Source organism: Anaerostipes butyraticus (assembly GCF_016586355.1).
GTDB lineage: Bacteria > Bacillota > Clostridia > Lachnospirales > Lachnospiraceae > Anaerostipes > Anaerostipes butyraticus.
Genome location: NZ_BLYI01000046.1, coordinates 1 through 54,231 on the forward strand (window position 1 = coordinate 1; position 54,231 = coordinate 54,231).

General features: G+C 41.6%; 73 protein-coding genes and 2 pseudogenes (1 of these 75 only partly in view). 69 read left to right on the top strand and 6 right to left on the bottom strand.

Annotated elements, in window-relative coordinates; translation table 11 throughout:
- Nucleotides 1-146 precede the first annotated feature (146 nt).
- Entirely contained in the window at nt 147-575 is a 429-nt protein-coding gene (gene mscL / locus JMF81_RS10565) for a large conductance mechanosensitive channel protein MscL (RefSeq protein WP_201311423.1), read from the bottom strand.
- Nucleotides 576-995: 420 nt separating this feature from the next.
- Here mscL and acpP point away from each other — a divergent pair, with 420 nt between their 5' ends.
- The 8 genes and pseudogenes from acpP (at nt 996) to JMF81_RS16800 (ending at nt 8,191) form a co-directional block, all read left to right on the top strand.
- Nucleotides 996-1,229, top strand: a complete 234-nt coding sequence (gene acpP, locus JMF81_RS10570; RefSeq protein WP_201311424.1) for an acyl carrier protein — start codon at nt 996-998, stop codon at nt 1,227-1,229.
- A 98-nt stretch (nt 1,230-1,327) separates the two neighbouring features.
- A complete protein-coding gene (gene fabD / locus JMF81_RS10575; RefSeq protein WP_201311425.1) occupies nt 1,328-2,254 on the top strand; it encodes an ACP S-malonyltransferase in 927 nt (308 codons plus the stop codon).
- Nucleotides 2,248-2,988, top strand: a complete 741-nt coding sequence (fabG, locus tag JMF81_RS10580) for a 3-oxoacyl-[acyl-carrier-protein] reductase (protein WP_201311426.1) — start codon at nt 2,248-2,250, stop codon at nt 2,986-2,988. The genes fabD and fabG overlap by 7 nt, the downstream gene beginning before the upstream one ends.
- A gap of 11 nt (nt 2,989-2,999) precedes the next feature.
- Nucleotides 3,000-4,244 (top strand): beta-ketoacyl-ACP synthase II, encoded by a 1,245-nt coding sequence (fabF, locus tag JMF81_RS10585; RefSeq protein ID WP_330597402.1) that lies wholly within the window; start codon nt 3,000-3,002, stop codon nt 4,242-4,244.
- A gap of 14 nt (nt 4,245-4,258) precedes the next feature.
- Complete coding sequence (gene accB / locus JMF81_RS10590; protein ID WP_201311427.1) at nt 4,259-4,699, top strand: acetyl-CoA carboxylase biotin carboxyl carrier protein; 441 nt, start codon at nt 4,259-4,261, stop codon at nt 4,697-4,699.
- A gap of 14 nt (nt 4,700-4,713) precedes the next feature.
- The gene (fabZ, locus tag JMF81_RS10595; RefSeq protein ID WP_201311428.1) at nt 4,714-5,139 is read left to right on the top strand and encodes a 3-hydroxyacyl-ACP dehydratase FabZ; all 426 of its coding nucleotides are present in this window, start codon (nt 4,714-4,716) and stop codon (nt 5,137-5,139) included.
- A 16-nt stretch (nt 5,140-5,155) separates the two neighbouring features.
- Nucleotides 5,156-6,523 (top strand): acetyl-CoA carboxylase biotin carboxylase subunit, encoded by a 1,368-nt coding sequence (locus tag JMF81_RS10600; RefSeq protein ID WP_201311429.1) that lies wholly within the window; start codon nt 5,156-5,158, stop codon nt 6,521-6,523.
- Nucleotides 6,524-6,525: 2 nt separating this feature from the next.
- Nucleotides 6,526-8,191, top strand: a pseudogene (locus tag JMF81_RS16800) (acetyl-CoA carboxylase carboxyltransferase subunit alpha).
- An 82-nt stretch (nt 8,192-8,273) separates the two neighbouring features.
- On the opposite strand, the gene JMF81_RS10615 reads toward JMF81_RS16800, so the two are convergent.
- On the bottom strand, nt 8,274-9,041 hold the full coding sequence (locus tag JMF81_RS10615) for a DeoR/GlpR family DNA-binding transcription regulator (protein WP_201311432.1): 768 nt from the start codon (nt 9,039-9,041) through the stop codon (nt 8,274-8,276).
- A 204-nt stretch (nt 9,042-9,245) separates the two neighbouring features.
- Between JMF81_RS10615 and hxlB (JMF81_RS10620) the strand changes: the two genes are divergently transcribed.
- The 45 genes from hxlB (JMF81_RS10620) to rpsI all read left to right on the top strand — a co-directional run bounded on the left by hxlB (JMF81_RS10620) (nt 9,246) and on the right by rpsI (nt 36,854).
- Entirely contained in the window at nt 9,246-9,809 is a 564-nt protein-coding gene (hxlB, locus tag JMF81_RS10620; protein WP_201311433.1) for a 6-phospho-3-hexuloisomerase, read from the top strand.
- A gap of 12 nt (nt 9,810-9,821) precedes the next feature.
- On the top strand, nt 9,822-10,829 hold the full coding sequence (locus JMF81_RS10625) for a dihydroxyacetone kinase subunit DhaK (protein ID WP_201311434.1): 1,008 nt from the start codon (nt 9,822-9,824) through the stop codon (nt 10,827-10,829).
- A gap of 17 nt (nt 10,830-10,846) precedes the next feature.
- On the top strand, nt 10,847-12,004 hold the full coding sequence (locus tag JMF81_RS10630) for a mannitol-1-phosphate 5-dehydrogenase (protein ID WP_201311435.1): 1,158 nt from the start codon (nt 10,847-10,849) through the stop codon (nt 12,002-12,004).
- A 35-nt stretch (nt 12,005-12,039) separates the two neighbouring features.
- Nucleotides 12,040-12,666 (top strand): 3-hexulose-6-phosphate synthase, encoded by a 627-nt coding sequence (gene hxlA / locus JMF81_RS10635; RefSeq protein WP_201311436.1) that lies wholly within the window; start codon nt 12,040-12,042, stop codon nt 12,664-12,666.
- A gap of 11 nt (nt 12,667-12,677) precedes the next feature.
- The gene (gene hxlB, locus JMF81_RS10640) at nt 12,678-13,235 is read left to right on the top strand and encodes a 6-phospho-3-hexuloisomerase (RefSeq protein ID WP_201311437.1); all 558 of its coding nucleotides are present in this window, start codon (nt 12,678-12,680) and stop codon (nt 13,233-13,235) included.
- Between the two features lie 92 nt (nt 13,236-13,327).
- The gene (locus JMF81_RS10645) at nt 13,328-14,269 is read left to right on the top strand and encodes an aldo/keto reductase (protein WP_201311438.1); all 942 of its coding nucleotides are present in this window, start codon (nt 13,328-13,330) and stop codon (nt 14,267-14,269) included.
- 793 nt (nt 14,270-15,062) lie between these two features.
- Nucleotides 15,063-15,383, top strand: a complete 321-nt coding sequence (gene rpsJ / locus JMF81_RS10650) for a 30S ribosomal protein S10 (RefSeq protein WP_201311439.1) — start codon at nt 15,063-15,065, stop codon at nt 15,381-15,383.
- A gap of 88 nt (nt 15,384-15,471) precedes the next feature.
- The gene (gene rplC / locus JMF81_RS10655) at nt 15,472-16,101 is read left to right on the top strand and encodes a 50S ribosomal protein L3 (RefSeq protein ID WP_201311440.1); all 630 of its coding nucleotides are present in this window, start codon (nt 15,472-15,474) and stop codon (nt 16,099-16,101) included.
- A gap of 29 nt (nt 16,102-16,130) precedes the next feature.
- The gene (gene rplD, locus JMF81_RS10660; RefSeq protein ID WP_201311441.1) at nt 16,131-16,751 is read left to right on the top strand and encodes a 50S ribosomal protein L4; all 621 of its coding nucleotides are present in this window, start codon (nt 16,131-16,133) and stop codon (nt 16,749-16,751) included.
- A complete protein-coding gene (rplW, locus tag JMF81_RS10665) occupies nt 16,751-17,050 on the top strand; it encodes a 50S ribosomal protein L23 (protein WP_201311442.1) in 300 nt (99 codons plus the stop codon). Before rplD ends, rplW begins: the two co-directional genes overlap by 1 nt.
- An 82-nt stretch (nt 17,051-17,132) precedes the next feature.
- The gene (gene rplB, locus JMF81_RS10670) at nt 17,133-17,975 is read left to right on the top strand and encodes a 50S ribosomal protein L2 (protein ID WP_201311443.1); all 843 of its coding nucleotides are present in this window, start codon (nt 17,133-17,135) and stop codon (nt 17,973-17,975) included.
- Between the two features lie 16 nt (nt 17,976-17,991).
- A complete protein-coding gene (rpsS, locus tag JMF81_RS10675; RefSeq protein ID WP_201311444.1) occupies nt 17,992-18,273 on the top strand; it encodes a 30S ribosomal protein S19 in 282 nt (93 codons plus the stop codon).
- A gap of 30 nt (nt 18,274-18,303) precedes the next feature.
- Nucleotides 18,304-18,693, top strand: a complete 390-nt coding sequence (rplV, locus tag JMF81_RS10680; protein ID WP_201311445.1) for a 50S ribosomal protein L22 — start codon at nt 18,304-18,306, stop codon at nt 18,691-18,693.
- A gap of 12 nt (nt 18,694-18,705) precedes the next feature.
- On the top strand, nt 18,706-19,359 hold the full coding sequence (rpsC, locus tag JMF81_RS10685; RefSeq protein WP_201311446.1) for a 30S ribosomal protein S3: 654 nt from the start codon (nt 18,706-18,708) through the stop codon (nt 19,357-19,359).
- A complete protein-coding gene (gene rplP / locus JMF81_RS10690; RefSeq protein ID WP_201311447.1) occupies nt 19,359-19,796 on the top strand; it encodes a 50S ribosomal protein L16 in 438 nt (145 codons plus the stop codon). The genes rpsC and rplP overlap by 1 nt, the downstream gene beginning before the upstream one ends.
- Nucleotides 19,786-19,989 (top strand): 50S ribosomal protein L29, encoded by a 204-nt coding sequence (rpmC, locus tag JMF81_RS10695; protein WP_075760120.1) that lies wholly within the window; start codon nt 19,786-19,788, stop codon nt 19,987-19,989. The genes rplP and rpmC overlap by 11 nt, the downstream gene beginning before the upstream one ends.
- Before the next feature lie 24 nt (nt 19,990-20,013).
- Nucleotides 20,014-20,268 carry a 30S ribosomal protein S17 gene (rpsQ, locus tag JMF81_RS10700; RefSeq protein WP_201311448.1) on the top strand — a complete coding sequence of 85 codons (255 nt, stop codon included), beginning with the start codon at nt 20,014-20,016 and terminating at the stop codon, nt 20,266-20,268.
- A gap of 30 nt (nt 20,269-20,298) precedes the next feature.
- The gene (rplN, locus tag JMF81_RS10705) at nt 20,299-20,667 is read left to right on the top strand and encodes a 50S ribosomal protein L14 (RefSeq protein WP_009264114.1); all 369 of its coding nucleotides are present in this window, start codon (nt 20,299-20,301) and stop codon (nt 20,665-20,667) included.
- Nucleotides 20,668-20,679: 12 nt separating this feature from the next.
- Nucleotides 20,680-20,991 (top strand): 50S ribosomal protein L24, encoded by a 312-nt coding sequence (gene rplX / locus JMF81_RS10710; protein WP_243282609.1) that lies wholly within the window; start codon nt 20,680-20,682, stop codon nt 20,989-20,991.
- 22 nt (nt 20,992-21,013) lie between these two features.
- Nucleotides 21,014-21,553, top strand: coding sequence for a 50S ribosomal protein L5 (rplE, locus tag JMF81_RS10715; RefSeq protein ID WP_201311449.1), 540 nt, complete (start codon nt 21,014-21,016; stop codon nt 21,551-21,553).
- Nucleotides 21,554-21,567: 14 nt separating this feature from the next.
- Complete coding sequence (locus JMF81_RS10720; RefSeq protein ID WP_201311450.1) at nt 21,568-21,753, top strand: type Z 30S ribosomal protein S14; 186 nt, start codon at nt 21,568-21,570, stop codon at nt 21,751-21,753.
- Nucleotides 21,754-21,777: 24 nt separating this feature from the next.
- A complete protein-coding gene (rpsH, locus tag JMF81_RS10725; protein WP_201311451.1) occupies nt 21,778-22,179 on the top strand; it encodes a 30S ribosomal protein S8 in 402 nt (133 codons plus the stop codon).
- A gap of 212 nt (nt 22,180-22,391) precedes the next feature.
- On the top strand, nt 22,392-22,934 hold the full coding sequence (rplF, locus tag JMF81_RS10730; protein WP_201311452.1) for a 50S ribosomal protein L6: 543 nt from the start codon (nt 22,392-22,394) through the stop codon (nt 22,932-22,934).
- A 14-nt stretch (nt 22,935-22,948) separates the two neighbouring features.
- Complete coding sequence (rplR, locus tag JMF81_RS10735; RefSeq protein ID WP_201311453.1) at nt 22,949-23,317, top strand: 50S ribosomal protein L18; 369 nt, start codon at nt 22,949-22,951, stop codon at nt 23,315-23,317.
- A gap of 14 nt (nt 23,318-23,331) precedes the next feature.
- Complete coding sequence (gene rpsE / locus JMF81_RS10740; RefSeq protein WP_201311454.1) at nt 23,332-23,841, top strand: 30S ribosomal protein S5; 510 nt, start codon at nt 23,332-23,334, stop codon at nt 23,839-23,841.
- 13 nt (nt 23,842-23,854) lie between these two features.
- Nucleotides 23,855-24,037, top strand: coding sequence for a 50S ribosomal protein L30 (gene rpmD, locus JMF81_RS10745; protein WP_201311455.1), 183 nt, complete (start codon nt 23,855-23,857; stop codon nt 24,035-24,037).
- A 28-nt stretch (nt 24,038-24,065) separates the two neighbouring features.
- Entirely contained in the window at nt 24,066-24,509 is a 444-nt protein-coding gene (gene rplO, locus JMF81_RS10750; protein ID WP_201311456.1) for a 50S ribosomal protein L15, read from the top strand.
- A 1-nt stretch (nt 24,510) separates the two neighbouring features.
- The gene (secY, locus tag JMF81_RS10755) at nt 24,511-25,827 is read left to right on the top strand and encodes a preprotein translocase subunit SecY (protein ID WP_201311457.1); all 1,317 of its coding nucleotides are present in this window, start codon (nt 24,511-24,513) and stop codon (nt 25,825-25,827) included.
- Nucleotides 25,828-25,888: 61 nt separating this feature from the next.
- Nucleotides 25,889-26,533: an adenylate kinase gene (locus tag JMF81_RS10760; RefSeq protein ID WP_201311458.1), complete on the top strand. Its 645-nt coding sequence runs from the start codon at nt 25,889-25,891 to the stop codon at nt 26,531-26,533.
- Nucleotides 26,534-26,536: 3 nt separating this feature from the next.
- A complete protein-coding gene (gene map / locus JMF81_RS10765) occupies nt 26,537-27,301 on the top strand; it encodes a type I methionyl aminopeptidase (protein WP_201311459.1) in 765 nt (254 codons plus the stop codon).
- Nucleotides 27,302-27,304: 3 nt separating this feature from the next.
- Entirely contained in the window at nt 27,305-27,523 is a 219-nt protein-coding gene (gene infA / locus JMF81_RS10770; RefSeq protein WP_201311460.1) for a translation initiation factor IF-1, read from the top strand.
- Between the two features lie 82 nt (nt 27,524-27,605).
- A complete protein-coding gene (rpmJ, locus tag JMF81_RS10775) occupies nt 27,606-27,719 on the top strand; it encodes a 50S ribosomal protein L36 (protein WP_009203726.1) in 114 nt (37 codons plus the stop codon).
- A 263-nt stretch (nt 27,720-27,982) separates the two neighbouring features.
- Nucleotides 27,983-28,351, top strand: coding sequence for a 30S ribosomal protein S13 (gene rpsM, locus JMF81_RS10780; RefSeq protein ID WP_201311461.1), 369 nt, complete (start codon nt 27,983-27,985; stop codon nt 28,349-28,351).
- A gap of 112 nt (nt 28,352-28,463) precedes the next feature.
- Nucleotides 28,464-28,856 (top strand): 30S ribosomal protein S11, encoded by a 393-nt coding sequence (gene rpsK, locus JMF81_RS10785; protein ID WP_075760136.1) that lies wholly within the window; start codon nt 28,464-28,466, stop codon nt 28,854-28,856.
- A gap of 19 nt (nt 28,857-28,875) precedes the next feature.
- Nucleotides 28,876-29,469: a 30S ribosomal protein S4 gene (gene rpsD, locus JMF81_RS10790; protein WP_201311462.1), complete on the top strand. Its 594-nt coding sequence runs from the start codon at nt 28,876-28,878 to the stop codon at nt 29,467-29,469.
- Nucleotides 29,470-29,508: 39 nt separating this feature from the next.
- Nucleotides 29,509-30,465 carry a DNA-directed RNA polymerase subunit alpha gene (locus JMF81_RS10795; RefSeq protein ID WP_201311463.1) on the top strand — a complete coding sequence of 319 codons (957 nt, stop codon included), beginning with the start codon at nt 29,509-29,511 and terminating at the stop codon, nt 30,463-30,465.
- An 82-nt stretch (nt 30,466-30,547) separates the two neighbouring features.
- The gene (locus JMF81_RS10800; RefSeq protein WP_201311464.1) at nt 30,548-31,084 is read left to right on the top strand and encodes a bL17 family ribosomal protein; all 537 of its coding nucleotides are present in this window, start codon (nt 30,548-30,550) and stop codon (nt 31,082-31,084) included.
- Nucleotides 31,085-31,273: 189 nt separating this feature from the next.
- Nucleotides 31,274-31,672 carry a pyridoxamine 5'-phosphate oxidase family protein gene (locus tag JMF81_RS10805; protein WP_201311465.1) on the top strand — a complete coding sequence of 133 codons (399 nt, stop codon included), beginning with the start codon at nt 31,274-31,276 and terminating at the stop codon, nt 31,670-31,672.
- Nucleotides 31,660-32,508: an energy-coupling factor transporter ATPase gene (locus JMF81_RS10810; protein ID WP_201311466.1), complete on the top strand. Its 849-nt coding sequence runs from the start codon at nt 31,660-31,662 to the stop codon at nt 32,506-32,508. The genes JMF81_RS10805 and JMF81_RS10810 overlap by 13 nt, the downstream gene beginning before the upstream one ends.
- On the top strand, nt 32,493-33,356 hold the full coding sequence (locus JMF81_RS10815; RefSeq protein WP_201311467.1) for an energy-coupling factor transporter ATPase: 864 nt from the start codon (nt 32,493-32,495) through the stop codon (nt 33,354-33,356). The genes JMF81_RS10810 and JMF81_RS10815 overlap by 16 nt, the downstream gene beginning before the upstream one ends.
- A complete protein-coding gene (locus JMF81_RS10820) occupies nt 33,349-34,161 on the top strand; it encodes an energy-coupling factor transporter transmembrane component T family protein (RefSeq protein ID WP_201311468.1) in 813 nt (270 codons plus the stop codon). The genes JMF81_RS10815 and JMF81_RS10820 overlap by 8 nt, the downstream gene beginning before the upstream one ends.
- Nucleotides 34,162-34,164: 3 nt before the next feature.
- The gene (gene truA, locus JMF81_RS10825; RefSeq protein ID WP_201311469.1) at nt 34,165-34,914 is read left to right on the top strand and encodes a tRNA pseudouridine(38-40) synthase TruA; all 750 of its coding nucleotides are present in this window, start codon (nt 34,165-34,167) and stop codon (nt 34,912-34,914) included.
- 11 nt (nt 34,915-34,925) lie between these two features.
- The gene (locus JMF81_RS10830; RefSeq protein ID WP_201311470.1) at nt 34,926-35,852 is read left to right on the top strand and encodes an AEC family transporter; all 927 of its coding nucleotides are present in this window, start codon (nt 34,926-34,928) and stop codon (nt 35,850-35,852) included.
- A gap of 155 nt (nt 35,853-36,007) precedes the next feature.
- The gene (gene rplM, locus JMF81_RS10835; RefSeq protein WP_201311471.1) at nt 36,008-36,442 is read left to right on the top strand and encodes a 50S ribosomal protein L13; all 435 of its coding nucleotides are present in this window, start codon (nt 36,008-36,010) and stop codon (nt 36,440-36,442) included.
- Nucleotides 36,443-36,461: 19 nt separating this feature from the next.
- A complete protein-coding gene (rpsI, locus tag JMF81_RS10840; RefSeq protein ID WP_201311472.1) occupies nt 36,462-36,854 on the top strand; it encodes a 30S ribosomal protein S9 in 393 nt (130 codons plus the stop codon).
- Nucleotides 36,855-37,039: 185 nt separating this feature from the next.
- Here rpsI and JMF81_RS10845 read toward each other — a convergent pair whose 3' ends face one another.
- Both JMF81_RS10845 and JMF81_RS10850 read right to left on the bottom strand, forming a co-directional pair.
- Entirely contained in the window at nt 37,040-38,101 is a 1,062-nt protein-coding gene (locus JMF81_RS10845) for a tyrosine-type recombinase/integrase (protein ID WP_201311473.1), read from the bottom strand.
- 29 nt (nt 38,102-38,130) lie between these two features.
- Nucleotides 38,131-38,721, bottom strand: a complete 591-nt coding sequence (locus tag JMF81_RS10850; RefSeq protein WP_070087365.1) for a helix-turn-helix domain-containing protein — start codon at nt 38,719-38,721, stop codon at nt 38,131-38,133.
- A gap of 208 nt (nt 38,722-38,929) precedes the next feature.
- Here JMF81_RS10850 and JMF81_RS10855 point away from each other — a divergent pair, with 208 nt between their 5' ends.
- The 4 genes from JMF81_RS10855 (at nt 38,930) to JMF81_RS10870 (ending at nt 43,085) form a co-directional block, all read left to right on the top strand.
- Nucleotides 38,930-39,178 carry a hypothetical protein gene (locus tag JMF81_RS10855; RefSeq protein ID WP_070087366.1) on the top strand — a complete coding sequence of 83 codons (249 nt, stop codon included), beginning with the start codon at nt 38,930-38,932 and terminating at the stop codon, nt 39,176-39,178.
- A 109-nt stretch (nt 39,179-39,287) separates the two neighbouring features.
- Nucleotides 39,288-39,911: a CHC2 zinc finger domain-containing protein gene (locus JMF81_RS10860; protein ID WP_201311474.1), complete on the top strand. Its 624-nt coding sequence runs from the start codon at nt 39,288-39,290 to the stop codon at nt 39,909-39,911.
- Nucleotides 39,880-41,208, top strand: coding sequence for a VapE domain-containing protein (locus tag JMF81_RS10865; RefSeq protein ID WP_446681712.1), 1,329 nt, complete (start codon nt 39,880-39,882; stop codon nt 41,206-41,208). The genes JMF81_RS10860 and JMF81_RS10865 overlap by 32 nt, the downstream gene beginning before the upstream one ends.
- A 335-nt stretch (nt 41,209-41,543) precedes the next feature.
- Nucleotides 41,544-43,085 carry a MobA/MobL family protein gene (locus JMF81_RS10870; protein ID WP_201311475.1) on the top strand — a complete coding sequence of 514 codons (1,542 nt, stop codon included), beginning with the start codon at nt 41,544-41,546 and terminating at the stop codon, nt 43,083-43,085.
- 146 nt (nt 43,086-43,231) lie between these two features.
- Here JMF81_RS10870 and JMF81_RS10875 read toward each other — a convergent pair whose 3' ends face one another.
- On the bottom strand, nt 43,232-43,468 hold the full coding sequence (locus JMF81_RS10875) for a helix-turn-helix domain-containing protein (RefSeq protein WP_150311413.1): 237 nt from the start codon (nt 43,466-43,468) through the stop codon (nt 43,232-43,234).
- Between the two features lie 117 nt (nt 43,469-43,585).
- Here JMF81_RS10875 and JMF81_RS10880 point away from each other — a divergent pair, with 117 nt between their 5' ends.
- Nucleotides 43,586-43,888 (top strand): hypothetical protein, encoded by a 303-nt coding sequence (locus JMF81_RS10880; protein ID WP_201311476.1) that lies wholly within the window; start codon nt 43,586-43,588, stop codon nt 43,886-43,888.
- Nucleotides 43,889-43,949: 61 nt separating this feature from the next.
- Here JMF81_RS10880 and JMF81_RS10885 read toward each other — a convergent pair whose 3' ends face one another.
- Nucleotides 43,950-44,402 carry a very short patch repair endonuclease gene (locus JMF81_RS10885; protein WP_201311477.1) on the bottom strand — a complete coding sequence of 151 codons (453 nt, stop codon included), beginning with the start codon at nt 44,400-44,402 and terminating at the stop codon, nt 43,950-43,952.
- A 207-nt stretch (nt 44,403-44,609) separates the two neighbouring features.
- Here JMF81_RS10885 and dcm point away from each other — a divergent pair, with 207 nt between their 5' ends.
- The 11 genes and pseudogenes from dcm to JMF81_RS10935 form a co-directional block, all read left to right on the top strand.
- Nucleotides 44,610-45,842 carry a DNA (cytosine-5-)-methyltransferase gene (dcm, locus tag JMF81_RS10890; protein WP_201311478.1) on the top strand — a complete coding sequence of 411 codons (1,233 nt, stop codon included), beginning with the start codon at nt 44,610-44,612 and terminating at the stop codon, nt 45,840-45,842.
- On the top strand, nt 45,839-46,720 hold the full coding sequence (locus JMF81_RS10895; protein ID WP_330597401.1) for an Eco47II family restriction endonuclease: 882 nt from the start codon (nt 45,839-45,841) through the stop codon (nt 46,718-46,720). The genes dcm and JMF81_RS10895 overlap by 4 nt, the downstream gene beginning before the upstream one ends.
- A 21-nt stretch (nt 46,721-46,741) precedes the next feature.
- Complete coding sequence (locus tag JMF81_RS10900) at nt 46,742-48,955, top strand: ATP-binding protein (protein WP_201311479.1); 2,214 nt, start codon at nt 46,742-46,744, stop codon at nt 48,953-48,955.
- 704 nt (nt 48,956-49,659) lie between these two features.
- Nucleotides 49,660-50,454: a hypothetical protein gene (locus tag JMF81_RS10905; protein WP_201311480.1), complete on the top strand. Its 795-nt coding sequence runs from the start codon at nt 49,660-49,662 to the stop codon at nt 50,452-50,454.
- Nucleotides 50,455-50,545: 91 nt separating this feature from the next.
- Nucleotides 50,546-50,785 (top strand): hypothetical protein, encoded by a 240-nt coding sequence (locus JMF81_RS10910; protein WP_201311481.1) that lies wholly within the window; start codon nt 50,546-50,548, stop codon nt 50,783-50,785.
- Nucleotides 50,786-50,917: 132 nt separating this feature from the next.
- A complete protein-coding gene (locus tag JMF81_RS10915) occupies nt 50,918-51,424 on the top strand; it encodes a hypothetical protein (protein ID WP_201311482.1) in 507 nt (168 codons plus the stop codon).
- Between the two features lie 104 nt (nt 51,425-51,528).
- Nucleotides 51,529-52,086: a hypothetical protein gene (locus JMF81_RS10920; protein WP_201311483.1), complete on the top strand. Its 558-nt coding sequence runs from the start codon at nt 51,529-51,531 to the stop codon at nt 52,084-52,086.
- Between the two features lie 278 nt (nt 52,087-52,364).
- A complete protein-coding gene (locus JMF81_RS10925; RefSeq protein WP_201311484.1) occupies nt 52,365-52,640 on the top strand; it encodes a DUF6429 family protein in 276 nt (91 codons plus the stop codon).
- Between the two features lie 115 nt (nt 52,641-52,755).
- Nucleotides 52,756-53,141, top strand: a pseudogene (locus JMF81_RS16985) (DUF7309 domain-containing protein); the annotation flags it as partial.
- Nucleotides 53,142-53,366: 225 nt separating this feature from the next.
- Nucleotides 53,367-53,681 carry a DUF6930 domain-containing protein gene (locus tag JMF81_RS16990; RefSeq protein ID WP_456298322.1) on the top strand — a complete coding sequence of 105 codons (315 nt, stop codon included), beginning with the start codon at nt 53,367-53,369 and terminating at the stop codon, nt 53,679-53,681.
- A 24-nt stretch (nt 53,682-53,705) separates the two neighbouring features.
- Nucleotides 53,706-54,231: the 5' portion of a DUF362 domain-containing protein gene (locus tag JMF81_RS10935; protein WP_201311485.1), read on the top strand. It continues 572 nt past the right edge of the window; the window shows 526 of its 1,098 coding nt (coding positions 1-526); its start codon is at nt 53,706-53,708; its stop codon lies beyond the right edge, outside the window.

Consider the following 54,231-nt stretch of genomic DNA (forward strand, 5'->3'; position numbering starts at 1 on the left):
TGGACACAGCAAAAACTAGTTTTGGATGCTTTTTGAAAGCCTGTCCCATACTGTGGACACAATAAAAGCTGATCCAGGAGGAGGAAATCCCAGGAGAAGAGTGTGAAGGACTTCAGGAGATCAGTACAGGCTGCAGGTCTTAAAACTCAGGAAGTGGTTTTAACTGAAACCTCAGTAGTTTCTGCAACCAGCATGGAAGTGCAGTGAGGACAGCGTGTGGCATCGGCTGCAATTTTGCTTTTGCAGAAAGGACAGGTTTTTGTTTCAGGAGCGGCAGGCGCTGCCTTGTGTCCGAGGGATGTCAGCTTGTTGATTACTTTCAGAAGACAAAATAATACGAAAGCCATAATCAGGAAATTGACCAGAGAAGAAATAAAAGAAGAAAAGAATCCGGCGATATCCTTCAGGGTGTAAATTTCTCCTCCTGTGAAAAAATTCAAAATAGGATAAATAAAATTATTTGTAAGAGATGTAACAAGATTTGAAAAAGCGCCGCCAATGATAACGCCGACAGCCATATCCATCATGTTTCCGCGCAGGGCAAAAGTTTTAAATTCTTCTATAAATTTTTTCATAACAAAAATCCTTTCTTTTGTTTCTCAGATGCATATAAATGAACGAAATTATTATAGAGCGGGAAAGGATAACTTTTCAATAAATATCAGGAAAAATATTCTGGATTCTCTGGAAGGAACCGGAGGATCAATGAAGGATGCAGACAGAAAAAGAGACATGAAAAAACGGCCATTCAGCCAGAGTAAAAATCCATGACAGAATCGAAAGATGCAGGGACAGAAAAAAGAGAGAGAAAACCTTAAGAATACAGCACACAATTAAGATAAATAATATAGTACAGAATGTCCAGATAGGCTTGCATAATTTCCCATTGCTTAGTATAATATAGGAGTAATTTTACTGGTAAACTTGACAATCGGTGCCAGAAGAAGTTATACTTTGATAATCAAACTAAATTGAATGTATGAAGGAGAAAGATTATGTTAGAAAAGATGAAAGAAATCATTGCAGAGCAGTTAGGTGTAAGTGAAGATGAAGTTACATTAGAGGCTTCCTTCAAAGACGATCTGGACGCAGATTCTTTAGACTTATTCGAATTAGTTATGGCATTAGAAGAAGAATATGATGTTGAGATTCCATCTGATGATCTTACAGAACTGAATACTGTTGGAGATGTCATCAATTACTTAAAAGACAAGGGCGTAGAAGACTAAGAAATTTGTAAGATTGACTTATAACATATGTTATAAGTCAATTTTTTGAAGCATATATTTTGAGATTCAAAATAAATGAAATTGGCGAGGTGAGGATTATGGGTAAAACCGTATTTATGTTTCCTGGACAGGGAGCGCAGTATGTAGGTATGGGAAAAGATTTCTATGATGCTTTTGACTGCAGCAAAGAAATCTTTGACAAGGCGAATGAGGTTCTGGATATTGATGTAAAGAAGCTTTGTTTTGAAGAAAATGAAGATATCAATATCACTGAATTTACACAGGCGGCGATGGTCACAGCCAGCGTAGCAATTCTTAAGAAGCTGGAAGAGATGGGATTAAAAGCGGATATGGCAGCCGGACTGAGCCTTGGAGAATACTGTGCGCTGGTAGCAGGAAATGTTATGAGTTTCGAGGACGCTGTAAAAGTGGTAAGACAGAGAGGAATTCTGATGCAGGATACAGTTCCTGCGGGAGAAGGAGCTATGTCTGCGGTTCTTGGAATGAAAAAAGAAGAAATCGAAGCGGTTTTAGAAGGTGCAGAAGGAATCGTCACCATCGCGAATTATAACTGCCCTGGACAGATTGTGATTTCCGGAGAGACACAGGCAGTGGCAAAGGCAGGAGAGGCTCTGAAAGAGGCAGGAGCAAGAAGAGTGCTTCCGCTGAAAGTAAGCGGACCATTTCATTCTCCGATGTTGAAACCAGCTGGAGAGAAACTGCTTGATGTACTTTCTGATGTAGAGGTAAAAGATCCGGAGATTCCATATGTTTCTAATACAACGGCAGAATTTGTCACATCAAAAGATGATGTAAAGGAATTGCTTGGAAGACAGGTTTATTCTTCTGTCCGCTGGGAACAATCTATAGAGAAAATGATTGCGGACGGAGCAGATACATTCATTGAAATCGGACCTGGAAAGACTTTATGCGGATTTATGCGTAAGATCGATCGAAGTGTAAAAGCAATTAATGTTGCGACAGTAGAAGATTTGGAAAAAGTAAAGGAGATCTTGGGATGTTAGAAGGTAAAGTTGCAGTAGTCACCGGAGCAAGCCGTGGAATCGGAAGAGAGGTAGCTCTCACGCTTGCAGGATACGGAGCAACCGTCATTGTCAATTACTGTGGATCCAAAGATAAGGCAGAAGCAGTTGTGGAAGAGATCACAGCAGCCGGAGGAAATGCCAAGGCATACCAGGGAGATGTGTCTGATTTCAATGTGGCAAAAGAGATGATGACTTCTGTAAAGAAAGAATTTGGATCAATCGATATTCTTGTGAACAATGCGGGAATCACAAAAGATAACCTCATTATGAAAATGAGCGAAGAAGAATTTGATAAAGTCATTGAGGTTAATTTAAAGGGAGCCTTTAACTGCATGAAACATGTTTCAAGAATTATGCTGAAACAAAGATATGGTCATATTATCAATATGTCATCTGTTTCAGGCGTTATGGGAAATGCAGGACAGGTAAATTATTGTGCTTCAAAAGCTGGAATCATCGGTATGACGAAATCCCTGGCAAGGGAGCTGGGATCCAGAGGAATCACAGTGAACGCCATAGCTCCTGGATATATTCAGACGGAGATGACAGAGGTACTTCCGGATGATGTAAAAGAAAGCATTTTAGCAACGATTCCATTGAAACGCATGGGACAGACGAAAGATATAGCAGAGACGGTTGCGTTCTTAGCTTCTGATAAAGCTGCGTATATTACAGGACAGACCATCGGTGTCGATGGCGGAATGGGAATGTAAAGGAGAAGAACATGAGAGATTTGAAAAGGGTTGTCGTTACCGGTATGGGTGCTATTACTCCGATTGGAAACAGTGTAGAAGAGTTCTGGAGCAGTGTGAAGGAACAGAAGATCGGATTTGCTCCGATCACACATTTTGACGCATCAGAGTACAGGGCACATCTGGCAGCGGAAGTAAAAGATTTTGATCCGAAAAAATATATGGACAGAAAATCTATCCGGAGAATGGAATTGTTCTCTCAGTATGCGGTAGCTGCCGCAAAAGAGGCAATTGAGGATTCCGGACTGGATTTGGAAAAAGAAGATCTGGCAAGGATTGGTGTTTCTGTTGGTTCCGGAATCGGAAGTCTTCAGATCATTGAAAGCACGACCAGACTGATTGATGAAAAAGGACCGAGGAGAATCAAGCCGATGGCTGTGCCGATGATGATTTCCAACATGGCGGCGGGCAATGTTTCCATTGCATTTGGCCTGAGAGGAAAGAGCATCAATGTGGTGACTGCATGCGCCACAGGAACACAGTCCATAGGAGAAGCCTATCGTTCTATACAGATTGGAGAAGCGGATGTTATGGTGGCAGGAGGAACAGAAGCGGCTATCACTCCGGTAGCGGTTGGAGGTTTCGCTGCGCTGACAGCGTTAAGCTCTTCCGATGATCCTGAGAGAGCATCCATACCATTTGACAAAGAAAGAGACGGATTTGTCATTGGTGAAGGTGCGGGAGTCGTAGTACTTGAGACTCTGGAACATGCTCAGGCGAGAGGAGCAAAGATCCTGGCAGAGCTTGTAGGTTATGGCGCAACCAGTGATGCTTTCCATATTACTTCACCGGCTGAAGACGGCGAAGGGGCTGCAAGAGCCATGGAATTTGCTATGGAAGAAGCCGGTGTAAAACCGGAACAGATTGATTATATCAATGCCCATGGAACGAGCACACATGCGAATGACCTTTTTGAGACAATGGCGATCAAAAAAGCGCTTGGAGACAGCGCTTACAAAGTAAAGATCAGTTCCACAAAATCTATGATCGGACATGGACTGGGAGCTGCAGGAGCCATTGAATTTATTACCTGCGTAAAATCAATCGAAGACAATTACATCCATCCGACGGTTGGATTAAAGGTTCCGGATGAAGAGTGTGATCTTGATTATACACTGGAGCCGGTAACAGATCGCGAAGTAAATTATGTTATGAGTAATTCCCTTGGATTTGGAGGACATAACGCGACGCTTCTTGTGAAGAAATTCGAAGGATAGGAGGATCCGTAAATATGAAAATCGAAGAAATGAAGGAATTGATACAGGCGGTATCAGATTCAGAAGTAGATGAGTTTAAATACAGTGATGAAAAATGCTCTGTCCGCATCATGAAAAATAAGACACAGGTTGTTGCAGCGGAAGCTGTTCCGGCGGCAGCGGCAGCACCTGCTCCGGCAGCTGCGCCTGCGGCACCGGAAGAAAAAGAACCTGAAGTTGAAGGAAATCAGGTAAAAGCACCGCTTGTTGGTACATTCTACGCGGCTCCGTCTGAAGGAGCAGATCCGTTTGTATCTGTCGGAGACACTGTAAAGAAAGGACAGGTCATCGGAATCGTAGAGGCAATGAAACTTATGAATGAAGTAGAAAGCGATTATGACGGAACAGTAGCTGAAATCCTTGTAGAAAACGGTGAGATGGTAGAATACGGACAGCCATTGATCGTGGTCAAATAAAAAGGGGGCATATCATGTTAATGGACATTAAAGATATTATGAACACGATTCCCCACAGAAGTCCTTTTCTGCTGGTTGACCGTGTAGAAGAAATGGAAACCGGAAAACGTATTTTGGCAAAGAAATGTGTTACATATAACGAGCCTTTTTTTGCAGGACATTTTCCTCAGGAACCGGTTATGCCGGGTGTCCTGATCATTGAGGCACTGGCTCAGGCCGGCGCGATCTGTGTACTTTCTGATGAAGCAAACAAAGGGAAGATCGCATTTCTCGGTGGTGTAAACAAAGCAAAATTCCGCGGCAAAGTTGTTCCGGGAGATGTGCTGTCTCTGGAAGTTGAGATCATTAAGGTCAAAGGACCGGTTGGTGTCGGAAAAGGAACGGCCAAAGTAGACGGAAAAGTTGTTGCATCTGGGGAAATCACATTTATGATTGGATAAGAGAGGGTGTCGATATATGTTTAAAAAGATACTAATCGCAAACAGAGGTGAGATTGCAGTACGAATCATCCGTGCCTGTCGTGAGATGGATATCATGTCTGTAGCCATCTGCTCGGAAGCAGATAAAGACGCTCTGCATGCTCAGCTGGCAGATGAGACTGTCTGTATCGGGCCGGCTCCGGCTAAAGACAGTTATCTGGATATGGAGCGTGTCGTAGGAGCAGCAATGGCAGTTGGCGCTGATGCGATTCATCCGGGATTTGGTTTCCTGTCAGAAAACAGTAAATTCGTACGGATGTGTGAAAAATGCAATATCACATTCATCGGACCTTCTGCTGAGATCATCGATAAGATGGGAAATAAATCTGAGGCAAGGAAGACGATGATGGAAGCAGGCGTTCCTGTTGTTCCGGGAACGAAAGATGCCGTTTATGAAGCAGAAGAAGGCAAAAAAATCGCGGATGAGATGGGATATCCGGTTATGATCAAGGCTTCTGCCGGAGGCGGAGGAAAGGGTATGCGTGTATGCTACTCCTCTGATGAATTCGTGCATACATTTGAAACAGCAAAACTGGAGGCAGAGAACGCTTTTGGAGACGGAACCATGTATATTGAAAAATATATTGAGGATCCAAGGCATATTGAGTTCCAGATTCTTGCGGACAAATATGGAAATGCCATTCATCTGGGAGAACGTGACTGCTCCATTCAGAGAAGACATCAGAAACTTATTGAAGAATCTCCTTCACCGGCAATCGATGAAGAGACAAGAGAAAGAATGGGAAAAATTGCCGTCAAGGCAGCGAAGGCAGCTGGATATTACAGTGCCGGAACCATTGAGTTTCTGAGAGACAAGCATGGAGAATTCTATTTTATTGAGATGAATACAAGAATTCAGGTAGAGCATCCGGTAACAGAGTGGGTTACAGGAATCGATCTGATTCGTGAGCAGATCCGCATCGCAGCCGGGCAGCCGCTGACTTACAGCCAGGATGATATCCAGGTACGCGGCCATGCGATTGAGGTACGTATCAATGCCGAAGATACAGAACATGATTTCCGCCCGAGCCCTGGAACTGTAACAAATGTACATTTTCCGGGAGGCAAGGGAGTCAGAATTGATTCAGCTCTGTTTGCAGGCTATGAGATTCCGCCATACTATGATTCCATGGTGGCGAAACTGATCGTATACGATAAGAACCGGCAGCTTGCTTTAAGAAAGCTCAGAAACGCTTTAGGAGAAGTTGTACTGGAAGGAATTAAGACGAACATCGATTATCAGTATGAGATCATCAACGATCCGGATTTTATCGCGGGAAATGTGGATACCGGATTTATTGAGAGATTTCAGAAGGCAAGGGAAGAGAAGTCGGAGGATGAATAACAATGCCATTAAAAGAAATGTTTAAGAAGCGGACTTTAACGCCGCAGGAGAAAAAACAGGCAGAACGAATCCGTAAAGCGAAAGACACTCTGTTAGAATATCAGGTGCCGGAAGGGCTGTTCCAGAAATGCAGCAGCTGCGGAAAGCCTGTGTATAACGAAGATATCATTGAAAATTATTACATTTGTCCTTACTGTGGAAGTTATTTCAGAGTACGTCCGAGAAACCGAATTGCTATGGTGCTGGACAAAGGAACTTTCCAGGAATGGGATGAAAGAATGGAAACTTCAGATCCATTGAACTTTCCGGGTTACAAGAAGAAACTGGAACGTCAGAAATCTGTAACGAATATGGATGAGGCCGTTATCACTGGAAAAGGTGAAATCGGAGGCAAAGAAGTTGTGATCGCCGTTATGGGAGCTGATTTCATGATGGGAAGCATGGGAGAAGTAGTAGGAGAAAAGATCACCCGTGCAGTTGAGAGAGCAACAGAGATGAGGCTTCCGGTCATTATTTTCACATGTTCCGGAGGAGCCAGAATGCAGGAAGGAATCATTTCTCTGATGCAGATGGCAAAGACTTCAGCAGCTCTTCGAAAACATGATGAGGCCGGTCTCCTTTATATTACGGTTCTTACAGATCCGACTACAGGCGGTGTCACTGCAAGTTTTGCCATGCTTGGTGATGTCATCCTGGCTGAGCCGGGAGCGCTGGTTGGATTCGCAGGACCTAGGGTTATCGAGCAGACCATCGGACAGAAGCTGCCGGAAGGATTCCAGAGATCAGAATTTCTGCTGGAGCATGGATTTGTTGATAAAATCGTGGAACGTAAAAATCTTCGCAAAGTATTGAATACGATTATAAGGAGTTGTGAATATGAGCAGTAATTTTACACCTTGGGAGAGGGTGGAAATATCCCGATCACCGGAACGCCCAACCAGCCTTGATTACATTTCTACGATTTTTGACCGTTATATGTCTCTTCATGGAGACCGTCTCTATGGGGATGACAAAGCTGTCGTAGGAGGACTGGCTTCCATCGGTGGAAGAGCAGTTACAGTCATTGGACAGCAGAAAGGACGTTCCACAAAAGAAAATATTATGAGGAATTTCGGAATGCCTCTGCCGGAAGGATATCGAAAATCTCTGCGTCTGATGCGCCAGGCAGAAAAATTCCACAGACCGATCATTCTGTTTGTGGATACTCCGGGTGCTTTCTGCGGAATCGAAGCAGAAGAGCGGGAAGTAGGAGAAGCAATCGCAAGAAATCTGTTTGAAATGTCAAATATGAAAGTGCCGATTCTTTCTATTATGATCGGAGAAGGCGGAAGCGGAGGAGCCATTGCCATGGCAGTGGGAAATGAAGTGTGGAGCATGGAAAATGCGACATATTCTGTTTTGTCTCCGGAAGGTTTTGCTGCAATTCTCTGGAAAGATGGAAACCGTGCTTCAGAAGCGGCAAAAGTAATGAAGATTACGGCCCAGGATCTGAAAGAACTTGGTGTTGTGGAAGAAGTAATTGAAGAACAGGAACCGGCGTGCATTGATAATATTCTGGAAATTTCTGAAAAAATGAAAGGCATGATCTGTGATTTCCTGGAGAGATACGATAAAATGACTCCGGAGCAGATTGTTAATCAGAGATATGAAAGATTCCGTAAATTCTGATTAAAAGGAATAAGGATCATTTAATACAGTTTGATAAAAGACAAAAAAAGTTCAGACATGATGTCTGAACTTTTTTTGTCTTTTACACATCTACCAGAATAACGTTTGTCATTTCACTGATGGAATCATAGATTGGTTTTGGAAGATCGCTGTCGGTGATGAAATAATCGATATCTCTCCAGCTCGCGTACTGGATCAAAGCGGAAGTTGACGCTTTGGAACTGTCAGAGATAACAACATTTAATTTGGAGTTAGGGATAATAGCCTGTTTTGTCTGAGCATCTGCAAAAGCAGAAACCGCCGGACCTTTATGCTGTTCAAATCCGTTAGTTCCAAGGAAAGAAACAGCGACTTTCAGATTGTTGATAAAGTTAGTTGCCTGGAATCCTTCTGCGGACATATTGCCGGAGTTCAGCTGCCCTCCGGTTATGATCGTTGTGTTGTCACTGTTGATCAGAACATTGGCAGCGCTTAAAGAACAAGTGACGATCGTACATCCGGAACGCTGACTCAACAATTTTGCCATATGAACGATCGTACTCCCGGCGTCCAGGTAAATAACTCCTGTCGGCGGGATAAAATCCAGGGCTTTTTCACAAAGCTTGATTTTAATATCTGCATCTTTATTAATTCTTGTTTCTATCGGAACAGTTCCAAATTCATACATGGAAGTTGCACCGCCGTGACTTCTCTGTGCAGCGCCGATTTCGTTCAGATAAGACAAATCGCGGCGGATCGTCTCGCGGGAAACCTGAAATTGTTCAGCCAGCTGTCCGATTTTCACACTGCCGTTGTCATGCAGCAGTTTTAGTATCTCTTTTTGCCGCTCAGCGGCGATCAATTTGCCCATATAGTATCTCCTTCCTGATATTATAAGTTTATTTTACAGCATGTGAATGCACAGGTCAACGTGTACAATTCCCGATTACCCTCAAAAAGTCACAAAATGCAACATTAATATTGACAAATGTGGCAAAATGAATTATTATAACATCATAAAACAACAAAATAACACATAAAATCACACGAAAATGCATTTAAGGAGGAATAAAGGATGGAGGCCCAGAAATTAAAGATCATTACAAATGAACTGTCAAAATATGCAGACAGGGTAAAAGAGGAAGAGATACAGGCTGCAGCGGATCTTATGATATCGGCAGATAAGATTTTTCTGGCGGGAGCAGGACGTTCAGGACTGGCTGCCAGAGCGTTTGCAAACCGGCTGCTTCATATGGGGTTTGATGTGCACTTTGTGGGGGAGATTTCCTGCCCGCGAATCAGAGAGAATGATGTAATCGTATTAGGATCCGGTTCCGGAACGACAAAAAGTCTGATTGTCATGGGAGAGAAAGCGAAAGATGTGGGAGCGAAAATCATGACGGTTACAATGTTTCCGGATCATACGATTGGTGAAATGGCAGATGTCATTGTGAAAGTTCCGGGATCTACTCCAAAGAAAGCGGCAGGTGAAGAAAACCCGGCACAATCTGTACAGCCGATGGGAAATCTTTTTGAACAGCTGAGCTGGCTGACTTATGACAGTATTATTATGGTTTTAATGGATAAGCTTGGACAGACAAGCGAAGAGATGATGGAACGTCATACAAATTTGGAATAAAGGAGTTTCAAAATGCAGAGATTTGTAAATGATCCGGATTATATTGTGGACGATATGGTGAAAGGCTTTGTGAAGGCTCATGAAGATCTGATCGTAAAATCTGAGAAAAATGACAGAGTGGTGAAATATAAGAATGCGCCGGTAGAAGGCAAGGTCGGGCTGGTAACCGGAGGGGGAAGCGGACATGAGCCGGCGTTTCTTGGATATGTAGGAGAAAATATGATGGATGCGGCTGCGGTCGGTGAGATTTTTTCCTCTCCATCTGCTCAGACATTTTATGATGCTTTCCTGGAAGCTGACGCCGGAAAAGGAGTTGCCTGTCTTTTTGGAAATTATGCCGGTGACAATATGAATGTTAAAATGGCAATTCGAAAAGCAGGAAAAAAGGGTGTGGAAGTAAAAATGGTTGCTGCCACAGACGATATTTCTTCTTCTCCAAAGGAAACAAAGGAGAAACGTCATGGCATCGCCGGCGGTGTGTTTATGTGGAAAATCGGAGGAGCGAGAGCGGCTCTCGGCGGCAGTCTGGATGAGGTGATTCAATCTGCGCAGAAAGCGGTGGACGCCACAAGAAGTATCTGCGTGGGACTGGAACCATGTACGATTCCAGCGGTAGGACATCCTAATTTCAATATAGAAAATGGAAAAATGGAATTTGGGATTGGACATCATGGGGAGCCGGGGATGAATGTTCAGGAACTGAAGTCTGCAGACGAAATCGCAGATCAGATGACGGAAGCGGTCTGTGAAGACCTGGAACTGGCCAGAGGAGATGAAACAGCGGTCATCTTATCGGGACTGGGAGCGACGCCGGTGATGGAACAGTATGTATTATATGGCAGGGCAGAAAAGTATCTGGAGCGGAAAGGCATCCATGTTTATAGAGCGTTTGTAGGAAATTATGTTACATCGCTGGATATGAATGGTGCGGCTCTGACGATTATGCGCCTGGATGATGAATTGAAAGAACTATTGGATTATGAGGCTGGATGTCCTGGCCTGACAGTAAAAGCAAAATAAAATCAGGAGGAAGAAACATGAAGGCGGTACATTTTGGAGCAGGAAAGATTGGACGAGGTTTTATTGCGGAATTGCTGCATGACACCGGGTACGAAATAGTATTTGTAGATGTGAATGAAGCAGTGAATCAGGAATTAAATCAGTACCATAACTACTATCTGTATGTGATTGAAGAAGATTATAAGAGAAAGGAGATAGATAAAGTTTCCGCCCTCTCCCCGGCTGCGCAGCCGGAAGAAGTGACAACAGCCATTGTGGAGGCGGATCTGGTGACAACAGCAGTGCTGGCAGATAATTTTCCTAAGATTGCCGGAAATCTTGCAAAGGGTCTCAAGGCAAGACTGGATGCAGGAAAAGAGAAGATCAATGTAATTCCATGTGAAAATGCAATTTTATGCGGAGATATGCTGAAGAAAGAAATTCTTGCCACAGGTATTCTGACAGAGGGGGAGCTGGATCAGATTGCATCAGTGCCGAATACGGCAGTGGATCGAATGGTATTTGGAATAGACCGTGACGGAAGAGATGGAATCGAAATTGGAAAAGATCATGAGCTGGTAATTGAAAAAGAGAAACTTACGGATCCGGAAAAGGAACCAATCAAAGGAGCTGAGTATACAGACAATCTTCAAAAATTTCTGGAAAGGAAATTATATGTGATCAACTGCGGTCATGCATGGTCTGGATATATGGCGCATTTAATGGGATATAAGATCATTCAGGATTATTTTGCGAAAGAAGAAAATGTAGAGATGACAAGAGCCGTGATGAGAGAAGTGGCTGCTCTTGTGGAAAAGAAACATGGGTTTACTCATCAGGAAATGGAAGATTATGTGAATTTTGCACTGAACCGTTTCCTGACACCGGGAATTACAGATACGGTGGAGCGAATTTCCAGAGCGCCGATTCGGAAACTGGGGGCAGATGACCGTCTGGTGGGACCGGCTTCTCAGTGTGAAGAACTGGGACTTCCAAATGAATTGCTGTTAAAAGGAATTGCGGCAGCATTTCTATTTGATGTAAAAACAGATGAACAGTCTGTGGAACTGCTTTCCTATGTGAGGGAACATGGAATTGAAAAAGCAATCCCTCATTTTACCGGAATTCAGGAAGGAAGCAGGATGTTTGCGGAGATTGTAAAAAATTATGACGAATTAAAGAAACAGTATAAATAACATAATGATATTTAAAAGATCAGGAGGAGAGAATCATGAAATTACAGTTGGCTTTGGATGAAATGAAAATGGATGCAGCGCTGGAAATGATGGAGAAGGTAAAAGATTACGTAGACATTATTGAAATCGGAACACCTTTTTGTCTTGATGCAGGCAACAATGCGGTAGAGACTTTTAAAAAGGCTTATCCTGACAAGGAAATACTGGCAGACTGCAAGATTATGGATGGCGGATATCTGGAAGCGGAAAATGCGATCAAAGCAGGGGCAGACTATGTAACTGTGTGCGCTGCTGCGGATGTTCTGACAGTAAAAGGGGCCTTTCGGGCAACACAGGATTACGGAAAGAAACTGGTCGTTGATATGATCACGATCGAGGATATTCCTGGGAAAGTGGCGGAATTGGAAGAGATCGGAGTTGACGTACTGGCAGTGCATACCGGAGCGGATGCTCAGGCGGTTGGAAGAGAGCCAATCCAGGATCTTAAAGTCATGACCGGCAGCGCAAAGAAAGCTAAAATCGCAGTTGCCGGAGGAATCAGCAGCAAGACGATTGACAAATATGCCGCTTTAAAACCGGAAATCATTATTGTAGGAAGTGCCATAGGAAATGCCGAAGATCCGGCGGCAGAAGCAAAAGCAATCAAAGAGGCAATGATGTAGGAGGATACGGGATGACAGAGTGTAAAAATATTTTTGAGATTTTAGAGGAACTAAAGGAAAATGCGGAACAGATAGATGATGACAAGTTAAAAGAAGTAGAGAAACTGATCACGGAAGCAAATCGTATCTTTATCAGCGGAGCCGGGCGCTCCGGGTTTGCGGCCAGAGGATTTTCCAATCGTCTGATGCATCTTGGATATACGGTATATTTTGTGGGAGAGCCTACCACGCCGTCCATTCAGGAAGGCGATCTTCTGATCGTCGGTTCCGGTTCCGGTAATACAGCAAGTCTTGTATCTAATACAAAAAAAGCCAAAGAACAGGGGGCAAAGGTGGCGACTCTTACCATGTTCCTGGAGAATACGATTGGCTCTATGGCGGATGCGGCAATCCGGATTCCAGGAGTGACGGAAAAAGTCGAAGGGAAAGGCCAGGACAGCGTCCAGGCGGCAGGATCTTCTTTCGAGGAATTATGCTGGATTACATATGACGCCATGGTTATGGATCTTATGAAGCTTACAAATCAGACAGATAAGGATTTATTTAAACGCCATGCCAATATGGAATAGGAGACATCTGCAATAGAACAACAGAAATGAAAATGGGGAGTGCTGCATTGCTGACAGTGCTCCCTTTATAAGTATGAAAGCAGGAGGGTGGAATGGAATACAAAAGGAAATTAAGGAATGGAGTTGAGATGCCGTATCTTGGATTTGGAACGTGGAAGTTAAAAGACGATCAATGTGCGGATATGGTACAGTACGCCCTGGAAAACGGATATGATGCTATAGATACCGCGCAGGTATATTTAAATGAAGAAGCAGTTGGCGAGGGAATCCGGCGTTCCGGAAAGAAAAGAGAAGAAATCTTTGTCACGACAAAAGTCAGGAACCGTTTTCAGGGATATGATTCTACGCTATATGCGGTGGAAGCTTCTCTGAAACGATTGGGTATGGAGTATTTAGATCTGTACCTGATCCACTGGCCGGGAGAAAAGATGTATATTCCCACATGGAAGGCACTGGTGCGGCTGTATGAAGAAGGGGTATTGCGGGCGGTTGGAGTGAGTAATTTTTATCCGGAACATATGGAAGCATGCGCCCAGGAAACAGGAGTAATGCCGATGGTGGATCAGATCGAGATGCATCCGTATTTGGTCCAGTATGAAATCATAGATTACTGCCGGGAGCACAATGTATTTCCGGTGGCATGGAGTCCGCTTGCGGCAGCAGGAGAAAGCAGGAAAGACAGCAAAACAGAAAAAGGAGAGGAGAGAATGAAGGTGGAAAGTCCCATGAAAGATCCGGTGATCATTAAAATCGCAGAGAATCATCAGAAAACTCCTGGTCAGATTATTCTCCGCTGGCATATCCAGAATGGGTTCGGTGCTGTACCGAAGTCTTCGAATCCAGGAAGAATTAAAGAAAATAAGGGAATTTTTGATTTCAGTCTGGAAGAAAATGAGATGAACCAGATCTGGAATATGACCAAAAAACAGATTCGAATCGGGGATGACGGAAAAACTTATCGCTTTCTGCTGCTGGAAGAATTAATCCGGGAAGGAAAAGAACCGAAGAAAGACCGGTTTGGAAATTATTTATAAAATATAAGTTCTTTCACTTGTGGGACAAACAGGTGAAAGAGCTTATATTTTTTGCGCAATGTGCGTGAGGTACCACGATAATCAAATAGAGGGGCAGGGAACCTCCGCCTGCCGGAATCGGTGTGTCTGTGTTAAAATCGTTTGAAATGGGAACAAGAATAAGTAAAATAAGCATGAAGATGAAATTTTTTCGAAAACTTTTTAACTGGAACAGTTCCTTCATAAAAATTCCTTCTTATTGAATCAGCTGTAAGACAACAGACTGATATGTGATAGAAATGATACGAATTGATTTATCTGTATTGCATCATACAATATATTATCCGACAATTATACGGTATAGATGATATATGGAAGAAGTGCTGCGCGATGGTGTCAAATGCCCGGTTGGCAGAAAGAGGAAAAATGAGTTTCTTCTATTATATATAGGATGCACATGACAGGAAAAAACTCCTGCATTGTACTTTCTTCCATACATACAAAAAAAGTGAAAAAAGTCCTTGCATTTCCCTGTTTTTTCATATATAATCAAATCGTTGTGACCTTGATAGCGTTGAAGCGTGAGGTTGCTGTATCGGTAAAAGCCGGTACAGGTTTTCCGTGGAGCGAATGTCAAGTTGTTAAAACTGGCGACAAGTCACTGTACGAATTACAATCTATTTATTGTCGAAAGATCGAGAGCGTATGAATAGAGACGCAGTGTGTAGATTTCACGATACACACGGAGGAGTGTACAGTCACCACTTGTCGTGCTACAAGCAAATTATAGTACGAAAAGGAGGCGGCTTTTTTTATGGCAGCAAGTCAGGTAATGAGAATTACATTAAAAGCATATGATCATCAGTTAATTGATGCATCTGCAAAGAGTATTATCGAAACAGTAAAGAAAACAGGATCTAAGGTTAGCGGACCGGTACCTATGCCGACAAAGAAGGAAATCATCACAATCCTTCGTGCGACACATAAGTACAAAGATTCCAGAGAGCAGTTCGAGCAGAGAACTCACAAAAGACTGATCGATATCATTACACCGACACAGAAAACAGTTGATGCTTTATCCAAACTGGAAGTACCAGCTGGTGTGTACATCGACATCAAGATGAAAACAAAATAGTAATCCCCTTGAGCTTTTTGGGCGTCTAGGATGATTACAACGTCACACGTTATAATCCGCTGTAGATTAAATAGGAGGAATATCTAAAATGAAAAAAGCGATTTTAACAACAAAGATCGGTATGACACAGATCTTTAACGAAGATGGAGTATTAACTCCAGTCACTGTACTGCAGGCAGGACCATGTGTTGTAACACAGGTTAAAACAGTAGAAAATGACGGATACAGTGCAGTTCAGGTAGGTTTCGTTGACAAGAAAGAAAAAGGAATCAACAAACCTCAGAAAGGACACTTTGATAAAGCAGAAGTATCTCCAAAGAGATATGTAAGAGAATTCAGATTTGAAAATGCTGAAGAATATACAGTTGGACAGGAAATCAAAGCTGACATTTTTGCAGCTGGAGACAAGATTGACGCAACTGCAACATCTAAAGGTAAAGGATACGCTGGTGGTATCAAACGTCACGGTTTGAAATCAGGTCCATCCAGCCATGGTTCTAAATATCATCGTCACGCTGGTTCCAATGGTATGGCTTCTGATCCTAGCAAAGTATTCAAAGGAAAGAAGATGCCAGGACAGATGGGTGCAGAAAGAGTTACAATCCAGAACCTGGAAGTAGTAAGAGTTGACGCTGATGAAAACATTATTTTAGTAAAAGGTTCCGTACCAGGACCAAAGAAATCTTTAGTAATGTTAAAAGAATCAGTAAAGGCGTAGGTCTTTAGAAGAAAGGAGGACTATATAAGATGGCAACAGTATCTGTGTTGAATATGGAAGGCAAAGAAGTTGATAAATTAGATCTTAATGACAGCATCTTTGGCGTAGAAATAAATGAACATTTAGTACATCTGGCAGTTGTAAGCCAGCTGGCAAACAATCGTCAGGGAACTCAGAAAGCTAAAACACGTTCTGAAGTTCGCGGCGGTGGAAGAAAACCTTGGAGACAGAAAGGAACAGGTCATGCAAGACAGGGATCTATCCGTGCTCCACAGTGGACAGGCGGAGGAGTTGTATTTGCTCCAACACCAAGAAGCTATACAAAGAAATTAAACAAGAAAGAAAGACGTCTGGCTCTGAAGTCTGCACTGACATCCAGAGTACAGGAAAACAAATTCATTGTTGTTGACGAATTCAAATTTGATGAAATCAAAACAAAGAATGTAAAGAACATGCTGGACAGCTTCAATGTAAAGAAAGCTCTGGTTGTTATGAATGGAAAGAACGACAACCTGATTTTATCTGCCAGAAACATCCCTGGTGTTAAAACAGCATTAACAAGCACGATCAATGTGTATGATATTTTGAAATATGACACTGTAGTTGTTTCTAAGGAAGCAGTTGCAAATATCGAGGAGGTATATGCATAATGGCAGATATTAAATATTATGACGTTATCTTAAAGCCGGTTATCACAGAAAAAAGCATGAATGCTATGGCTGAGAAGAAATATACTTTTTTAGTTCATCCATCTGCAACGAAATCCCAGATTAAAGAAGCAGTGGAAAAAATGTTCGAAGGAACAAAAGTAGAAAAAGTCAACACAATGAACAGCGCAGGAAAGACAAAGAGACGTGGAATGACTTTTGGAAAAACTGCTAAGACAAAGAAAGCAATCGTTCAGCTGACAGAAGAAAGCGCTGATATCGAAATCTTCGAAGGATTATAAAATCCGGCGGAAACGAAAGACAAGGCAGTAAACTATACGCAACACAAGCGTGATAATAAATTAGATTTGAAAGGAGATCGACATGGGAATCAAGACATATAACCCATATACACCTTCTAGAAGACATATGACAGGATTAGATTTTGATGTGATCACAAAATCTACACCAGAAAAATCTCTGGTAAAATCCTTAAAGAAGAATGCAGGCCGCAACAACCAGGGTAAAATCACAGTAAGACATCGCGGCGGCGGATCTAGAAGAAAATACAGAATCATTGACTTTAAGAGAACAAAAGACGGTGTTCCTGCAAAGGTAACAGCGATCGAATATGATCCAAACAGAACAGCAAACATCGCATTATTAACATATGCAGATGGTGAAAAAAGATATATCATCGCTCCGAACAAATTAGCAGTTGGAACAACTGTTATGAACGGTCCGGAAGCGGAAATTAAAATTGGAAACTGCCTTCCACTGGCAAACATTCCGGTTGGTACTGAAATTCACAACATTGAAATGCATCCTGGAAAAGGCGGACAGTTAGTTCGTTCTGCAGGAAACTCAGCACAGCTGATGGCAAAAGAAGGAAAATATGCAACCCTTCGTCTTCCATCTGGTGAAATGAGAATGGTACCTGTTGTATGCCGTGCAACCATCGGACAGGTTGGAAACATCGAGCATGACCTTGTAAATATTGGTAAAGCGGGACGTAAACGTCACATGGGATTCCGCCCGACAGTCCGCGGTTCTGTTATGAACCCGAATGACCATCCACATGGTGGTGGAGAAGGTAAGACTGGTATTGGTAGACCGGGACCATGCACACCTTGGGGAAAACCTGCATTAGGACTCAAGACCCGCAAAAAAAACAAGCAGTCTAACAAGATGATCGTAAGAAGAAGAGATGGTAAAAACGTTAAATAGTACAAGGAGGTAACTTATGGCTCGTTCACTTAAAAAAGGACCATTTGCAGATAAGAGCTTACTTAAAAAAGTAGATGCTATGAACGAATCAGGAGACAAGAGTGTAATCAAAACATGGTCTCGTCGTTCCACAATCTTCCCATCATTCGTAGGACACACAATCGCTGTTCATGATGGAAGAAAACATGTGCCGGTATATATCACAGAAGATATGGTAGGACACAAACTTGGAGAGTTCGTTGCAACAAGAACTTTCCGCGGACATACAAAAGCTGAGAAAAAATCCGGAATGAGATAGAAATAATATTTGGAAGGAGGTTTCATTTCAATGGCAAAGAAATACAGCAGATCTCAGTATAAAAAAGAGAGAAATGCAAAGAAAGATACAAGACCGAAAGCTACATTAAGAAATGCTAGAGTGTCTACAACAAAAGCAGCCTTCGTGCTGGATGCAATCAGAGGAAAAGATGTAGAGACAGCGCTTGGAATTTTACTTTACAACCCAAGATATGCTTCAACATTAATTGAAAAGTTATTAAAATCTGCAATCGCTAACGCAGAAAACAATAACGGAATGGACCCAGAAAATCTTTATATTGCAGAGTGCTATGCAAATAAAGGACCTACAATGAAGAGAGTAAAACCTAGAGCGCAGGGAAGAGCTTATAGAATCGAACACAGAATGAGCCACATTACACTGGTGCTGGATGAAAGATAGAAGGAGGCAAACATGGGACAGAAAGTAAATCCTCATGGTCTGAGAGTCGGAATTATTAAAGATTGGGATTCTAGATGGTACGCAGAAGATGATTTTGCAGACAATCTTGTAGAAGACGACAAAATCAGAAAATATGTAAAGAAAAGATTATACAATGCCGGAATTTCAAAAATTGAAATTGAAAGAGCATCTGACAGAGTTAAATTAATCGTATATACAGCAAAACCGGGAGTTGTTATCGGTAAAGGCGGATCTTCTATTGAAGAATTGAAGAGACAGCTTCAGAAGATGACAGACAAGAAGCTTCTGATCGATGTAAAAGAAGTAAAGAGACCGGACAAAGACGCTCAGCTGGTTGCTGAGAACATTGCACAGCAGCTGGAAAATCGTATTTCTTTCCGTCGTGCAATGAAATCCTGCATGCAGCGCACAATGAGAGCTGGTGCATTAGGAATCAAGACAGCTGTATCCGGACGTTTAGGCGGAGCAGATATGGCTCGTACAGAATTTTACAGTGAAGGAACCATTCCTCTTCAGACACTCCGTGCAGATATCGATTACGGATTTGCTGAAGCAGACACAACCTATGGAAAAATCGGTGTTAAAACATGGATCTACCATGGTGAAGTACTTCCTACAAAAAATGCGGAAGGGGGAAATAAATAATGTTAATGCCAAAGAGAGTAAAACGTCGTAAACAGTTCCGCGGAAGCATGCGCGGAAAAGCGATGCGCGGTAATAAAATCACTTACGGTGAGTTCGGTATCGTGGCAACAGAGCCGGCATGGATCACAGCAAACCAGATCGAGGCAGCCCGTGTTGCTATGACTCGTTACATCAAACGTGGTGGTAAAGTTTGGATTAAGATTTTCCCAGATAAGCCGGTGACAGCACAGCCTGCTGAAACTCGAATGGGTAAAGGTAAAGGTAACTTGGAGTATTGGGTAGCAGTTGTAAAACCAGGAAGAGTTATGTTTGAGATTGCTGGCGTAAGCGAAGAAGTTGCAAGAGAAGCGCTGCGTCTTGCTGTTCACAAACTACCTGTAAAGTGTAAAATTGTTTCTCGTGAAGCTTTAGAAGGCGGTGACAACAGTGAAAACTAAGGATTTTGTAAAAGAGTTAAATAATAAGTCATTGGACGAATTAAATAATGAGCTAGTAGCTGCGAAAAAGGAATTATTCAATCTGAGATTCCAGAATGCAACAAATCAGCTTGAGAATACAAGCAGAATCAAAGAAGTAAGAAGAAATATCGCACGTATTCAGGGTGCGATTACAGCGAAAGCAAATGCTTAGTAAATTCGAAAGGAGGAGTTTGTTGTGGAAAGAAATTTAAGAAAAACCCGTGTAGGGAGAGTTATTAGTGATAAAATGGATAAGACAATCGTAGTCGCAATCGAAGACAACGTGAAGCATCCTTTATATAAGAAGATCGTTAAGAGAACTTATAAATTAAAAGCTCATGATGAGAATAACGAATGTAACATCGGAGATAGAGTAAAGGTTATGGAAACAAGACCTCTGTCCAAAGACAAGAGATGGAGACTTGTAGAAATTATCGAGAAAGCAAAATAATTTTGCTTGGTTGGAAAGGAGAAGAAAGGCATGATTCAGCAGGAGTCAAGACTTAGAGTAGCCGACAACACAGGAGCAAAAGAAATCCTTTGCATCCGTGTGTTAGGAGGATCTACCAGAAGATATGCTAACATTGGTGATGTGATTGTCGCTACGGTTAAAGATGCAACACCAGGCGGCGTTGTAAAAAAAGGTGACGTAGTCAGAGCAGTTGTCGTTCGTACAAAGAAAGGCGCTCGTCGTAAAGACGGTTCTTATATCAAATTTGACGAGAATGCTGCTGTAATTATTAAAGATGATATGAATCCAAGAGGAACTCGTATCTTTGGACCAGTGGCAAGAGAGCTTAGAGACAAGAAATTCATGAAGATTGTTTCATTAGCACCAGAAGTATTATAAGGAGGAAACACTGTGTCAGCAATTAAAATTAAAAAAGGCGATTTAGTAAAGATCATCGCTGGTAAAGATAAAGACAAAGAAGGCAAAGTAATTGCTGTTGATCAGAAGAATGGTAAGGTTACCGTAGAGGGAGCCAACATGATCACAAAGCATACTAAACCTAGCGCTGCAAACCAGCAGGGCGGAATCGTAAGCCAGGAAGGACCAATGGATGTTTCCAATGTAATGTATGTGCATAATGGAAAAACAACCAAGATTGGCTACAAAGTAGTTGATGGCAAAAAAGTTCGTGTTGCACGTGCAACAGGCGAAGTGATTGACTAATTAAGAGAGGAGGTTTACGCAGGTGAGTAGATTACATGAACAGTATAGCAACGAAATCGTAGATGCTATGACAAAAAAATTCGGATATAAAAATATTATGCAGGTACCAAAGCTTGAGAAAATCGTAATCAACATGGGCGTTGGTGAAGCAAAAGAAAATAAAAAAGCACTGGATACAGCGATCACTGATCTTGAGATCATCTCTGGACAGAAAGCTGTCGTAACAAGAGCGAAGAAATCTGTTGCGAACTTCAAACTGAGAGAAGGTATGCCAATCGGATGCAAGGTTACATTACGCGGTGAGAGAATGTATGAATTTGCAGATCGTCTGATCAATCTTGCACTGCCTCGTGTACGTGACTTCAGAGGAGTCAGCCAGAATTCTTTTGATGGACGAGGAAACTATGCATTAGGTATCAAAGAGCAGTTAATCTTCCCTGAAATCGAATATGATAAGGTAGATAAAGTAAGAGGTATGGACATTATCTTCGTTACAACTGCCAATACTGATGAAGAAGCTCGTGAATTATTAACCTTATTTGGTATGCCGTTTAAGAAATAGTTAGGAGGGTTCCCATGGCTAGAAAGTCAATGGTTGCAAAACAAAAAAGAAAAGCAAAATTCTCTACAAGAGAATATAGCCGTTGTAGAATCTGTGGACGTCCACATGCTTATTTAAGAAAATACGGAATTTGCAGGGTTTGCTTCCGTGAATTAGCATATAAAGGACAAATTCCAGGTGTCAAGAAGGCAAGCTGGTAAGAAGAAGGAAGGAGGAACACAAAAATGACAATGAGCGATCCAATTGCAGATATGCTTACAAGAATCCGTAACGCAAATACTGCGAAACATGATACAGTAGAAATTCCTGCTTCTAAGATGAAGACAGCGATTGCAGAAATCTTATTAAAAGAAGGTTTCATTAAAGCTTATGACATCAAGGAAGAAGGTTCATTCAGCACAATCGTAATCACATTAAAATATGGTGCTGATAAAAATGAAAAAATCATCACAGGACTTAAGAGAATCTCTAAACCAGGTCTTCGTGTATACGCAGGAGCAGAAGAGCTTCCTAGAGTATTAGGCGGACTTGGAATCGCGATCATCTCAACAAACAAAGGACTGTTAACAGACAAAGAAGCAAGAAAAGAAAACGTGGGTGGAGAAGTATTAGCATTTGTATGGTAGGCATTGAGCACTTGGCGGGAACGAGTGGAAACGAAGTTCGAGGTTAGTGTGAAAGCCCATCCCGAACCTTAACGAATCCAAGCCGAAGGCGCAGGATGAGTTTAGTTGAGGGATGATACCGCCGCTTAGTGAAAGCATGTAAAATGCAGTACTCAGACCATTCTGAAAACAGAAAGGGAGCGTCCCTTTCCGACAATTTAAGGAGGTAACCTATGTCTCGTATAGGTAGATTGCCAATCGATATCCCTGCAGGAGTAGAGGTAAAGATTGAAGAAGGAAATAAAGTGACTGTCAAAGGTCCGAAGGGAACATTAGAGAAATGTTTACCAGTTGAAATGACAATCAAAGTAGAAGATAATCAGGTTGTCGTAACAAGACCAAATGATTTAAAGAAAATGAAATCTTTACATGGTCTTACAAGATCATTAATTGCCAACATGATTACAGGTGTATCTGAAGGATACGAAAAGAAACTGGAAATTAACGGTGTTGGTTACAGAGCGCAGAAAAAAGGAAAAGAAATCACTTTCAACCTTGGTTTCTCTCATCCGGTTGTTATGACTGATCCGGAAGGCATCGAGACTGTTATGGAAGGTCAGAATGTCATTATCGTAAAAGGTATCGACAAAGAAAAAGTTGGACAGTATGCAGCTGAAATCAGAGAACTTAGAAAACCTGAACCTTACAAAGGAAAAGGTATTAAGTATGCTGATGAAGTGATCAGACGTAAAGTAGGAAAAACCGGGGCTAAATAAAGGAGTGATATAGGATGATTAGAAAAGAATCAAGAAGCAAGATTCGTGCGAAAAAGCATTATAAGCTTCGCAACAGAATCAATGGAACAAGCGAAAGACCTCGCTTAAGTGTATTTAGAAGTAATGATCATATGTACGCTCAGATTATTGACGACACTGTTGGAAATACATTAGTATCTGCTTCAACTACTCAGAAAGATGTAAAGGCAGAACTCAGCAAAACAAACGATGTTGCTGCTGCAAGCTATGTAGGTAAAGTAATTGCTGAAAGAGCTCTTGCAAAAGGCATTACAGAAGTTGTCTTTGATAGAGGCGGATTCATTTATCATGGTAAAATTGAAGCATTAGCAGATGCAGCTCGTGAAGCTGGTCTGAAATTCTAATAGGAGGAAGTCAAATGAAGCATACACTTATTGATCCTAGCCAGTTTGAGCTGGAAGATGCAGTCGTAGCCATCAAACGAGTTACAAAAGTCGTAAAAGGTGGCCGCAACATGAGATTCGCAGCACTGGTTGTTGTAGGAGATAAAAACGGTCATGTTGGTGCGGGATTAGGTAAAGCAGCTGAAATTCCGGAAGCAATCCGCAAAGGAAAAGAAGCAGCTATGAAGAGCCTGGTAGAAGTACCAATTGACGAAAAAGGAAGTATACCACACGACTTTACAGGTCGTTTCGGCGGAGCATCCGTATTATTAAAGACATCTCCAGAAGGTACTGGAATCATCGCCGGAGGTCCTTCTCGTCTTGTACTGGAGCTTGCAGGATATACAAATATCCGTTCAAAATCTTTAGGTTCCAACAACAAACAGAACGTTGTTCTGGCAACCATCGAAGGATTAAAGAACTTAAAAACTCCGGAAGAAGTAGCAAAACTGCGTGGTAAGTCAGTAGAAGAGCTCTTAGGATAGGAGGAAATCGAAAATGGCAGATAAATTAAAAATTACATTAGTGAAATCAACGATTGGTGCGATTCCGAAGCACAGAAAAACAGTAGAAGCTTTAGGACTGAAAAAGCTGAACAAGACTGTTGAACTTCCGGATAACGCAGCAACACGCGGAATGATTCACCAGGTAAAACATTTAGTTAAAGTAGAAGAAATCTAGTATATCCGGCAAGGAGGTGTATTTAGGAATGGAATTATCAAACTTACGCCCTGCAGAAGGATCTAAACACAGCGATGCGTTCAGAAGAGGACGTGGACATGGTTCAGGAAATGGAAAAACTGCAGGTAAAGGACATAAAGGACAGAAAGCTCGTTCAGGCGGTGGAGTAAGACCAGGATTCGAAGGTGGACAGATGCCGCTTTACAGACGTATTCCAAAGAGAGGTTTCAAATGCAGAAACTCTAAAGAAATCGTTGGAATCAACCTGTCTGCATTAGAAAGATTCGAAGATGGAGCTGACGTAACAGTTGCATCCCTGATCGAAGCAGGAATCGTTAAGAATCCAAGAGATGGTGTAAAAATCTTAGGAAATGGAGAGTTAACCAAAAAGCTGAATGTACAGGCAAACGCGTTCAGCGCAAGTGCAAAAGAAAAAATCGAAGCACTGGGCGGAAAAGCAGAGGTGATCTAATATGGCAAACGCTGTAGTCAGCGCTTTCAAAAACAAGCAATTAAGAAATAAACTGATATTTACGATACTGATATTAATTGTTGTGCGCTTTGGATCACAGCTGCCGATACCTGAGATTGACAGCGCGCAGATTAGTCTTTATCTGCAGATGGTACTGGGAGATTCTATCAGTCTTCTGAACTCCTTTACCGGCGGATCTTTTACACAAATGTCTATTTTTGCGTTAAGTGTAACGCCTTATATCACAGCATCCATCATCATGCAGCTGATGACCATTGTAATTCCTGCTCTGGAGGAAATGCAGAAGGACGGCGAAGATGGAAGAAAAAGGATGGCAAAGATTACAAGATATGTGACTCTCGTCCTTGCAGTGATCGAAGGCGGCGGCCTGTCAATCGGGCTGGCGAACAGAGGAGCCTTAGGCTTAGATTATACGAATTTCACCCTCGTCATCATGACAGTTGCTCTGACGGCAGGAGCCGTGCTTGTCATGTGGCTGGGTGAAAGGATTACAGAAAGCGGAATTGGAAATGGTATTTCCATTATCCTGCTTGTCAATATTGTTTCCGGAATGCCAAGTGATTTTTATTCCCTGTATACGCAGTTTATTTCAGGGAAAAAGATCGGGCCTGCAGTACTCGCGGGGGTCGTGATCGTAGCAGTCGTCCTGGCAATGGTTATCTTCGTAGTCATCTTGTCTGACGGAGAGAGACATATTCCGGTTCAGTATTCGAAAAAGATACAGGGAAGAAGGCTGGTGGGAGGACAGTCCAGCTACATTCCTCTGAAAGTTAATACCGCAGGAGTCATGCCGATCATTTTTGCCTCCTCCATTATGCAGTTTCCGATTATGCTGCAGAATCTGTTCAGTTATGAGAATAACGGATTCTTTGGAAAGGTATTAACAAGTTTAAATTCATCTACCTGGTTTGATGCCTCTCATCCAAAAAGGACGCTGGGTCTTTTGATCTATATTGTTCTGGTAGTGATGTTTGCATATTTCTATACGTCGATTACTTTTAATCCTCTGGAAATATCCAATAATATGAAAAAACAAGGAGGCTTTATTCCAGGAATCCGACCAGGAAAACCTACCGTTGATTACTTGAATAAGATATTAAAATATATTATTTTTATTGGGGCTGCAGGACTGACAATTGTTGCAGTGGTGCCATTCTTCTTTAATGGTGTGTTTGGTGCCAGCGTTTCGTTTGGAGGAACATCCATCATCATCGTTGTAGGAGTTATTCTAGAAACCATCAAACAAATAAAATCACAATTGTTGGTACAGAATTATTCTGGTTTTTTAAGCGAGTAAGTGTTAAGATAAGCTGTAGTTTCACTACAGCTTATTTGTGATTGAAAGGAGGATTTGTCACATGAAAATTATTATGTTGGGAGCACCGGGAGCCGGAAAAGGAACACAGGCAAAACAGATCGCAGAGGAATATGGGATCCCTCATATTTCTACCGGAGATATTTTCCGTGCCAACATCAAAGAAGGGACAGAGTTAGGAAAGAAAGCACAGGAATATATGGATCAGGGGCTGCTGGTTCCGGATGAACTGGTATGTGATCTGGTAGTTGACCGAATTCACAAAGATGACTGCGAAAAGGGATTCATTTTAGATGGATTCCCAAGGACGATTCCTCAGGCAGATGCCCTTGATCAGGCACTTGCAAAAGATGGAGAAGCAATTGAATACGCAATTGATGTGGAAGTTCCGGATGAGAATATCATCAGGCGAATGGCAGGACGCCGTTCCTGCAAAGAATGCGGTGCGATTTTCCATGTCGAATACAATCCTCCGAAAAAAGAAGGCTGCTGTGATGTATGCGGCGGAGAATTAGTCCTTCGTGATGACGATAAAGAAGAGACTGTAAAAAAACGTCTGGAAGTTTATCATGATCAGACAGCTCCGTTGATCGATCACTACAAGAAAGCAGGCTCTTTATATGAGGTGGACGGAACACAGGACATTGATGTAGTATTTAAGGAAATTAAATCCATTTTGGGAGCATAAGATATGGCGGTAACTATTAAATCAAAGCACGAAATCCAGTTGATGCGCGAAGCGGGCAAGAGACTGGAAGATGTTCATAATCAGCTGGCCGAGATCATTCGGCCAGGGATTTCCACTTTGGAAATCGATCAGTTTGGGGAAAAGGCGATCCGTGCTTACGGATGCATCCCGAATTTTTTAAACTATAACGGATATCCGGCATCCATTTGTGTATCTGTAAACGATGAGGTTGTTCACGGCATACCGAAAAAGAACCGCATTCTGCAGGAAGGCGACATCGTAAGTCTGGACGCGGGCTTGATTTATGAAGGATATCATTCCGATGCGGCAAGAACCTATGGAGTTGGAAAGATATCTGACGAGGCAGCCAGGCTGATCCGGGTTACAAGGGAAAGTTTTTTTGAAGGCATCAAGCTGGCACAGCCTGGGAATCATCTTTTTGATATCTCAGAAGCGATACAGAATCATGTGGAGAGCAATGGCTTTTCTATTGTAAGAGATCTGGTCGGTCATGGAATCGGAACACATCTTCATGAAGATCCGCAGATTCCTAATTTTAAGGAAAAACGGAAAGGAATGAAGCTGCGTCCGGGAATGACGCTTGCCATTGAGCCGATGGTAAATGAAGGCACCTTTGAGGTTGAATGGCTGGACGATGACTGGACGGTGGTAACAGCAGACGGAAGTCTGGCTGCTCACTATGAGAATACAATTGCGATCACAGAAGATGGATATGAAATATTAACATTATCTGATAAGGAGGATTAGGAAATGTCAAAATCAGAAGCAATTGAAGTAGAAGGAGTTGTATTGGAAAAACTTCCGAATGCAATGTTTAAAGTTGAGATTGAAGGCGGACATGTCATTCTTGCCCACATCAGCGGAAAACTTCGTATGAATTATATCAAGATCCTTCCGGGAGATAAGGTAACACTGGCATTATCTCCGTATGATTTATCCAAGGGAAGAATTATCTGGAGAGACAAATAAAAAAACTCTTGAAAAATAGAAAACATGATGATATAATTGTATCCGAACGTTTTTTGAAAGGTTTTTTGAAAGGAGAATTCAAGTGAAGGTTAGAGCATCAGTAAAACCAATTTGCGAAAAATGCAAGGTTATTAAAAGAAAAGGTTCTGTCAGAGTAATCTGTGAGAATCCAAAGCACAAACAGAGACAGGGATAATTTGCGGTTTTTGAAAAAAGCAAAGGGTCCTTGCCTTTGTGCGTCTATATATTGAATACAATATATAGATTTTTGTGGAACAGGGGAACTGTCCACAATACTATTTTAGCGGCTGCAGTATGAGGTGGGTACTGCTCATACTGATTATTTATAGATAGAAATAGGATTAAGGGAGAGACATATATGTCATTTCACCGTACGCGGATATATGGATCGAACTTAATAAAACAACTTAAAGAATTATTTTTGGAGGAAAAGAAAACATGGCTCGTATTTCAGGTGTTGATTTACCAAGAGAGAAGCGTGTAGAGATTGGTCTTACTTACATTTATGGAATTGGTCTGTCCAGCTCTAAACGTATTTTGGCAGAGGCAAATGTAGATCCTGATACTCGTGTTCGTGATCTGACTGACGACGAAGTAAAAAGACTGAGCGCAGTAATCAACGAAACACAGGTTGTAGAAGGTGATTTAAGAAGAGAAATCGCTCTTAACATTAAGAGATTAAAAGAAATTGGATGCTATAGAGGAAAACGTCACAGACAGGGACTTCCTTGCCGCGGACAGAAGACTAAGACTAACGCAAGAACACGTAAAGGTCCGAAGAAGACAGTAGCAAACAAGAAGAAATAGCAGGCGGCTGCAGCATGATACGCCCGGATGCATGGGCATTGCAGCATAAGATATTTCTTATTGCCTGAAACTTTGTGGAAATTGAAATGAAGAAAGAAAGGTATATGTAATTATGGCTAAAGTTACAAAGAAAAGTGCAAAAAAACGTGTGAAAAAGAATGTACAGCACGGACAGGCACATATTCAGTCATCTTTTAATAATACAATCGTTACATTAACAGATGCACAGGGAAATGCTCTTTCTTGGGCAAGCGCCGGTGGATTAGGATTCAGAGGATCCAAAAAATCTACACCATATGCAGCTCAGATGGCAGCTGAGACAGCTACAAAAGCAGCATTAGTGCATGGTCTGAAAACAGTAGACGTTATGGTGAAAGGTCCTGGATCAGGAAGAGAAGCAGCAATTCGTGCATTATCAGCAGCTGGACTTGAAGTTACAAGCATCCGCGACGTAACTCCTGTTCCACATAACGGATGTCGCCCACCAAAACGCAGAAGAGTTTAATTTAGGAGGATATGAAAAGATGGCAATTGATAGAACTCCAGTCTTAAAGAGATGCAGATCCTTAGGTTTAGATCCAGTCTTTTTAGGAATTGATAAAAAATCAAATAGATCATTAACAAGATCAAACAGAAAGAAGAGCGGATATGCCCTTCAGCTGACAGAAAAACAGAAAGCTAAGTTTATCTACGGCGTACTGGAAAAACCTTTCAGAAACTACTATACAAAAGCTGAAAGAATGAAAGGTCAGGCTGGTGCGAACCTGATGATGCTTCTGGAACTTCGTCTGGATAATGTACTGTTCCGCCTTGGATATGGAAGAACAAGAAAAGAGTGCAGACAGATCGTTGGACATAAGCATGTATTAGTAAACGGAAAACAGGTAAATATCCCGTCTTATCAGGTTAAAGTCGGAGATGTGATCGAAATCAAAGAAAAACATAGAAACTCTCCAAGATATAAAGAAATCTTAGAAATCACAGATGGAAGAATGGTTCCGGCTTGGTTAGAGGCTGATCATGAGAACTTTACAGGAACTGTAAAAGAACTTCCGACAAGAGATGAAATTGACGTACCAGTTAATGAAACATTGATCGTCGAGTTATATTCTAAATAATAACCCTCAATTAGATCCTAAGCCAGAAGGAGGGCCAATATGTTTGAATTTGAAAAACCAAATATTGAGATTAGTGAGATTTCAGAAGATAATCGTTTTGGACGTTTTGTTGTGGAACCGCTGGAGAGAGGATACGGTACAACTCTGGGCAATTCCCTGAGACGTATTATGCTGTCTTCCCTTCCGGGCGCAGCAGTAAGTTCCGTAAAGATCAAAGGTGTTCTTCATGAATTCAGCTCAATTCCGGGAGTAAAGGAAGATGTGCCTGAGATCATCATGAACATCAAATCACTGGCAATCAAAAACAACAGTTCATCCAATGAAGCAAAACAGGCTTACATTGAATTTACTGGAAGAGGTGTTGTGACTGCGGGAGATATCAAGGCAGACAGTGACATCGAGATTCTGAATCCAGATCAGGTCATTGCGACATTGAGCGATGAGAGCAGCAAACTGGATATGGAAATGACGATCACAAAAGGCCGTGGATATGTAGGCGCAGACAAAGCGGATAAAGAAGGCAAAGCTATCGATGAGATTGCGGTAGACGCCATCTATACACCGGTAGAGCGTGTGAATCTGAAGGTAGAGAACACCCGTGTCGGACAGATCACAGATTATGACAAACTGACACTGGATGTCTTTACAAATGGAACACTGACACCAGATGAATCTGTTAGTTTAGCAGCAAAAGTATTATGCGAACATTTGAACTTATTCGTAGATCTTTCTGAGAATGCCAAGACAGCAGAAGTCATGGTAGAAAAAGAAGACGATGAAAAAGAAAAAGTTCTTGAGATGAGCATTGACGAGCTGGAATTATCTGTTCGTTCTTACAACTGCCTGAAGAGAGCAGGAATCAATACAGTAGAAGAACTGACAAATAAGACTTCTGAAGATATGATGAAAGTCCGCAACCTTGGACGTAAATCTTTAGAAGAAGTTCTGGCAAAACTGAATGAACTGGGATTATCCTTAAGTTCAGGAGACGAATAATAACAAGATAACAGGAAGGAGACCCGCCTAGGCTGAAGGAAGAAGTAGGCAAGGCGAAAAATCACAGGAGGTCAAATTTAAAATGGCAAAATATAGAAAATTGGGAAGAACTTCTTCTCAGAGAAAAGCATTAATCCGTGCAGAAGTTACAAACCTGCTTCATCATGGAAAGATCATTACAACAGAAGCAAAAGCAAAAGAGATCCGCAAGGTTGCTGAAAAGCTGATCGCTCTGGCTGTAAGAGAAAAAGACAACTTTGAGACTGTAACAGTTGACGCAAAAGTTGCAAAGAAAGATGAAAACGGAAAACGTGTAAAAGAAGTTGTAGACGGAAAGAAAGTTACAGTATACGAGACAGTTCAGAAGGAAATCAAAAAAGATATGCCTTCTCGTCTCCATGCAAGAAGACAGATGCTGAAGGTATTATATCCTGTAACGGAAGTTCCTGCAGATGCAGCTGGTAAGAAAGCAAACACAAAGAAAGTAGACTTAACACAGAAATTATTTGATGAGTACGCACCAAAATATGCTGAACGCAACGGTGGATACACAAGAATCGTTAAAATCGCTCAGCGTAAAGGTGACGGAGCTTTAGAAGTATTACTTGAGTTAGTATAGGCATTGAACACTTGGCAGGTACAAGTCGCAGAGACAGTGCAAAAGCCGGTGTGAAAGTAAATTGAAAATTCCAAATCGACAACACATGAGAGTATTCCAGAATCTGGGATACTCTTTTTGTATTGACGTTTTTTCCCGAATATGCTACAAAATAGTTGTAACTATTAATATTACAACAAGGGAGGAAGTATGACAGCAGAAAAATGTCTGGAAATGTTAAGGGAAATTAAGGATGCAGCCTTTGCAACAGTAGATCAAAACGGAAGACCCCAGGTAAGAATCATTGATGTAATGCTGGCAGAGGATAGAGCGTTATATTTTTGTACTTCCCGGGGAAAAGATTTTTATCATCAGCTGATAGATAAGAAAGAAGCTGCCATTGTCGGAATGAATGAGAAATATCAGACTGTGCGCCTGAATGGTAAAATAGAAAAGCTGAAAGATCAGAAATACTGGATTGACAGGATTTTTGAAGAAAAAATTCACAAAAAGACGGTGCAGCTTCTGCAGATCGTTGACTTGCTTCAAAAACTTCTTCTTGCTATAATAGAACCCAATGAGTTAAGGAGAATTTTATGCCGATTTTAAATATAAAAAATTTGATTCATAAATATATGACCTATGATGATTCAGAAAAAAACCAGGAAATCCGGGCCATTGATGATGTGAGTTTTTCAGTGGAAAAAGGAGAGTTTATCGCAATTCTTGGAAGAAACGGTTCTGGCAAATCATCTCTTGCGAAGCATATCAACGGACTGCTCCTGCCGACGGAAGGAGCTGTCTATGTGAAAGGGATGGATACGAGGAATCAGGAAGAAATCCTGCAGATCCGCCAGAGCGCCGGCATCGTATTTCAGAATCCTGACAATCAGATTGTGGGGGCAGTTGTAGATGAGGATGTGGCATTTGGACCGGAAAATATGGGGCGGCCGACAGAAGATATCTGGAGGAGAGTGACCAAAGCTCTGGAAGATGTAGGAATGACTGCCTATAAGGAAGCAAGTCCCAACCGCCTGTCCGGGGGCCAGAAACAGCGGATCGCGATTGCAGGGATTATGGCAATGGAACCGGAATGTATCATTCTGGATGAGCCAACGGCGATGCTTGATCCTCAGGGACGGCAGCATGTTTTGTCACTGGTAAAAGAGCTGAATCAGGAAAAGAATATTACGATTCTTATGGTCACTCACCATATGGAAGAAGTTCTTCTGGCAGACAGAGTGATCGTAATGCAGGAAGGGAAAATAGCAGCGGATGGAACCCCAAAGGAAATCTTTTCACAGGTGGAAAAGCTCAAAAAGATCGGGCTGGAAGTTCCGCCTGCGGCAGAGCTGGCCTATGAATTACGAAAAGAAGGGATTCCATTGAAAGATCAGATCATAACAAAGGAAGAGCTGGTGGAAGAATTATGTCGATTCGTTTAGAAAATGTCAGTTATAAATATGATGAAAATACAAAAGAAAAAAGTTATGCCTTGAAAAATATCAAGCTGGAAATAAAGAAAGGCGAATTTGTTGGAATTGTCGGGCATACAGGATCTGGAAAATCAACATTGATTCAGCATCTGAACGGTCTGCTGAAACCATCTGGTGGGAAAGTATTCTATAATGAACGGGATATTTTTGAAACCGGATTTCCGCTTCGGGAGCTGCGGGGAAAAGTCGGAGTCTGCTTTCAGTATCCGGAATATCAGCTGTTCGAAGTGACAGTTCTGGATGACGTATGCTTCGGACCAATGAATTTTGGAAAAACGAGACAGGAGGCTGAAGAGATATCCCGAAGAGCACTTCTGGATGTAGGAATTGAAGAGAGCATTTTTCATAAATCTCCGTTTGAATTATCAGGAGGGCAAAGAAGAAGAGCTGCCATTGCAGGAATTCTGGCAATGGAGCCGGAATATTTTGTGCTGGATGAGCCGACGGCAGGGCTGGATCCGGCCGGAAGAGATCAGATACTGAATCTTTTAAAAGAGCTTCATGAGAAGAAAGGAATTGCGATCATCCTTGTGTCTCACAGCATGGAGGATGTGGCAGCCTGCGCAGACCGGGTGGTTGTTATGAGTCATGGAAAGATTTTATATGACGGCGATAAAAGGGAAGTATTTTCTCATGAAAAAGAACTCAAAGAAGTTGGTTTATCTGTTCCGTTTTACCGGTCTCTGGCAGGAGATCTGAGAGAACGGGGCTTTATGATACGGGAAGATGTACTGACTCTGGAAGAAACCAAAGACGCAATTATGGATATTTTAAGAAAGAAGCGAAACAATGCTTAGAGATATTACAATAGGACAATACTACAGGGCAGATTCACTGCTTCACCGGCTGGATCCGAGAGTGAAATTATTTGGGACACTTGTGTATGTAATTACTTTATTTCTGCATAAATCACCCGTGAATTATGTGATGTCCCTTATTTTTCTGATCACTGTCATTGCGATTTCAAAAGTACCGGTTTCCTACATTATAAAAGGGCTCCGTGCAATCGCGGTGATCTTGATCTTTTCAGTACTGATCAACATGCTGTTTATTGAAGAGGGAAAAGTGGTCATTGATATCGGATGGATCCAGATTACGGATGAAGGACTTGAGACTGCCTTTTATCTGGGAACCAGGCTGATCATGCTGGTGCTGGGAACATCTCTGTTAACATTTACCACCACGCCAAATCAGCTGACGGACGGTCTTGAAAAATCCCTGGGATTTTTAAACAAAATAAAAGTACCCGTTCATGTTATGGCAATGATCATGTCCATTGCCCTTCGGTTTATTCCTGTTCTGACAGAAGAACTGGATAAGATCATGAAAGCTCAGACGGCAAGAGGAATTGATTTTGAATCCGGAGGACTTTTAAAGAGGGTCAGGAGCATGGTGCCAATCGTTGTGCCGTTGTTTATTGCGGCCGTACGCAGAGCCAATGATCTTGCCATGGCAATGGAGTCAAGGTGTTACCATGGCGGTGAGGGAAGAACCAAATTAAGGCCTCTGGTTTATGGAAAAAGAGATCTGGCTGCTTATGCTGTGCTGATCATATTTACGATCTGGATGATTTATTTGAGTTTTTACAGTCCATGGAGATAGAAAATGAAACGAATTAAGTTGGAAGTAGCATATGACGGAACAAATTACTGCGGCTGGCAGATTCAGCCCAAAGATATTACGATTGAAAAGGTATTAAATGATAATCTGACCCAGCTTCTGGGAGAGGAAATTAAGGTAATCGGAGCCAGCAGAACAGATTCCGGTGTGCATGCGCTTGGAAATGTTGCAGTTTTTGACACAGAAAGCAGGATACCAGGGGAGAGAATGGCTCAGGCTCTGAATGCCAGACTTCCGGAAGATATTATCATTCAGTCTTCCAGAGAAGTGCCGCCGGATTTTCACCCAAGATTTCAGGATACGAGGAAAACATATGAATACAAATTTTATAATGCGCCGTATGATAATCCCATTACCCGCAGATACCATCATTTTGTATACGTTCCGCTGGATGTGGAAAAGATGAAAGAAGCAGCCCGCTATTTTCTCGGAGAACATTGTTTTATCAGCATGTGCAGCAGCCGTGCCCAGGTGACTTCTTATGTCCGAGAAATTTACTCCTGTGACATTATACAGCAGGGAAGATACATTACGATGCGGGTAACCGGAAGCGGTTTCCTCTATAATATGGTACGGCTGATGGCGGGAACTTTGCTGGAAGTCGGAAGAGGGAAAAAGGAACCGGAATGGGTAAAAGAAATTCTGGAATCAGAAGAAAGAGTTGCCGTGGGACCGAAGCTTCCGGCCAAAGGACTTACTTTGATCGGGATACAGTATGAAAATTTTGAGGAATAAAGAAAACAGAGATGGGAAATAGTTGGATTATTTTTCAGAAATTATTGGTATTATTTGGATTTATGCTTCTGGGAACCCTGGGGTATAAACGACGGTGGATCAGTGACGAGGGAGCTTCTCAGATTTCAAGACTGATTGTCAATATCTTTAATCCTGCGCTGATCGTTACCGGAATTACTTCATCGGAGGGGGCGTATTCGTGGACTTCTGTTTTAATGAATATACTGCTGGCGGTTATTTTGTTTGCTTCACTGATTGTAATCAGTCCGCTGTTTGTCAGAATTTTAAGAGTTAAAAAGAATGTAAGGAATATGTACAGTGTTATGCTGATTTTCTCTAATCTTGGATTTATGGGAATTCCTTTGATTGAAGCTCTCTATGGCAGGACGGCTGTATTTTATGTGGGAATGTACACGCTGGTATTTAACATATTGTTTTATACTTATGGATTTTATCTTTTTGAAAAGGAAAAAACATCAGGAAAAGTCCGTTTTCAATGGAAAAAACTGATCAATCCAGGGGTTTTTGCATGCCTGGTTTCACTGATGATTTTTTCGCTGCAGCTGGAAGTGCCGAAAACGGCAGCTGATTTTCTGGATTATCTTGGAGGGGCAGCAGTGCCTCTGTCCATGATGATGACAGGAGTTTCACTGGCGAAGATGTCTCTGAAGGATGTGTTTTCAGAATGGAAAATGTATCCATTTACTTTTCTTAAAATGCTGGTGATCCCGGCAGCTGCGGCACTGATTATTCATAAGTTTCAGGTAGATCCTGTTTTGGCAGGTATTATGATTCTGATGTATGGAATGCCAAACGGAAGTATGCCGGTTATGCTGGCTGTGGATTATGGAATGGACAGTTCCCTGTGCAGCAGAGGTATCGTGCTCACTACGCTGCTGTCACTGATTACGCTGCCGGCGGTGACCTGTCTGATCTAAATTTAAGACGCTGGATTCTGGAAAAAATCTATTGACACACCCGACTCTGTGTTATATAATATAAAACTGTGACATGAGGGAAAATACTACCCCAAAGCCCCGGTGGGAGTATTTGAATATAGACACAAGGATTGATAATATTAAGGAGGAACACCATGAAAAGTTTTATGGCCAGCCCATCAACAATTAAAAGAGAATGGTATGTAGTTGATGCTACAGGACATACATTAGGACGTTTGACATCAGAGATTGCTAAAATTTTAAGAGGAAAAAACAAACCAACATACACACCTCATATTGATACAGGTGATCATGTGATCGTTGTCAATGCTGACAAGATCAAAGTAACTGGTAAAAAATTAGACCAGAAGATTTACTATCGTCATTCTGACTATGTCGGTGGAATGAAAGAGCAGACATTAAGAGAAAAATTAGCAAAAAAACCTGAAGACGTAATTTATCTTGCAGTAAAGGGTATGCTTCCAAAAGGTCCTTTAGGAAGAAAGATGATTAAGAAGCTTCACGTATATGCAGGCCCAGAGCACAACAATCAGGCTCAGCAGCCAAAAGCATTAGAGATCAAGTATTAATTAGAAGGAGGACGAAGAAGTGGCTACAGCAAAATATTATGGAACCGGTAGAAGAAAAAGCAGTGTTGCCAGAGTATATTTAGTACCTGGAACTGGTAAGATCACAATCAATAAAAGAGACATTGATGAATATTTAGGATTAGAGACATTAAAAGTAGTTGTACGTCAGCCATTGGTTGCTACAGATACTCTTGATAAATATGATGTATTAGTAAACGTTCACGGTGGTGGATTTACAGGACAGGCTGGAGCAATCCGTCATGGTATTTCCAGAGCTTTATTACAGGTAGACGGAGATTTCCGTCCAGTACTGAAGAAAGCTGGATTCTTAACAAGAGACCCAAGAATGAAAGAAAGAAAGAAACCAGGTCTCAGAAAAGCACGTCGTGCACCACAGTTCTCAAAACGTTAAGCAAGCGTTAATCGGGATTACCCAAGAGATAACCGAACAGTTATTGAAATTGCAGGCAAACCCTGGAAACATCACGTTTCCGGGGTTTTTCTTTTCGCCCTGGAAACGCGGTGGAATGGGGGAAAACCGGGTGAAAATCACCGGATTAGCAGCGCGTTTGTAACACGTTTGCAACAAAAATATCTTTACTCAAGAGTCCTGTTTATGGCGTCAATCAGGATCCGTACATCCAGATGGGTGTAGACCTTTTCAGTCAGTGTCATGGCTCCGGAATGCCCCACAATTTTCTTGATGACCGTTTCCTGCACACCGGCTTCGGACAACATGGAGATACAGGTGTGGCGGGTGCAGTGCGGTGTCCGCTGGATACCGATCTGCTCCATCAGGGGTGTCCAGTAACTGTCAAAGTAGTTGCGGTACTTGAACGGTTTTCCGTCTTCTGTATGGAGAAGATATTCACATTCCGGGCAGGAGTTGTACCAGTTCCGGTAGAACGGGAGCAGCTTGTCGGCAATGGGCACTTTCCGGATACCGTTTTCTGTTTTGCTGTCGATCACATCAAAATACTGCTCATCCAGGTGTACATTTACTTTTTTCAGGGACAGGAATTCGGAAATCCGGGTGCCGTTATAGAGCAGCATGAGGACAATCTGGTAATACTTATCATCCTGCATGGTCCAGATCCTGTCGATCTCTTCCCTGGGAAATTTGTTCCTGCTGTGTTTGTTCGGGTTCCGGTCTTTGTACTGCACGATATCCACGTAGGTGGAATAATCTTTGTTGCAGATATCATTCTTCAGGGCAAATCCGTACAGCTGGTTAAACAGGATCTTTACTTTCTTCAGTGTCGGATAATTTTTGCCGCAGGTATCGATCACCTGCTGAAGATCCGCCAGTTTCAGGTCTTTGAAAACCCGGTGGTAAAGGAGGGTACAGGCCTTGTAGGAGGCTGTGTATCCTTTTACATTGCTTTCAGATACGGTCGGATATTTCTTCTTTGACCATTCTTCGTACACCTCGGAAAAAGTCATTTTTGCGGCTTTCGTATCATAAGGATTATGATTATAATCAGCCAGCATCTCCAGCCCTTCGGATTTTGTCCGGGCATAGCCGATGATAATATATTCTGCAATCTTCTTTTCTTTTACGGGATCGATCCGGTATCCTGTTGTCTTGCGGACCATATATGGTTTTCTCCGTTTTCCGGATAATTTCACTACACTTCCGTAGCCGTTTGGTAATTTCATTCAGTCATTGCTCCTTTCCTTTGAAGGACTTATGATCTGAACTGCTCCTTTAAAAAGGCGTTCCGGCGGCTGATGCGCTCTTCCTCTGTCAGTTCTTCCGTTTCCGTTTCGGATAACGGGACAGCTGCATAGTAGGCCAGTGTCTTGTCTTTCCAGTCCTGATAGGAACTGGCAGAATGGCCATATGCAGCATATTCCTCTCTGTTTTCCCTGAATTCTTCCAGGAATAAACACATATCTGCATTTTCAGAGGACGACAGGTCTTTGCCGTTGAAGGTAATGGAGCACTCCCAGCGGTCGTGTTCCGGCGGACGTTTCACATCAATCCGGAAGCCGAGCTCCCGGATCTGATCCAGCTGGAAGAGAAACTGCATGACGTCTGCCATATTGGTCAGCGGCTTCTCCTGCGTGTCATAGCCGGTCAGATAAGTAGAAGTGGTGTCCAGTACCCCGGCAAGTTCGTTGATCATGGCGAGCGATACTTCAATCTCTCCGCTTTCGTATTTCTGGATTGTGCGGAGGGATTTGCCAAGTGCGGCTGCCAGCTGCGTCTGATTCATGCCTTTTTGTTTTCGGGCAGTCCGGATTCTCAGTCCGATCTGTTTCGTATCATGTTTCATGATTGAATTCACCTCTCTTTCGTCCATCTTATCATATTAAAATACGAATTACAAGTGCGGATTTTTAGAAATATATCTTGACGCACGCAATTTTAATGCGTATAATAAAATACGAACTAATAGTGCGGTTCGCGTGTAGAGAAAGGAAATAGCAAGAATAAAAGTGCACTAAAAATACGGATATCGAATCCGGAAGGAGGTGAAGATAATGGAAAAGAAAATGTATGTGGAGCTGCCGCCGTTTACAGGCAGAAATGTTCCGATCAAAGAGATCGCCCGGGCAATGGGAAAAGATCCTCATTATGTGAGGCTTGCCATCCAGCAGGGTGTCGTCAAGTTCGGTGTGGCGATGAAAGTGGGGGACGCCAGCGAATTCAGTTATTACTGCCCGGACCGTAAAGTCTGGGAAGAAACCGGATACTTCCGGGATGTGACAAAAGAAAAAGCCCATGCATGATCGCACGGGCAAATTCTCCAGAGGTATTGCTACACTCTGACCTAGCAACTCAAGTATAGCAAATACCTCTGCGAGATACAATGAAAAATTTCAGCAGAGGAGGTTATAAGTGAATATATTTCAGGAAGTAAAATCATACGTTACCGCAAGGCAGGCGGCGGAGCAGTACGGGATCCGGGTCGGCAGGAACCAGATGGCATGCTGTCCGTTTCATGACGATCATCATCCCAGCATGAAAATTGATACTAATTATTACTGTTTTGCCTGCGGAGCAAAAGGAGATGTGATCGGGTTGACCGCAGGGCTGTTTGGTCTGTCGCCTTACGAAGCGGCCAGCAAACTGATCGCAGATTTTCAGCTGCCGTTGACAGCAGAGAAGTGTCAGGAAAGACGAAAAAAATACAGAAACAGGAATCCGGTTTCTGTCAAAGAGAAGATGACAGACTGGCACCGGCATGCGGTAAAAGTCCTGACCGACTATCTGTCATGGATCCGGTTCTGGAAACGGTTCTACGGATTGGAACCGGACGCCTTTGAGCAGGAACAATTTCTGGAGGCGTTGGAAAACGAGAGGAAGATCAATGATTATCTGGATATTCTTCTGGCCGGAAGCGGAGAAGAAATTGCAGAATTCTTTATCTGTAAGCGGAAGGAGGTGGCGGAGATTGAGCAGCATGTGGAACGATATCAGCGAAGAGTCCATGCGGAAATTAAAGCGTATTGCAGAAAATGAAATGCTGACTCAGGAAGAAATCCGGGAGAACCTGGACGTGACAGAGAAAGGCAAGATCCGTCAGTCGATCCAGAACTGCAAATATGCGCTGGAGCATGATCCGTATCTGCAGGGAGCAATTTGCAGAAATGAAATGACCTGCCAGATCGATATTATGAAAAAGGTTCCATGGAAACGCCGGGGCGTCCAGATGACGGATACGGATATGAACAATCTGTCCCTTTATCTGGAAAAGAATTACGGATTGACCAGTGACAGGGTGATCGCCAAGGCGGTGGATATTGTGGCAAACGATAACAGCTTCCATCCCATTATTGATCTGCTGGAAAGCCTGACCTGGGACGGAACGCCGAGGATTCACAACATGCTCAACCATTTCTTCGGGGCGTCTGATCCGGAGTATTCCGGTGAGATCATGAAAATGCATATGCTGGCGGCCATCAGCCGTCTGTATGACCCGGGGAAGAAATATGATATCATGCTCTGTCTGGTGGGCGGACAGGGAACCGGGAAATCTACATTTTTCAAATATCTGGCGATCCGGGATGAATGGTTTACCGATGATGTGAAACGTTTAGACGATAAGCGGGTTTATGAGTATCTGCAGGGACACTGGATCGTGGAAATGTCAGAAATGAACGCGGTGGCCAATGCCAGGAGTATTGAGGAAACAAAATCATTCCTGAGCAGACAGAAGGACACCTATCGGATCCCTTATGAGAGACGGGCAGAAGACCGGTACCGGCAGTGTGTATTCTGCGGAACTTCCAATGATCTTGCATTCCTGCCCTTTGACAGGACAGGTAACCGCCGGTTCGGACCGGTCAGAGTATGCCCGGAAAAAGCAGAAACGACCATTTACAGTAATGAGAAAGAGTCCAGGGAATACATCCTGCAGGCATGGGCGGAAGCCATGGAGATCTACCGCAGCGGAGATTTTTCCCTCACATTCTCGCCGGATATGGAAGATTATGTGAAAGCACTCCAGAAAGAGTTTATGCCGGAAGATACCCAGACGGGCATGATCCAGGCGTTCCTGGACCGTTATGAGGAAGACTATGTATGTTCTACCATCATTTATCAGGAAGTGTTCCACCATGAAGGGATGGTGCCGAAATGGCAGTCCAAAGAGATTGGCGACCTGATGGATAATGAGATCATCGGATGGGAAAAACACGGGACACACCGGTTCCCGGGAAGCCTTGGAACTCAGCGTTCCTGGAAACGGATCCATCCGAAAAAAGACGGGGACGGCTTTATAAATATAGATGAAAATACAGAGCTGCCCTTTGAATAAAAGATAACTTTTAAAATGTTTTGAGCCTTGTTTACAAAAGTTTGTTTACACAAAAATGAGAAATCTGTAAACAAGAACCTGTAAACAGGATGAAAAAAACTTTGAAAGTTAAAAACCAGAGAAAAGGAAACATCCCGGATACGGGCATAAAATAACAGGCGGATACGCCGGAAACCAAGCCCTCGGCGCTTGAGAGCGAAATACACCCATCGCGCAGATCTGAAGATCTGCACTCTGTGTATTTCGCGACTGCGTCGGGCCGGGACGCCCCGCAGGGCGGATCAGAACCGAAAGACCGGTTCATTTCTGACGTACCACCGCCGGAAAGGAGATGTATGGCAAATGGAAAGAATTGTTTTATCCAGACGGTCAAGCTGCCTCACGTCCGGGGCAGGGTACGTTATATCTCGGATCCAAAGCGGCAGGAAAATCTGTATGCTGCCTATACCAGTGCGGATCCGAAATTCTGGCAGTATCTGTCAAAGGAGAATCAGGCGGATTTTGCCAGAAGCGGAACGGAAGGAAAATGTATTGAGGCCAGGGAAATGATCATCATGCTGCCGCCTGGCCTGATCCATTATGATCATGACACGCTGCTGAAATATTTTACTGCGAAATTTGTGGAACGGTACGGCGTGGCTGTGGCAAGCGCCCTTCACCACAATAAACGGAAAACCAATCTTCATATCCATCTTATTTTTTCAGAGAGAAAAGCTTATGATGAGCCGGTGGAGAAGATCGCTTTAAGAAATATGTTTTACGATGAAACGGGGAAACATGTCCGGACGAAGAAAGAAATCCTGGATGAAAATGGAGAAATCCGTTCCGGCTGCAGGATCATCAAAAAAGGAGAGGTTTACGAAAAGCATTTCTTCCAGCCGAAGAATCCGGAATTCAAGTCGAAAAAATTTACAGAGGATATGAAATATTTCTATACGGATCTGATCAATGGACTGGTGCAGGATCCGGCGGAGAAACTGAAGGTGTTTGATAAGAACAGTCCGTATCTGCCAACCAGAAAAATCGGGAAGAACAATCCGAAAGCAGAGGAGATACGGATCGATAATTATCTCCGGCAGGAGTGGAACAACATGGTAGACCGGGCAGTAGTGGAAGGAGTGACCGAAGAGGAACTGCGCTTTGCAAAGAAAAAAGAGCTCACAGATCCGGCGGCAGAATCCATCCGAAGGTCAGGGTGGAAACCGGAGATTTTTCGGACGATCCTGCAAAAGGCGATTGGAAAGCTACGGGGCTTTATCCAGTATATCAAAGAACTCCGGAATGCAGAATATGACAAGAATGGACAGCCAATATTTCACCGTGACCTGAAATTTGATGTGACGCCGGCGCCGCTGCCGGAGATCGCAAAAGGGAAAAGACCATCTTCAGCAGCGCAGGAAGCAGAAGTAATGAGGCTGGATAACATTCTGCAGAAGATGAAGAAAGCAGAGCAGAGGATCTATGCTGTCGAGAAAGTTCTGATCCGGCTGGAGAAAGAACGGCAGAATATTGACGGGAAATGGTTTCACGGAAAAGAAAAGAAGGAGCTGGATCAGAAGATTGCCGGAAAACAGCAGGAACTGAAAAAAGCGAAGGCTACACTCGCCGGAATACCTGGACTGCATGGATATGAAAATGCGTTGGCAGTGAAAAAAGCATATACATCTGCAACGAAGGAACTGGATAAAATCCGTAACAGGCAGAAAGAATGGGATCAGAAAAGTGTTCCGGAAAAACAGTATCTGGTGATCCGAAGTAATAAGCCGGAACAGAGGGCAGAGCGGCAAAGTGTACTGGAGCAGCTGGATAAAAGGAAAAGGGAGATGGAAAAGAGGCAGCGAACAAAGAAACGGGGATATGACAGAGATTGTCTGTAAAAAAATGTTCACAGGAAAAGCAACCGTTTTATGCCGGAGAGCTACGGTTGCTTTTTTCTAAACTGATATGAATTTGGACTGATCGCCTGTGAACGGGAGTGAACCTGTCCACAGATCGATAAATGGCAGATGGACTGCCAGATGGTCTACACCAGTCCGCTAAAAAATTCAGATATATCAGCGCTGAAAATTTTGCTGAGAGCAACAAGCTCACTGACTTTAATGTTCATCCGGTTGGTTTCAATTTTTGCATAGGTGCTTTTGGATATTTCAATTCCCATGAGCTGAAGGCGGGCGATCACCTGATCCTGCGTCATGTTTGAAGCTTTTCTTAATCGTTGGATGTTATGTCCGATATCCATATCCGGTCTGAGTTTCTGCATATCTGTACAACTCCTGAAAATTCGTAATAAAGAAATATATCTTGATTGTATGCAGTATTGAGATTATAATGTTTCGTAATAAAGAAATGTTTCGCAATAGAGAAAGGATGGAATAACATGAATGTAGATAAAATATTTGAGAGAGCAACAATCAGGGGAGTTGCGGATTATCTTCTGTTTGGCCTGGGACCGGATGAAGATGACAGGAGTTATGAGGAACGGCTGGATGAGATTTATATGAGATTTGAAAAGACTGTGGGAAAGTATGATGAAAACCCGACTTCAGAACTGCTGGATCTGTGTAATGAACTCAGCAGCGAGACGGCCAGTGTGTATACGGAAATAGGGCTGCAGGCGGGCATACTGCTGATGATGGATATGATCGGGAATATGAATCAAGAGAAAGAAAACAACGATTAAGATGGAATGATAAATGGGAGCATGCAACAGATGCCTGTACATGCTCCCATATTAGGAAGAATTACATATCTGAATCTTCATCGTTGATTTCTGCCAAAGTATTGTCCCAAATAGTTTCTTCTATAACTTGGAGGCATTCATCGGTGTGCTTTTTAATATCGCTCCCCCAAAAATGAATAACAGTATATCCAAGGAAGAGAAGTTTTTTATCATTTTCCGAATCTCTTGCACGGTTCCGTTCTATCTTCTTAATCCAGTAATCAGGATTATTTCCCTTTTCAAGCCGTAGTTTCAGGTATTCCCAGTCCTTCCCGTGAAAAAATTCACTGTCGCAAAAAATAGCGATTTTATATTTGGTAAGTACGATATCTGGAGATCCCGGGAGCGATTTGTAATTTTTACGGTATCGGTATCCCTTATGCCATAATGCTTTGCGAAGCTGAATCTCAATAGAAGTATCCTTGCTATGAATTTTACTCATGTTTTTCGAAATAGTTTTGGCATCTCGCAACATATGAACCAATTCCTTTCATAGAAAGTTAGATTATACAAAATATAGTAGTATTATCATATCAAAGTGCTTATTATTCTACAAGAATAAAAATATTTCTAAGAACCCAAGAAGGAGATTATCTAACGATATGGTGAGAAAAGGATTGAATGGATAGTTGTTCTATGATAATATTATTTCCATAAGTGATGGTGTTTAGGAGGAAGAGGAATGTCTATTTGTTATGATAGATTATGGAAGCTGCTAATAGATAAAAAAATGAATAAGACAGAGTTGAAGGAGGCGTCTGGAATCAGCTTTAATGTTTTAGCAAGACTAGGGAAAAATGAGCCGGTTTCATTTGAAACGATAGAAAAAATATGCTTTACCTTGAACTGTAATATAGAGGATGTTATAGAAATCAAGCGTAATACTGATAATGAAAGTGCTAAAAGCAAATATACAACAATAGAACTTTTTGCTGGAGCTGGTGGACTTGCATTGGGAATCGAAAAAGCAGGCTTTGAAACATTGGGGCTTGTAGAGTTTGATAAAGATGCAGCAGACTCTTTGAAAATTAACCGGCCTAATTGGCGTGTTATTAATGATGATATTGCAAATATTTCTTGCTTGGATTTGGAGGAATATTTTGGATTGAAGAAAGGCGAGTTGGATCTTTTATCTGGTGGAGCACCGTGCCAGGCATTTTCCTATGCTGGAAAGAGGCTTGGCCTTGAGGATGCAAGAGGAACACTATTCTATCATTATGCTACCTTTTTACAGAAACTACAGCCTAAAATGTTTTTGTTTGAAAACGTACGAGGGTTGTTGACTCACGATAAAGGAAGAACATATACAACGATTACGAATATTTTTGAACAAGCAGGATACTCCATTCAGAAAAAGGTGTTAAATGCATGGGATTATGGAGTTCCTCAAAAAAGAGAAAGACTTATTACAATAGGAATCAGGAAGGATCTGTTGGACTGCGTTACGTTTGCGTTTCCTAAAGAACATGATTATAAACCGGTATTACGAGATGTTTTGCTGGATTGCCCCGAAGGACCAGGGGTTCCTTATGGAGAAAGCAAGAGGAAAATATTTGAACTTGTTCCACCTGGAGGCTATTGGAGAGATATTGATCCTAAAATTGCAAAGGAATACATGAAAAGTTGTTGGGATATGGAGGGAGGACGAACTGGGATATTGCGAAGAATGAGCCTCGACGAGCCGTCTTTAACTGTTCTTACTTCTCCTTCTCAAAAGCAAACAGAAAGGTGTCACCCGTTGGAAGCTAGGCCATTTACTGTTCGCGAAAATGCCAGATGTCAGACGTTTCCAGATGATTGGCAGTTTTGTGGAAATGTTCATTCACAGTATAAACAAGTTGGAAATGCAGTACCGGTTAATTTAGCCTATGATATTGCAATAGAAATACATAGATCTTTGGAGGCGATTAAATGATGGGATGGAATCTTGATTTTATAACGGAAGAACAATTTAAATGCCATGTTCGTGCAACTATTATGAAGTATGGCGAGAAACTGGAATCGTATGATTTAAAAAGATTCAATAGCAATCTGATTGATCCAATTAAGCTGATTTTTGATAAATCAGTGTATCGGACAAGTTGGGAGGAGATTGTCAATAATGAAATATTCCGACAGAGAGATAAATCCAGCAATAATGATATTGGTTACTTCCACCAGAATATTTTTTCCTACTTTAAGGGCTGTGAAGTTCCACAAGCTGGGTGGGATGTGATATATAGAAATCCGGAAGGGATACAAATGCCTGACGGAGACATTGTACATACGATTTATGTGGAAATGAAAAATAAGCATAATACAATGAATTCCGCATCTTCTGCAAAAACTTATATAAAGATGCAAGGACAGATTCTAGAAGATGATGATTGTGCTTGCTTTTTAGTAGAAGCAATCGCCAAGAAGTCACAGAATATAAAATGGGCAACAAAAGTAGATGGGAAAAATGTGCAACACAGACTGATACGCCGTGTTAGCATGGATCAGTTTTATGCTATATTAACGGGAGATGATGAGGCATTTTATAAAATGTGTATGGCACTTCCAGGAGTAATCAATTCTGTTGTGAATGAAGAAGACAGTGTTGAAGTTCCAAATGACACGGTGATTGACGAACTCCGTAATGTGGCATCCTTATATACGGATCAGACAGAAGAATTGTCCATGGCAATGGCAGTTTATATGCTTGGTTTTAACACCTATAGCGGTTTTGGAAATAAAATAATACAACGACTTGGTGGGAAGAATGAAGGGATGCTTAAGCGGATTTATGAATATGCGAAAAGGTTAGGATGAGAAAACCATGGGGGAATGATTATGAATAAAGTGGTATGTGATTTAACAAATTGTTATGGGATTCAAAAACTTCATCATGAATTCGATTTTTCTAATACTAATGCTATTAGTATATATGCTCGAAATGGGCTAATGAAGACATCTTTCTCAAAGACCTTTAGAAAAATTCAAGAGGGGAAAGTGGCCGAAATAAAAGATGAAATTTTTGGCATGCCCGGAGTGGCTGATGTTAAGGTTGATGGTAATTCTATTTTGCCTGAAAATGTGTTTGTTATAAAGTCTTTTGAAAGCGCATACGAATCGAATAGTGTGACATCGCTTTTGGTCAATGATGATATTAAGGCAAGAATATCGACAGTCTTAAAATTGAAGGAAAAATTCTTGAAACTGTTAGAAAAATATTCGGGATTAAAAATTACCAAAACGTCATTGGGGAAAAAAGTCTATGAATTAGAGCCTCAGATTGTAAAAGATTTTCAATTTGAAGAAGATAGTTTTTTGCTAAATATAAAATTTCTGGATCAAATGCGGGCAAAAGTGGTCTTTTCAGGAATAAAATATAGCAATATATTCGACTCAACAGTATTAAAGAAAATTACATCTGCAGAATTCCAGGAAAAAATAGAGGATTTTTGTTTAGCAAGCGACAAGATTTATGAAAAATTTGGTTTTTTGGAAAAAGGAAACTTTACTTTGCCAAAGTTGAAAAATCTTTCAAAAACGTTAGAGAGTGATAGTTTCTTTGTAAAGGATAATCAATTATATCTTGAGGGCAAATATGAGATTAAAGAGCCATCGGAATTAAAGGAAAAAATATCCGAAATAGAAGAAAAGATAAAAGCAGTACCTGTATTTCAAGAAATTGAAAAAATGCTTAGTGATTCAAAAGGAATAGTATTGAAAGAATTGCTAGAAAATAATCCAGATGTTATTCCATATTTGAAAATTGAAAAACTCGATGATTTGAGAAAAGAATTATGGCTGACATATTTAGAGTGCGAAAAAGATAAATTTGAAGAACTCGTAGATGAATATAAAAAACTAGAGGATGAAATAGGGGATATAGATTTAGATGCCACTCCTTGGAAAAAGGCTCTAGATATTTTTGAAGAACGCTTTACAGTACCGTACAAAATGGAAATTTCTAATATGAAGGGCGCAATAATAGGAGAAAGTATTCCCAGAGTGGAATTTTCATTTAAACGTGATGGACAAATTATTAAATTGGCAAGAACGGATCTTGAAAATCTTGATGTCTTAAGTCAAGGGGAAAAAAGAGCATTATATCTTTTAAATATTATATTTGATATTGAAAAAGTAAAAAATAGCGGGAAGGATGTACTGTTTGTTGTTGATGATATTGCAGATTCATTTGATTATAAAAATAAGTACGCTATAGTTGAGTATTTGTATGAAATGTCAACGAATCCTAATTTCCGTTTGCTCATTTTATCACATAATTTTGATTTTTATCGTACGGTGTCTATGCGTTTGGCTATAGGACGAGAAGATCGGTTGACCGCAGAAATAGTAGGAAATACTATTGTTTTGAAACAAGAAAAATATCAGAATCAACCATTTGTGGCATGGAAGGACAATTTAAATTTGGTTAATGTTGTGGCTATGATTCCATTTGTCCGTAATATGATAGAATTCGGAGTCGACAAAAATGTTGGAGGGATAACAGGGATAAGCAGTGACTATGTTTTGCTTACACATTTGTTGCATGAAAAAGACAAAACCAAATTAATTAGATTCAGTGATTTGAAAAAAATATATAAAAAGTATTTAGGTATAAAAAACTTTAAATCTGACGTTGTAGAGAGTAATCTTGTTATAGATGAGATATTTAATATTGCAAATAGAGTTACAAATATGGATGTTCAGCTAGAGCATAAAATTATTTTAGCTATTGCTATTCGCCATTTGGCTGAAAGATACATGCTAACAGAAATAAAAAAATATACAGGTCAATTAACTTGGCGTGTAAAGAAGAATATAAGAACGGGACATGTAACTGATTTTTTACTATATTTAGATTCGGGAGTTAATCAAACGAGAGAATTATTTAATGTATATAAACAGTTTGGCCATCAATATGAAATCAAAGTGCTGGAAGAAGTTAATATTATGACGCCGGAAAATATTCATTTAAATTCATTTATGTATGAACCGATACTAGATATGGATATTAGCGAGTTGTTAAATCTATATCAAAAGGTGCAGGGTATGTAGGAAAAACGATAGAGGATAATATAAAGAGAGGTGTCCTCAATCGTATTCAGTCTTCTACAGTTTGTAACGTATTTGCAACAAATTCCAGCAGAATCCCCGTGTTTCCGCCATTTTCGGTTACCCAAACGTTAATTCGGTTTATTTACAGAGAATTTCTATCCCGGAAGCAGAAGCTTCCGGGATTTTTTTAGTTTACTATATCTAAAATTTATCTAAAATGGTAAAATATTACATATTATTTCATTTTGAAAGATTTGAGAAAGAAAACTTTGGGGGAAGCATCTGGGAATCTAAAAAATTAATATAGGGATAAACCCATAGGGGAAAAGAACATCTGGTGAGAAGAAAACAGTCGAAAGGGAGGAGATGGTACCAAGGAGGCAACATCTGAAAATTTGAAAACAATCAAGGAGGGAGGAGAAGTTAAAGTTAAGAGGACATCTGGAAATCAAAAACAATCAATAAGAGAGGAGAAACTTCAGAGAAAACCTCCATCAAGAATCTAAGAAGCAGAGAAATTAAGGTTGCCAGAGGAGTTATTGGGGAAATTTCGACCGGCTACTAAGAATATATCGAATGTAGTCATGTAAATTGGGGAAATTTATAAAGTCAAGTCAGGGAAGCCAGGTCTTCAATCAAATTCAATCGAATCATTCAAATTCATGATGGCAAATTGTCAGCATGTGCACAGAAAGGAAGATTATATGGCGAATCTTAGAAAAATGCTATTCCAGGAACAAATCAGGTTAGAAAAAATTCTCAGGAAGACTAAAGAACAATTAAAAGATGCTCCGCAGGGGACACTCCGATTAACCCACACAAAACAATCTGTACAATATTACTGCAGTCTGCCAGGAGAAAAAAGGATCGATAAATACATATCAAAAAATAATACTGAGTTGGTGCGCAGACTTGCCCAGAAATCCTGTGATAAAAAGATATTGAAACAAGCAGAGAGGCGATTACATCAGATCCGAAGAATTACCAGGGATTATGATGAGGAAGAAATTGAGAAAATTTTCTGGCAGGAGCATAAGGAAAGACAAAAACTGATCCAGCCTGCTGAGCCGTTGTGGGAGCAGCAATTGGAAACATGGATGGCAAAAAATTATGAAGGAAAAGGATTCCAAAAGGACAGTCCTATGATTCTGACAGAACAAGGAGAGCGGGTACGATCAAAGTCCGAAAAAATCCTGGCGGATTGCTTTTATCGGCACAAAATTCCTTATAAGTATGAACATCCGTTATATCTAAAAGGATACGGCATGATCTATCCGGACTTTACCTTTTTGTCAAGGAAAATCAAATGTGAAATCTATTGGGAACACCACGGAATGATGGATGATCCATCTTACGCGGAAAGTACAATTCAGAAAATACAGGCATATGAGAGAAATGATATTTATCCTGGCGAACAATTAATCCTGACTTTTGAAACAGGAAAACTTGTTCTGGATATGGAAATAGCTGAGAAACTGATTCAAAAATATTTACTGTGAAGCTAGATCAGATGTTTTTGCACCATTTCCGGGAGTATACTGGAAGAGAATAGATCGTGATGATGAAGACTGCCTGTATGCGGATTGTTCCATGGAACATCAGCTTTTTACAAGACTGCACCCGTATGTTCGGGAAGAGATGAAAGAAGAACGACCGATTTTAAACGTTTGTCATTTAAATATCCGGAATATGAAACATATTTTACCGATGACCAGAAATTTATTCTGGACCATGCAGATCAATTGTTATTACCGGACAGTGTTGTTCTTCCTTATGATCCGCTGGACCGGATTCAGGCGGCTGATGACTGTGAAGAACCGTTCCTTATGAAAGCTGCGGAACGAATAAAAAATACAAGTCATAACCTTAATTTAACATGATCTCTCTGGTGGATTTTACATTGAAATGTTTAAATAGTAATATATTTAGAAAATATGGAAGAAACAGGAAACGGGGGAACAGATGGCACGACAGGAGAAAACGGGGAGCCGGAAAAGCAAAAGAAAATGGATCATCGGAGGGATTGCTGCTGCAGTTCTGGTAGCTGCCATAGCAGCAGGATTTTTGCTGGGGAATAACAGAAATGCAGCGTCCAACGGACTGAAGGTACAGAAAAATACGGTCGAGTGGAATCAGGATATGAAAAGCGCAGATAAAGACGCGGGAATCCAGATTCCATATTACAGTGATGTCTATATGAAAGGCGGAACGGACACGATTGATATGACACTTGTCAATCCAAAGGAAAATGACTGTTATTTTACATATACTTTTATTCTGAGTGACACCGGAGAGGAAATTTATCAGTCAGACCTGATCGGACCGGGCAGGGCTCTGGAGCAGGTGAAACTAAACCAGGAAGTGCCAAATGGAACGTATAAACTGAATATTCGCGTGGACACCTATACCATGGAGAATCAGGAGACGTTAAACAATGCGATCGTTGCAACAAATTTGATTGCTTCTTAGGATGAAATTGATTGCTGCAGTGGAAATCATACAGGTATTTTCCCGGGTCGGGATGATATAAAAGAAACAAAAAAGAGAAGAGACTTACAAAGGAGGTTTCGACAATGAGAAAGTTTAAAAAGTTCGCAGCGCTTGGCCTGGCGTGCGCGATGATGATCGGAAGCATCGTTCCGGTTTCAGCAGCAGATGTATCTGTGTCTGAAGGGGATACACAGAGCGCAAAGACCAATATTTCACTTGTAAAAGAAAATCCTGCGCCTACTTTTACGGTTGGGATTCCGGCATCAGCGACCATCAATTCTGCAGATGCCACAACAATTGCATTTACCATGGATGAAGACAGCTTAAATGCAATTCCGGATGGAAAGAAAGTAAGCGTAAGTATCGCGGACGCAGGATATGGAGATACCACAGGAAAATTTGCTCTGGGAAGCGAAGACAATCAGGAAGCAACTTACAAAGTATACCCGAGCAGATACAGCACCAGACCAACGGACGCGTACGATATTGGAGATCTGCTGATCAGCTTTTATGGAAATGAGAGAGTGACAGACGGAACTGCTTCTGTAAGCAGAGCTATCAAAGCAGATAACTATGATGAAATTGCTGCCGGAACATACACCGGAAATATTACATTCAGCATTGACGTGCGCAATCAGTAAAATACGCAATCCGTAAAATAAATGATATACCCAAAGTGAGAAGGGCGGAGTTGTCATCGAACAGCTCTGCTCTTTTCATGTTTCAGGCGCCAGGGTGACGAGAACATAAGTCAGGTCATGTCCACGGCGGAATAATTTCAATAGAGGATAGAGAGAGCCTTCCGGGAAACCGGAAGGTTTTTTTCTATTATGTAATATGATATGATTTAACTAAAAGATAATGAGTGGTCAGAAGAAATCAATGCGAACGCAGTTACAGCTTAGAAAGGAGAGAAGGGATGAGTAATACAGAAGCGAAACAGGCAATGGAGGAACTTACGATGATATTGTTGTATCTATCCAGGTTTCAGGACCGGGATTTGCCGGATTTTAAGGGAAAACCGATATATCATGCATGGAAGGGATATGATTTTGAAGTCTTAAATCAATTAGATGATAAAGACTATATTGATCAGGGAAGGCGTCCTTCCAGGAGAAAATCTGTATACATAACAGAAGAGGGAATAGAAGAAGCGAATAAACTGATGGAAAAATATGGAATCAAAGATTGGTAATTTAAAATAAAACTGCAAAGGAGAAAGAATGAGAAAAGAGGCGACGCTGAATCAGTGGAGAGTTTTATATGAAACAGCCACAAGAATCAAAGAAAAGAAACCGTGGGAAACATTTATGGATATGGATCTGCTGGGATTCAGATATGGGGCAAAAGAAGACACCATCTATTTCAGTATTCTTGGGCATCATGGAGACTGTTATGGAATCGCAGTTTACGAAGGATATTCGGGGCTGAATGACTTTTTAATGCTTGTTATGCAGGAAGATTTAAATATCCCGTGGGATTTCGCCATGGCAAATCAAAGAAATCTGACCTGTTACTGGGGTGCCGGCAGGAATTGAGCAAAAAGCAGTGGCAGATTGTAAAAAATCTGGGATATAAATACAGAGGGAAAAATCAGTGGCTGTATTTTATGTCATTTGAGCCGGGATATGCTCCGTTTAACCTGGATCAGGACGAAGTCCTCAGAATGACAGAATATCTGCAGGGGCTGGAAAAGATACTGGAGTATTATGAGGAAAATGATGTAAACATTGATTTCAAAAATGGGAATATACTTTGTATGATAAAAGATCAAAAGAATAACACAGTAAGATTCGAAGAAGAACCGCTTCCGTTTTTTGAATATTGCCCGGGAATACTTATGCCCGAAGATGAAAGTTTCATCGAAGAGCTGAAACGTATGCCAGTGTGCAGAGCCCGTCTGGAAGCGGACATCTTTCCTATGAGGACATCCATCGCGGATTCCAAATATGACAGACCGGCAGATCCATTTATATGCCTGATCATGGATGCTGCATCAGGAATGGTTATAAACTTTGAGATGACAGAACCAGGAGAAAGTGCAGAACTTTATCTGGCCGAGATGATTGCAGGATTTATTTTACAGTATGGAAAACCGAAAGAAATCAGGATTTCCAATAGAATTGTGGAAGCAGCGATCAAAAATTTGTGCGATGCGGCGGGAATCAAACTGCGTTTTCGGAAGACTTTAAGAGGGGTTGAGGATTTCAAATGGGGAATGCATGAAAGGATGTAACGGACAGCTTAGTCAGGAGGTTTTATGAAACAAAATGATATTTATATGATCCAGGGGACCGACTACAAAGAGATGACAATGAAACTGCTGGAACATATTGATCTGGCATCGGATATTGTAGTCAGGAGCAAACGAATCGGGATTAAGCCGAATCTGATCAATGCAACGCCGGCGTCTCATGGGGCAACGACGCATCCGGAGATTCTGGACGGACTTCTTACGTATTTGAAACGAAAAGGGTTTCAGAATGTCTGTGTACTGGAAAGTTCCTGGGTCGGAGAGAAAACATCCAGAGCAGTAAGAGCAAACGGAACGCTGGAAGTCTGTGAAAAACATCAGATCGAATTTATGGATCTTCAAAAAGACCAGTCTGTGGTCTGTTCCGGAGGCGGCATGGAAATCAAAGTATGCCAGAAGGCATTGGAAATAGAATATATGATCAATCTTCCGGTGGTGAAAGGACACTGCCAGACAAAGATTACCTGCGCTTTAAAAAACTGCAAAGGACTGATTCCAAACAGTGAAAAAAGACGGTTTCATACGATGGGGC

Excerpts from the sequence above, each read along its gene's own strand:
- JMF81_RS10805 (WP_201311465.1), top strand. The coding sequence starts at position 31,274 with ATGACAGCAGAAAAATGTCTGGAAATGTTAAGGGAAATTAAGGATGCA.
- rpsH (WP_201311451.1), top strand. The coding sequence starts at position 21,778 with ATGACAATGAGCGATCCAATTGCAGATATGCTTACAAGAATCCGTAAC.
- rplP (WP_201311447.1), top strand. The coding sequence starts at position 19,359 with ATGTTAATGCCAAAGAGAGTAAAACGTCGTAAACAGTTCCGCGGAAGC.
- rplB (WP_201311443.1), top strand. The coding sequence starts at position 17,133 with ATGGGAATCAAGACATATAACCCATATACACCTTCTAGAAGACATATG.
- JMF81_RS10845 (WP_201311473.1), bottom strand. The coding sequence starts at position 38,101 with ATGAAATTACCAAACGGCTACGGAAGTGTAGTGAAATTATCCGGAAAA.
- JMF81_RS10630 (WP_201311435.1), top strand. The coding sequence starts at position 10,847 with ATGAAGGCGGTACATTTTGGAGCAGGAAAGATTGGACGAGGTTTTATT.
- fabD (WP_201311425.1), top strand. The coding sequence starts at position 1,328 with ATGGGTAAAACCGTATTTATGTTTCCTGGACAGGGAGCGCAGTATGTA.
- rpmD (WP_201311455.1), top strand. The coding sequence starts at position 23,855 with ATGGCAGATAAATTAAAAATTACATTAGTGAAATCAACGATTGGTGCG.
- JMF81_RS10915 (WP_201311482.1), top strand. The coding sequence starts at position 50,918 with ATGGCACGACAGGAGAAAACGGGGAGCCGGAAAAGCAAAAGAAAATGG.
- fabZ (WP_201311428.1), top strand. The coding sequence starts at position 4,714 with ATGTTAATGGACATTAAAGATATTATGAACACGATTCCCCACAGAAGT.
- rplW (WP_201311442.1), top strand. The coding sequence starts at position 16,751 with ATGGCAGATATTAAATATTATGACGTTATCTTAAAGCCGGTTATCACA.
- truA (WP_201311469.1), top strand. The coding sequence starts at position 34,165 with ATGAAACGAATTAAGTTGGAAGTAGCATATGACGGAACAAATTACTGC.
- rpsS (WP_201311444.1), top strand. The coding sequence starts at position 17,992 with ATGGCTCGTTCACTTAAAAAAGGACCATTTGCAGATAAGAGCTTACTT.
- JMF81_RS10815 (WP_201311467.1), top strand. The coding sequence starts at position 32,493 with ATGTCGATTCGTTTAGAAAATGTCAGTTATAAATATGATGAAAATACA.
- JMF81_RS10850 (WP_070087365.1), bottom strand. The coding sequence starts at position 38,721 with ATGAAACATGATACGAAACAGATCGGACTGAGAATCCGGACTGCCCGA.
- JMF81_RS10625 (WP_201311434.1), top strand. The coding sequence starts at position 9,822 with ATGCAGAGATTTGTAAATGATCCGGATTATATTGTGGACGATATGGTG.
- rpsE (WP_201311454.1), top strand. The coding sequence starts at position 23,332 with ATGAAGCATACACTTATTGATCCTAGCCAGTTTGAGCTGGAAGATGCA.
- JMF81_RS10855 (WP_070087366.1), top strand. The coding sequence starts at position 38,930 with ATGGAAAAGAAAATGTATGTGGAGCTGCCGCCGTTTACAGGCAGAAAT.
- JMF81_RS10870 (WP_201311475.1), top strand. The coding sequence starts at position 41,544 with ATGGCAAATGGAAAGAATTGTTTTATCCAGACGGTCAAGCTGCCTCAC.
- JMF81_RS10920 (WP_201311483.1), top strand. The coding sequence starts at position 51,529 with ATGAGAAAGTTTAAAAAGTTCGCAGCGCTTGGCCTGGCGTGCGCGATG.
- JMF81_RS10885 (WP_201311477.1), bottom strand. The coding sequence starts at position 44,402 with ATGTTGCGAGATGCCAAAACTATTTCGAAAAACATGAGTAAAATTCAT.
- JMF81_RS10865 (WP_446681712.1), top strand. The coding sequence starts at position 39,880 with ATGCGGAAATTAAAGCGTATTGCAGAAAATGAAATGCTGACTCAGGAA.
- secY (WP_201311457.1), top strand. The coding sequence starts at position 24,511 with ATGGCAAACGCTGTAGTCAGCGCTTTCAAAAACAAGCAATTAAGAAAT.
- rpsD (WP_201311462.1), top strand. The coding sequence starts at position 28,876 with ATGGCAATTGATAGAACTCCAGTCTTAAAGAGATGCAGATCCTTAGGT.
- JMF81_RS10880 (WP_201311476.1), top strand. The coding sequence starts at position 43,586 with ATGAATGTAGATAAAATATTTGAGAGAGCAACAATCAGGGGAGTTGCG.
- rplO (WP_201311456.1), top strand. The coding sequence starts at position 24,066 with ATGGAATTATCAAACTTACGCCCTGCAGAAGGATCTAAACACAGCGAT.
- JMF81_RS10810 (WP_201311466.1), top strand. The coding sequence starts at position 31,660 with ATGCCGATTTTAAATATAAAAAATTTGATTCATAAATATATGACCTAT.
- JMF81_RS10875 (WP_150311413.1), bottom strand. The coding sequence starts at position 43,468 with ATGCAGAAACTCAGACCGGATATGGATATCGGACATAACATCCAACGA.
- map (WP_201311459.1), top strand. The coding sequence starts at position 26,537 with ATGGCGGTAACTATTAAATCAAAGCACGAAATCCAGTTGATGCGCGAA.
- acpP (WP_201311424.1), top strand. The coding sequence starts at position 996 with ATGTTAGAAAAGATGAAAGAAATCATTGCAGAGCAGTTAGGTGTAAGT.
- rpsJ (WP_201311439.1), top strand. The coding sequence starts at position 15,063 with ATGGCAGCAAGTCAGGTAATGAGAATTACATTAAAAGCATATGATCAT.
- JMF81_RS10910 (WP_201311481.1), top strand. The coding sequence starts at position 50,546 with ATGGAACATCAGCTTTTTACAAGACTGCACCCGTATGTTCGGGAAGAG.
- rpsM (WP_201311461.1), top strand. The coding sequence starts at position 27,983 with ATGGCTCGTATTTCAGGTGTTGATTTACCAAGAGAGAAGCGTGTAGAG.
- rplV (WP_201311445.1), top strand. The coding sequence starts at position 18,304 with ATGGCAAAGAAATACAGCAGATCTCAGTATAAAAAAGAGAGAAATGCA.
- dcm (WP_201311478.1), top strand. The coding sequence starts at position 44,610 with ATGTCTATTTGTTATGATAGATTATGGAAGCTGCTAATAGATAAAAAA.
- fabF (WP_330597402.1), top strand. The coding sequence starts at position 3,000 with ATGAGAGATTTGAAAAGGGTTGTCGTTACCGGTATGGGTGCTATTACT.
- mscL (WP_201311423.1), bottom strand. The coding sequence starts at position 575 with ATGAAAAAATTTATAGAAGAATTTAAAACTTTTGCCCTGCGCGGAAAC.
- infA (WP_201311460.1), top strand. The coding sequence starts at position 27,305 with ATGTCAAAATCAGAAGCAATTGAAGTAGAAGGAGTTGTATTGGAAAAA.
- rplR (WP_201311453.1), top strand. The coding sequence starts at position 22,949 with ATGATTAGAAAAGAATCAAGAAGCAAGATTCGTGCGAAAAAGCATTAT.
- rplF (WP_201311452.1), top strand. The coding sequence starts at position 22,392 with ATGTCTCGTATAGGTAGATTGCCAATCGATATCCCTGCAGGAGTAGAG.
- fabG (WP_201311426.1), top strand. The coding sequence starts at position 2,248 with ATGTTAGAAGGTAAAGTTGCAGTAGTCACCGGAGCAAGCCGTGGAATC.
- JMF81_RS16990 (WP_456298322.1), top strand. The coding sequence starts at position 53,367 with ATGAGGACATCCATCGCGGATTCCAAATATGACAGACCGGCAGATCCA.
- accB (WP_201311427.1), top strand. The coding sequence starts at position 4,259 with ATGAAAATCGAAGAAATGAAGGAATTGATACAGGCGGTATCAGATTCA.
- hxlB (WP_201311433.1), top strand. The coding sequence starts at position 9,246 with ATGGAGGCCCAGAAATTAAAGATCATTACAAATGAACTGTCAAAATAT.
- rpsC (WP_201311446.1), top strand. The coding sequence starts at position 18,706 with ATGGGACAGAAAGTAAATCCTCATGGTCTGAGAGTCGGAATTATTAAA.
- hxlA (WP_201311436.1), top strand. The coding sequence starts at position 12,040 with ATGAAATTACAGTTGGCTTTGGATGAAATGAAAATGGATGCAGCGCTG.
- JMF81_RS10905 (WP_201311480.1), top strand. The coding sequence starts at position 49,660 with ATGGCGAATCTTAGAAAAATGCTATTCCAGGAACAAATCAGGTTAGAA.
- JMF81_RS10925 (WP_201311484.1), top strand. The coding sequence starts at position 52,365 with ATGAGTAATACAGAAGCGAAACAGGCAATGGAGGAACTTACGATGATA.
- JMF81_RS10795 (WP_201311463.1), top strand. The coding sequence starts at position 29,509 with ATGTTTGAATTTGAAAAACCAAATATTGAGATTAGTGAGATTTCAGAA.
- JMF81_RS10800 (WP_201311464.1), top strand. The coding sequence starts at position 30,548 with ATGGCAAAATATAGAAAATTGGGAAGAACTTCTTCTCAGAGAAAAGCA.
- JMF81_RS10600 (WP_201311429.1), top strand. The coding sequence starts at position 5,156 with ATGTTTAAAAAGATACTAATCGCAAACAGAGGTGAGATTGCAGTACGA.
- rpsK (WP_075760136.1), top strand. The coding sequence starts at position 28,464 with ATGGCTAAAGTTACAAAGAAAAGTGCAAAAAAACGTGTGAAAAAGAAT.
- rplC (WP_201311440.1), top strand. The coding sequence starts at position 15,472 with ATGAAAAAAGCGATTTTAACAACAAAGATCGGTATGACACAGATCTTT.
- JMF81_RS10615 (WP_201311432.1), bottom strand. The coding sequence starts at position 9,041 with ATGGGCAAATTGATCGCCGCTGAGCGGCAAAAAGAGATACTAAAACTG.
- JMF81_RS10830 (WP_201311470.1), top strand. The coding sequence starts at position 34,926 with ATGGGAAATAGTTGGATTATTTTTCAGAAATTATTGGTATTATTTGGA.
- hxlB (WP_201311437.1), top strand. The coding sequence starts at position 12,678 with ATGACAGAGTGTAAAAATATTTTTGAGATTTTAGAGGAACTAAAGGAA.
- JMF81_RS10645 (WP_201311438.1), top strand. The coding sequence starts at position 13,328 with ATGGAATACAAAAGGAAATTAAGGAATGGAGTTGAGATGCCGTATCTT.
- JMF81_RS10820 (WP_201311468.1), top strand. The coding sequence starts at position 33,349 with ATGCTTAGAGATATTACAATAGGACAATACTACAGGGCAGATTCACTG.
- rplN (WP_009264114.1), top strand. The coding sequence starts at position 20,299 with ATGATTCAGCAGGAGTCAAGACTTAGAGTAGCCGACAACACAGGAGCA.
- JMF81_RS10760 (WP_201311458.1), top strand. The coding sequence starts at position 25,889 with ATGAAAATTATTATGTTGGGAGCACCGGGAGCCGGAAAAGGAACACAG.
- JMF81_RS10900 (WP_201311479.1), top strand. The coding sequence starts at position 46,742 with ATGAATAAAGTGGTATGTGATTTAACAAATTGTTATGGGATTCAAAAA.
- rplD (WP_201311441.1), top strand. The coding sequence starts at position 16,131 with ATGGCAACAGTATCTGTGTTGAATATGGAAGGCAAAGAAGTTGATAAA.
- rplM (WP_201311471.1), top strand. The coding sequence starts at position 36,008 with ATGAAAAGTTTTATGGCCAGCCCATCAACAATTAAAAGAGAATGGTAT.
- JMF81_RS10895 (WP_330597401.1), top strand. The coding sequence starts at position 45,839 with ATGATGGGATGGAATCTTGATTTTATAACGGAAGAACAATTTAAATGC.
- JMF81_RS10720 (WP_201311450.1), top strand. The coding sequence starts at position 21,568 with ATGGCTAGAAAGTCAATGGTTGCAAAACAAAAAAGAAAAGCAAAATTC.